Source organism: Amycolatopsis japonica, assembly GCF_000732925.1.
GTDB lineage: Bacteria > Actinomycetota > Actinomycetes > Mycobacteriales > Pseudonocardiaceae > Amycolatopsis > Amycolatopsis japonica.
Genome location: NZ_CP008953.1, coordinates 7,357,442 through 7,413,210, shown reverse-complemented (window position 1 = coordinate 7,413,210; position 55,769 = coordinate 7,357,442). Strand labels below are relative to the sequence as shown.

The following is a 55,769-nucleotide window of genomic DNA, read 5'->3' as shown; positions in this document are numbered from 1 at the left end:
TGCACCCGGACGTGCACGGCGGCTCCCTCGACGGTCTGCTGGCCGTCCATTCGCTGTCGAAGTCCGCGAACCTCGCGAGCTATCGCGCCGGATTCGTCACCGGTGACCCGAAGCTCGTCGCCGGCCTGCTGGAGATCCGCAAGCATTCCGGGCTGATCGTGCCGCGGCCGGTGCAGGAGGCCATGGTCGCCGCGCTGAAGGACGACGAAGCGCTTGCCGTGCAACGGGAACGCTACGCGCGCCGTCGGCTGGTGCTGCGGAAGGCGTTGCTGGACAGCGGTTTCGAGATCTCACACTCCGAGGCGGGACTGTATCTCTGGTCCACGCGCGGCGAATCCGCGCTCGACACGGTCGACTGGCTCGCCGGCCGCGGGATCCTCGCCGCGCCGGGCACGTTCTACGGGCCGACCGGCGGGAACCACGTCCGGATCGCCTTGACGGCGACGGACGAGCGGATCGACGCGGCCGTGGAGCGGCTCACCGCCTGATTTCGGCGCGTTTCGTGCGCCCCATCGCGTGCCATGAAAGGTCCTTTCCTTGCAAATTTCGCAAGGAAAGGACCTTTCATGGCACGTCGCGACCGGTGAAACCCCGGTAGACGAACCGCGTCAGCGCCTCGACGGCCTCTTCTTCGGAGATCGCCGACGGGTCGAGCAGCCACGTGTGCGCGAAACCGTTGACCAGTTCGGCCATCATCGCGAGCGTGACCCGCTCCGACGCCGGAAGCTCCATACCCGCCGCGGTGATGTACCCGAGGTGGTCCAGGAGATCTGCCGCCTGGGCGGCGCCGAAGCGCGCATAGGTGCGTGCGAACTCGTCGCTGACCATCGCGGCTTGGCGTAGCGCGAGCATCGTCGCCGCGTTGTCACGGTGGAAATCCCAGTACGCGCAGACGTGCCAGCGTACGGCCTGCGGGTCGGTGAAGTCGGGGATGTGCTCCGGTGAGGCCGCGTTGACGTCGCTCTCCGCCGCCAGATCCTCGAGAAGCGCTTCGAGCAGTTCTTCCTTGCTCGCGAAGTGGTTGTAGAACGAACCCGCCGCGCGTCCGGCCTCCGCCGTGATGTCGGTGATCTTGGTGTTCAGGTACCCCTTCGCCGCGAAAACGCGCTTCGCCGCCTCCTTCAGCGCGGCCTCGGTCTCCGCCGCCTTCTCCTTGCGGCTCATCGCCGTCATCGGCACCTCCTTGACACGGAAGGCTAGCAACGAGCATAGTGAATTCAGATTCACTGAATCTCAATTCACTGGAGGAGAGAGATGACCGAGGTGCTGATCGCGGGAGCCGGGCCGACCGGGCTCACGCTGGCCATCGACCTCGCGCGCCGCGGCGTCGGCGTGCGGATCGTGGAGAAGGCCGAGACGTTCTTCGAGGGCTCGCGCGGCGACGGCCTGCAGCCGCGCACGCTGGAGGTCTTCGAGGACCTCGGCGTCCTGGACGCGGTGCTGGCCGCCGGACAGCCGCCCGTGGCGATGAAGATCCATCTGGGCGGCGAAGTCGTCGGCGAGCGGTGGATGGCCGAGCTCGCCGAGCCGACGCCGGACGTGCCGTACCCGAACGGCTTTTTCCTCGGCCAGTCGCGGACCGAGGGGATCCTTCGTGAGCGGCTCGCCGAATTCGGCGTCCAGGTCGAGCTCGGCACGCCACTGCTCGGTTTCGAGCAGGACGCCGACGGAGTGACCGCCGAACTGCCGGGCGAGCGCGTCCGGGTCGACTACCTCGTCGGCGCGGACGGGGGGAAGAGTTTCGTGCGCAAGGCGCTCGGGATCGCGTTCGAGGGCACCACCGACGAGTCGGTCCGCATGCTGCTGGGCGACGTCCAGGCCGAGGGGCTCGATCGCGCGTACGGGCACTGGTTCGCCAAGCGCGAGGATCCGATGTCGGGGATCGTGCTCACGCCGCTGCCGGGAGTGCCGCATTTCCAGTTCGGCGCGCCACTGGGCGAGGAGGAGGTCGAGGCGTCGCTCGGCACGTTGCAGTCCCGGCTCGACGAACTGTCCGGCGGCGGGGTCCGGCTGCACGACCTCGCCTGGTCGACGGTGTGGCGGCCCAATATCCGGCTCGCGGAGCGGTTCCGTGACGGTCGCGTGTTCCTCGCCGGCGACGCGGCACACGTCCACCCGCCGACCGGTGGGCAAGGGCTCAACACCGGCGTCCAGGACGCGTACAACCTGGGCTGGAAACTCGCCGACGGTTCACCGGAGCTGCTCGACAGCTACGAGGCCGAGCGTCGCGGGGTCGCCGCGCGGGTGCTGAAGATCAGCGCCGAGATCCTCGAGAAGTACAAGGAAGGCACCGAAGACGCGCACGAGCGCGGCGAGAACACGCGTCAGCTCGACATCGGCTACCGCGGCGGCCCGCTCGCGCCCGCGGCGACCGGCCGGATCCGGCCCGGCGACCGCGCCCCGGACGCGCCGCTGAAGGACGCGAACGGCAAATCCGTCCGGTTGTTCGAGCTGCTGCGCGGCCCGCAGGCGACGCTGCTGGTGTTCGGCGACGGTGCGGCGCCCGAAGGCGCGCGGCGGATCCTGCCGCCGGGCAGCGCACTGACCGATGTGGACTTCGAAGACGTCGGCGGGCACGCTTTCGCGGCGTACGAAGCCGAGAACAGGCGGCAGGTGGAGATCCGCCCGGACGGCTACATCCGCGGGCTCACCGCCTGAGCGGCCGCGTCGACCTCCGCCCAGACGTCGCGCCATACGGCACGGACCTCGGCGCGGCGCAGTAGTTCCTTCTCCGCGACCCGGCCCGCGATGAACGCGACTTCGGCGTCGACGGACGCCACCACGCCACGCATCCGATCCGCGGCGACGCAGGCGTCCTGGTGCTCCCCGAGAACGGTCTGGAAGTTCTTCGTGGCCTTGATCAGCCGCTGAATCCGTTCCGCTTGCTTCTTCTTCGCCGCGGGCTTGGCCATTTCGGCGGCGTAGCGGAGTTTCTTGCCGTAGATGCGAAGCGCGTGAAGGTCGTCATCCGGGGGATCGGCAGGAAGCGCCTTCACGGCCTTCGCGAGCCTTCGATGCGGCTTCGCGAGACCGGCGACAAGATCGGCGGAAGTCTGGGGACTTTCGGCGGCGGCTTCCTCGGTGGCGGGCTGCCGGGCGAGACGGCCGATGTCCTGCAACATCGAGGCGTACCGGGGGCTGGCGAGCGCCCGGGTGAGCCGCCGCTTCGCGACACCGCGTTCGGTGACGAACTTCGAGACCAGACGGCGCGCGGCGGGCTGGTCGCGCACCTCGAATTCGGCGACCACCTCGCGGAGGTGCCCGATCAGGACGTCGTAGTCGCGGACGTCGCCGAGGGACTGGCCGAGCCAGCCGAGTTCGGTGCGCACGGGCTCGGCGTCCGGGCCGACGAGGCGGCCCGAGAGTTTGAGGACGCTCCGCATGCGGCGCAGGGCGACCCGCATCTGGTGGAGGTCTTCGGGGTCGGCACCGGATTTGGTGCCAGGCTCGTGCGCGAGGAGGGCGCGGATCTCGACGTCGAGTTTGACCCGGACGTGGGTGGCCGCCGGATCGCCCGGCCCCGCTTTCGCGGGCCGGTCGCCGAGCCCGAGCGCGGCAGGAGTGGTCGAAGGGACGTTCTTGCGCGGCAGGGTCTCGGCTGTCACAAGATGAATTCTAGGTGAACCGGCAAGGTGGTCCAGGCCGTGAGAGGAGCAAGGGACCTTTGCTACCGCCCTCCGGGGGAGAGTGGTAGCAAAGGTCCCTTGCTCCCTTTTCGCAGGTCAGTTGGCGTGCAGGGCCGCGTTCAGCTCGATGCCGACGCCGGTGCGTGCGACGACCTCGACGGCGCCGGTCCCGGAGTTCCGCCGGAACACCGCGCCCGAGATGCCGGACAGCTCCAGCGCCTTCACGACCTTGCCCTCGAAGGTCACCTTCGTGCCGGCCGTGACGTACAGGCCCGCCTCGACGACCGAGTCGTCGCCGAGCGAGATGCCGACGCCGCCGTTCGCGCCGATCAGGCAGCGCTCGCCGATCGAGATGGTCTCCTTGCCGCCGCCGGACAGCGTGCCCATGATCGATGCGCCACCGCCGACGTCGGAGCCGTCGCCGACCACGACGCCCGCCGAGATCCGGCCTTCGACCATCGAGGCGCCGAGCGTGCCGGCGTTGAAGTTGACGAAGCCCTCGTGCATGACCGTGGTGCCGTTGGCCAGGTGCGCGCCGAGGCGGGCGCGGTCGGCGTCGGCGATGCGGACGCCGGTCGGCACGACGTAGTCCACCATCCGCGGGAACTTGTCCACGCCGTAGACGGTGACGTTGCCGCGCGCCCGCAGCCGCAGCCGGGTCGCCTCGAAGCCCTCGACGGGGCACGGCCCGTGGTTGGTCCACACGACGTTCGCCAGCAGGCCGAAGATGCCGTCGAGGCTCGCGCCGTGCGGCCGGACCAGACGGTGCGACAGCAGGTGGAGCCGCAGGTAGACGTCGTGCGTGTCGCCGGGGGCGTCGGCGAGCCGGGCGATGGTCGTGCGGACCGCGACGACCTCGACACCGCGGTCGGTGTCCGGGCCGAGCTGGGCGGCGGCGGCCTCGCCGAGGGCCTCGGAGGCCTCCTCGGCGGTCAGCCGCACCGTGCCGGCCTTGCCTTCCGCGCCGTCGATCAGCTTGGGCAGCGGGAACCAGGTGTCCAGCACCGTGCCGTCGGTCGTGACGGTGGCCAGTCCGACGCCGGTGGCGCCGGTCGTTTCGGGATCAGGGGTCTGCTCGCTCACGTCCTGAACGGTAACCCAGTGACCCTCGTCAGCCGCCGACGAGGCTCTTCACACTGGTCAGCGCCGCGGCCATGTCGCCGAGCGCCTGGCCGCACGGTCCGCCGGGAGCCGTCACGTCCTGGCAGTTCGCGGCACGGAAGGCGGCGATCGGGCGGTCGAGGACGTCGGCGTGCGACGACAGGTCCGGGCGGCGTTTGCGGATGGTGCCCGCGGCGCTGGAGAGTTCGGTGACGTACTTCTGGCAGCCCTTGGGCGATTCGGTCCCCGGCGCCAGGTAGCACTGGTCGGTCGTCAGCGCTTTGAGTTTGATCGGCAGCACGTCCGGCCCGGTGCTCTGGGTCGGACGGACCTTCACCGGGACTTCCGCCGATCCACAGCCGCTGAGTACCAGGAGGAGGGCGACCAAGATCGTTCGCATGCGCACTCCTTCACGGTAGCCCCGGGCGCCCGGCGGTACGGTGCGGGCATGCCTTCGCTCGATCTGCACGCCGACCCCGTCGACCTCACTGCCGCGCTGGTGGACATCTTCAGCGTCTCGGAGGAGGAGAAGGTCATCGCGGACACCGTGCAGGCCGCGCTCCAGGCGCAGGCACCGCATCTCGAGGTGATCCGCAACGGTGACGCGGTCCTCGCCCGCACGAACCTCGGCCGTCCGTCGCGGGTGCTGCTGGCCGGGCATCTCGACACCGTTCCGGTCAACGAGAACATGCCCGTGCGCCGCGAGGGGACCGGTGACGACGAGATCCTGCACGGGCTGGGCACCGTCGACATGAAGAGCGGCGACGCGGTCTTCCTGCACCTCGCCGCTGCCCTTCGAGAGCCGAAGCACGACGTCACCTTCGTGTTCTACGACTGCGAAGAGATCGAAGCGACGAAGAACGGCCTCGGCCGAATAGAGCGCGAGCTGCCCGAGTGGCTGCGGGCCGACCTCGCGATCCTCGGTGAGCCGTCGAACGGCGGAATCGAGGGCGGCTGCCAGGGCACGATGCGGATCGAGATCCGCGTCGAAGGCGCCCGCGCGCACACGGCGCGCGGCTGGATGGGCGTCAACGCGATCCACGGTCTCGCCGAACCGCTGCGCAGGCTGGCCGAGTACACGCCGCGCGTGGTCGACATCGACGGCCTCACCTACCGCGAAGGGCTCCAGGCCACGAAGATCGGCGGCGGGGTCGCGGGCAACGTCGTGCCGGACGAGGCCGTGCTCACGATCAACCACCGCTTCGCTCCTGACAGGAGCGGCGAGCAGGCCGAAGCGCACCTTCGCGAGCTCTTCGAGGGCTACGACGTCAAGGTTGTCGACTTGTCGCCAGGAGCGTTGCCCGGGCTGAGCGCTCCCGCGGCGGCCGAGCTGGTCGCGGCGGCCGGCGGTAAGGCGGTCGCGAAGCTGGGTTGGACCGACGTCGCGCGCTTCGCGGCTCTCGGGATCCCTGCGGTCAACTTCGGGCCCGGCGACCCGACGCTCGCGCACACCCGCCAGGAGAACGTGCGAGCGGGCGAGATCCGGCAGGTCGCTTCGGTGCTGCGCGCGTTCCTCAGTGTCTGAAGGTGAACCCGCGTCCGCGATCGACGTCGGCAGGGCGCTCGCCGGCAAGGCACGTCACGACAGCGGATCGGGCGCCCTGCCACCGCGATAGCGGGGCCTTCGGCCGGGCGGGTTCACGCGTATGGTCACTTTCCGAGACACCTCAAGCTCCGCCGATAGGCCCTCAGCTAGCCAGGGCGAGGAACTCGTCGAGAGCCTCCTCCGGGCCGCCGTAGGTGAGGTGCGAGATGGCGAACATGGGCGCGATCACGCGGCTCCAGGCGTACAGCCGGTCGCCGTCGAGCCCGCACGCGGTCGCCACCACCTGGCACCGGGCTTCGACACCCTCGCGTCCGGCGCCGCCCACCACGTAGTCGACGGCGTCGAAGCACGGATCACCCACGCACGCCTTCGGGTCGATCGCGATCAGGCCGCGCGGGCCGCCGTCCAGGACGTTGCCGAGATGCAGATCGCCGTGGAGCAGCACGACGTCGGCCTGCGTGTCCAGCAGTCTCTCGCAGCGCTCGATCGCCCGCCGCCAGGTGGCCGGGCCGACCCGGGCGGAGATGGCCGGTTCGGTGATGCGACGGCCGATCCGGTCGAAGGACTCCTCGAACCGGCCGCGCAGGCTCCACGGCCAGCCTTCGGGCGGGGCCACCGAGTGCAGGGCGGCGAGCAGATCTCCCCATTGCGCCGGCAGGGTCGATGACGGCAGGTGCTCGGCTTCGGTGCCCGGCTGGATCTCCTCCAGCACCATCGCGCCGGCGTCCGCGTCGGCGGCCAGGACCGCGGGCACCCGCCCCGACGGCGCGAACACCCGCAGCATTTCGAGCTGTTTGGTCAGCAGCGGCCCGTCCGGGCTGAGTTTGAGCACCGCCGGTGTCCCGTCGGACCATCGGCAGCGAAGGACGACGGACGAGGCTCCGCTGTCGAACAACTCGCCGAGTGCGAAGTCCCATCGGGAGGCCAGGCGTTCGGCGAGGGCGGGCACACCGGCGAGCCACCCTTCGGCATCGGCGCCGAAGCGGCCGACCAAACGGGCGCTGATGTCGTCCAAGTCCACTTCGGTCACTGAGAAACGTCCTCCTCGGCTCCGAGAAGGAGCAGTCCACGCCGCAGTAGGTCCGCGGCCTCTTCGAATCGCCCCTGATCGCGAAGCAGCTCTCCCGCCTTGTCGATCGAAGCGGCCAAGACGCCGCGAGCGTCGCGGAGGGCCGCTACGTCGATGGCGTGCGCGAAGCCCGCTTCGGCTGCTTCGAGGTCTCCGCGAGCCAGCGCCAGCGACCCCTGCTGGAACACGAGGGACGCGGAGAGCGGCGAGTCCGCGGGGATGGCTTCGGCCGCTTCGGAGAGTAGACCGGCGGCGTCGTCGAGACGACCGAATTCGCGGCAGACGTCGGCGAGCTCCAGCGTGACGGCGTGATCGGGCGCGGCCGCGCGTGACGCGCGAAGGTCCGCGAGAGCGCCTTCGAGGTCGTCGGCACGCCGGACCAGCGCTCGCGCGAACAGGCACCGGGCCAGCACCGGCCGCAGGGCTCGTTCGTGGAGCAGGTCGTGCAGCGCCGACACGGCGGCGACGGCGTCGGCCACCCGTCCTTCATCGAGATACGCCTCGGCCAGCCGGCGCTGGTTCTCGGCGAGTTCGGCCAGGAACTCCTCGTCGCCGCGAGCCAGCCGCAGTGCCTCTCCCGCGTGATGCGCGGCCTGGACGGTCTCGCCGAGACGGAGCTGCCCGTCGGCGAGGTACGCGTGCAGGGTCAGCAGGAGCACTGGATGCGGATGCCGGTCGAGGCTCGCGTCGAGCGCGGTCCGGAGCAGGTGCATCGCGTGGTGCGGCTCGCCCCGGCCGACCAGGACGTTCGCCCGCAGCGCGGCGGCCAGTCCCCGGTACGACGGGATGTCGGCCGCGAGTGCGGTTTCGGCGGCGGCCACCAGCCGGGGCTGGGTGTCGCCGCGGGCGAATCGCGCGAGCCACAGCCAGGCGAGTCCGGCCTGGCGGTCACGGCCGATCTCCTCCGCCCGCCGCGCCAGACGTCGCATCTTCGGCGCCGAACCGTTCCCTGCCAGGAAGTCCGCCGCGGCCGCCGCGATGTCCAGGTCGAGCCGGACGTCGTCGCGCGGCGAAGTCACGCCCAACAGCTCACCGGTGTCCATGCCGAGCCGGGTGGCGAAATGGCGCACCGCGTCGCCGGACGGCGTCCGCGCGCCCGTCTCGACGGACGAGACGTACGCGGCGGTGTAGTGGGGCTCGGCGAGCTCGCGCTGGGTGAGGCCGCGTTCGGCGCGCAGCCGCCGCAGTCGTCCGCCGACCTCCTCGCCCATGACCGAGAACGATACGACTCGTGAGATCGGCCTTCAATCACGCGAGTTCCGCCTCTGATCACGCGAGTTCGCCGTTTCCTCCCGGTGAGCCCAGGTGGTCGAAACGCGGGACTCACGTGATTGAAGGCGGAACTCATGTGATTAGGGGCGGAACTCGCGTGATCAGACGGACGACACGGGAGGTCAGCGGCCCTGCAGGGATTTCACGTTCTGGCCGAAGGTCCAGTTCCGCGAACCGTCCCAGTTGATCGACCAGGTCATCAGGCCCTTGAGCGAAGGAATGCTGCGGTACGCCTGGGAAACCAGGCTCGGCGACATGTAACCGCCGCCCGCGCCCGCCTGCGCCGGCAGGCCGGGGGCCTGCTTGTCGAAGGGAACGCGGATCGTCTGGCCCTGGATCACCAGGCCCTTGTCGAGGCAGTTGGTCTGCGCGACGAAACCCTGGACCGTCCCGGCCTGGTACGAATCGCCGGAGCAGCCGTACATGCTTCCGTTGTAGTACTGCATGTTCAGCCACCACAGCCGGCCGTTGTCCGCGTATTTCTTGACGATCGGCAGGTACGCGCCCCAGATGGAGCCGTAGACGACGCTGCCGCCGGTGACGTACGCGGTCTCGGGGGCCATGGTGAGCCCGAAGTTCGGCGGCATCGCGGCGAGGACGCCGTCGATGATGCGGATCAGGTTCTTCTGAGACGCGGAAAGCGTGTTGATGTTCCCGCTGCCGGTGAGGCCGGTTTCGATGTCGATGTCGATCCCGTCGAAGTTGTACTTCTTCAGGATCGGCACGATGGTCGCGACGAATTTGTCCGCCACGGTGGCCGAATTCAGATCGATCCCCGCGGTGGCACCGCCGATGGACATCAGGATCGTCGCGCCCGCGTCCTTGGCGGCGCACATTTCGGACGGGGTCGCGACCTTCACAGTCGCGTCCATCCCATCCTCCCATTTGGCCGTTCCGTCGGACAGGATGACCGGAAAGGCAGCGTTGATCACGTTGTATCCATTGGCTTTGATCCGGGCGTCGGTGATCGGGATCCAGCCCAGCGGCGGATGGACGCCGTTCGAAGCGCCGTCCCAGTTCTCCCAATAGCCTTGCAGGACCTTGCCCGCGGGCTTCGATTTGACCGCGCAGACCTCGGCGTCGGGCGAGGCGTGTGCCGGGCTCAGGACGACGAGTGTGGTGACGGCGAGTACCGCCGCGCCGGTGATTGCGAGCAGCCGTGAGACGCGACCGAACATACCCAGCTCCCATCTCGAAAGCGGTTTGAACGAACAGGAAGCGGCCGTTCGGCTCAACATAGGTCGCGGTGCCCGGCCCCCGCTACCGACGATCGGGTGGTCTAGACCAGATATCGAAGAGTTGTCCGAAATTCCCCCTCACGTACGAGGGCCATCCCACGAGGCCGGGTGTCCTCGTGAGATGGCCCTCGCCATTCGGATGGTCAGACGGTGATCGTCCAGCTGTCGAGCGTGCCGGTGTCCTGCGCGTAGGCGTCGTAGACCACGAGCGTCCAAGTGCCGGAAGCGGCCTCATTGGTCACCGGAACCGAGTAGTTCCGCGTGCCGAGGTCGGTACACGGAAGGGAACCGGTGGGCTTGACCGAATACGTGCTGCCGTCGGGCGCCCGCAGGCTGATCCGCAGATCCTCGGAGCAGGTGTGCGTCCCGGTGATCGACACCTTGACCGGCGACGTCGCCGTGCCCGTCGCGCTGGACGTGATCGGGCTGTTGACCGTCGCGTAGTCGTTGAGCGCGTAGTCGGTGCCGTTGGTGAACGTGCGCACGCTGACGTCGCCGACGGTGAGCGTGTACTGCGCCGTGCGGTCCACCGAGGTCCCGTCACCGGTCACGGTGATCGTGCTGGTGCCGTTGGGAGTGCTCGCCGACGTCGCGATGGTGAGCGTCGAAGAACCGCCCGACTGCACGGAAGCGGGGTTGAACGTCGCGGTGGCTCCGGCGGGGAGGCCGCTGGCGCTCAGCGAAACCGCCTGTGCCGCACCGGAAGTCGTCGTGGTGTTGACCGTGACGGTCGCCGACTGTCCGGCTTGGACGGTGCCCGAGGACGGGGTCAGGCCGAGCGAGAAGTCGGGGCCCGTCGACGTGCCGACGGCGAGCTTCCAGAGCGCGTAGCCGATCGCGTCGCTGTTCTTCTCCAGCGGGGTGTCCGGGATGTTGGACAGCGTGTCGCACGCGCGGTGGTAGCAGCTGTCGAACGCCTGTCCGGCGGTGCCGCCCCATTTCTGTTGCTGCGCGGAGCTCTTCGTGTAGCCGGCACCGGTCGCGAGGCCGCCGACCGGGATACCCGCGCTCTTGAACGACGCGTGGTCCGAACGGCCGTCGCCTTCGGTGTCGCCCTCGGTCTGGATGCCGATCGTCCGGAAGTACTCGTCGAACACCGCCTTGACCGAAGCCACGTCGTCGTAGACGAAGTAGCCCCAGTTGTCGGAGCCGATCATGTCGAAGTTCAGGTAGGTCTTGATCTTCGTGCGCTCGGTCTGCGGCAGGCTGTTGACGTAGAACTTGGAACCGCGCAGGCCGGACTCCTCGTCGGCCCACCAGCCGAAGCGGACGCGCTTGGCCATCGTCGGGTTCTCGCGGGCCAGCGTCAGGGCGACTTCGAGGATCGAGGCCGAACCCGAGCCGTTGTCGTTGATACCGGGACCGGCGCTGACGCTGTCGAGGTGCGCGCCGAGCATGATGACCTGGCTCGCGTCACCCTGCGGCCATTCCGCGATCACGTTCTGGCTCGAACCCGCGCAGCTCGAACAGGTCTGCAGCGTGACGTTGTAGCCGGCGTCGCGCAGTTTCTGTGCCACATAGGACACCGATGCCGGATAGCCCGGCCGCCCGGAGGCGCGGTTGCCGCCGTTCTGGTTGGCGATCGTCTGCAACGCGCTCAGATGCGCCTTGACGTTGGCGAGCGAGATGTCCGGTGCGGCGGTGGTGGTCGCCTGCGCGGGCGCGGTGACGACACCGAGTACGGCGGCCATGCCGACGACGGCCGCTCCTATTCGCTTTCCCCACTTCATGCCGGGGTGTTCCTTTCTGGGTGATGGTCCGTGAAGGCCTCCTTGAGGGACCCTGGGTCCCTCAAGGAGGCCTTCACGGACTTGTGGAGTCGGGAACTAGACGGTGATCGACCAGCTGGAGAGCGTGCCGGTGTCCTGCGCGTAGGCGTCGTAGACCACGAGGGTCCAGGTGCCCGCCGCGACCTCGTTGGTCACGTTCACCGAGTAGTTCCGCGTGCCCAGGTCGGTGCAGGGCAGGGAACCGGTGGGCTTGACCGAATACGTGCTGCCGTCGGGCGCCCGCAGGCTGATGCGGAGGTCCTCGGAGCAGGTGTGCGTACCGGTGACCGTCACCTTCACCGGGGACACCGCGTTACCGGTGGCGGTGGAGGAGATCGGGCTGTTCACCGTGCCGTAGTCGTTGATCGCGTAGTCGGTGTCGTTGGTGTACGTCCGCAGGTCGCCGCCGGTGCCGACGGTCAGCTTGTACTGAGCGGTGTGCGTGCCGCTCGCCGCGGTGCCGGTCACCGTGATGGTGCTGGTGCCGTCAGGGGTGCTCGCCGACGTCGCGATGGTGAGCGTCGAGGAGGCGCCGGACTGCACGGTGTCCGGGTTGAACGTCGCGGTCGCCCCGGCCGGGAGGCCGGAAGCGGTGAGCTTCACCGACTGCGCCGCACCGTTGACGGTCGCGGTGTTCACCGTGACGGTCGCCGACTCGCCCGGCTTGACCGAGCCGGACGCCGGGGTGACGCCGACCGAGAAGTCGGGGCCGGACGGCGTGCAGGAGGTCGGCTCACCGGTCGCGGCGGTGACGCTGATCGCGTCCCACGCCGCCTTGGTGGTGTTGAACTCGGTGCAGGAACCCGGGTACAGCGCGAGCGCCGCTTCGAGGGTCGCCTTGCGGGCGGCCTTGTGGTTCCAGCTGGAGGTCTTCTTCAGCAGGCCGTTGTAGAAGATCTTCGCGGCCTTCTGGATGCCGATCCCGGTGATCGAGGTGTTGTTGCAGGTCGGGCTGGCCGGCTTGCCGACCGGCGCGGTGCCCTCGGAGAGCAGGTAGAACCAGTGGTTCTGCGGGCCCGCGGCGGCGTGCACCTCGGTGTTCGGGATGGACGACGTGTAGCAGTCGGGGTTGCCGGAGATCCTGCTCGGCTTGTTCATGTAGCGGATCGGGCCCTGGCCGACCAGGTTCACGCCCTCGCCGACGTCGTAGTCCGGGACGTCCTTGGCGTTGTTGGCGTAGTGCTCGGTGATGGCGCCGAAGATGTCACCGGTGGACTCGTTGAGCCCGCCGTTCTCGTTGCCGCTGCCCGCGCCGCCCGGCGTGGTCTGGAAGATGGCGTGGCCGTACTCGTGCGCGACGACGTCCATCGGGGTGGCCTGGCGCTGGTTGTCCTGCGAGTGGCCGAAGGTGGTCGAAGAGCCGTTCCAGTAGGCGTTGACCTGGTTGAGGCCGACGTAGGCGGGGAAGCCGCCGCCGTTGCCGTTGATGCCGTTGCGGCCGAGCCATTCGCTCAGCATCTTCCACTCGGTCTGGACGCCGAAGAGCGTGTCGACACAAGCGGTTTCCAGGTCGGTGCCGGAGCCGTTGCCCCAGTTGTCGTCCGGTCCGCTGTAGGGCGAGCCGTTCTGGCGGGCACAGCTGATGTTGCTGCGCTGCGGGTCGCGCATCGTGTACGTGCCGCCGGAGTTCGTCGTGTCGATGGTGACGTTGCCGACGTAGTAGCTGTTCCCGGCGCCGAGTGTGCCGAGCTCGTTCGACGTGGACTTCTTCGCCGCGGTCGGGAGGTTCGACATCTTGACGTCGTCACGGGTTTCGAGCACCGCGCCGGTAGCGCCGTCCACGAACACGTGCAGGTTGCTCGGTGCCGTCGCCTTGGTGCCCGCGACGACGACCTCGTAGGCGAGCTTGGGGGAGTTCCCCGCCAGCACGACGAGCTTCGGCGCGACCACACTGTCTACTTTGGACAGCTGGCCGCGGGCGACCTCGGTCGCCTTCGCCGCGGAGATCCTGGCCTTGGTGTCGACCGAGATCGTCGCGGTCTCCGCCGCGCTGGTGCCGCGGACGCGTCCGGCGCCGTCGGCGACCACCACCGCGTCCCCGCCGACGACCGGCAGGCCACGGTAGGTTCGTTCGTAAGCGGCGTAGAAGAGTCCTCCGCCGCCCTGGGTCAGCCCGACGCGACGGAAGTCCTCGTTGGCTCCCCTTCGCAGGTGATCCACTCCGGCCGCGGCGGCCTGGTCGGCCGCGCTCGCGGCCACGGCGTCGGGGCTCGCGGGCTGGATGGTGGCGGTGGTCGCGTTCGCCGGGGTCACCGGGAACGTCATGCTCAGGGCAAGGCCGGCGACAGCCGCCAACCCTGTTCTGAGCCCTCGCTGAACGGTCATGTGAACCTTCCATGGGCAGGACCGTGTACCCGGACGGCCAGTGGCGCGGCGGGGAATCAGACCGGTGCGGGTGCACGGCGGGGGACGGGGAGCGTGCCCATTCGGATAACTGGAGTTATCCCGATGGACACGTCCGAGTAAAGGAGCCGCTCACAAGGCCGTCAATGGGCCGGATGGCCTAGCGGGGCGGATGAAGATCCACATGCAAGGAATAAAATCCCTGTGTAGTAAGAGTTTTTCCCGCCATGTGCGATATATGGCGACTTTCGTATGGTTTTCAGTCCGCCGGCCCGGAATCGGACATAGCGGCCGCGCGTACACCGCGCCGATAGGCCTCCGCCGCTCTTTCGATTAATCCGCGGGCTCGCAACGTGTCGCCCAAATGCAGTGAGGTGGCGACGAGCGCGCCGCGTAGTTCGGACTTTTCCTGTGCGGAGGCGGCTTCTTCGAGCAACGCGGTCGCCCCGGGCAGATCGCCGCGGGCGCGGGCGATGAGTCCCAGTAACCGGAGAACCTCGGCCCTCGCCTCGATATCGGGGGATCGATCCAGAAGCGGCCGGATCCCTTCGGCGAGTTCGGCCGCCTCGTCGAGTTCCCCTTGGCGGCGGCGGACGTCGGCGAGCTCGATCGTCGCGCCGAGTACGCCCTCCTGTGATCCGGCCTTGGCGAGCAGGTCGCGCGCGAGCCGGAGTTCGGCGTGCGCCTCGTCGAGTTTTCCCAGTCGTCGCCACAGGAAGCCACGGGCCCAGCGGCTTCGGGCGGCGTCACGGTCGTAGCCGATCGACGTGAACAGCCGAAGTGCCCGCGAAAGGTCCTTCTCCGCGCGGTCGACCAGACCGATCTCCTGCCACAGTTGCGCCGCCTGCCGGTGATAGCGCGCGGAGATGTCCTTGCGGTGGGCGGAAGGGAGGACGCGGCGGCCTTCTTCGGCGGCCCGGCGCGCCCGGCGCAGCGCGCCCATTTCGATGAGCGGATGGATCAACGCGGTCAGCAGTGCCAGTTCGGCGTCCGGGTCGCTCGCGCCGGTGCTGCGGAGTTCGGCGAGCGCCGTTTCGACGAGCGCGACCGACGCGCCCAGATCGCCCGACAGTGCGCGGCAGGCGGCCAGCCGGTTGACGATCATCGCGCGCAACCGGGGCGAAGCGGCGTCGGCGAGCTCCATGGCGTGCGCGAAACCCTTGTCCGCCAACGGGATGTCGTAACGCTGCCACTGGACTTCGCCGAGATAGAAGCGGGCGTGGCATTGGACGTCCGGCAGCCGGTACTCGGCCGCACGTCGCTCCACACGGGAGAATTCGCGCTCCGCGGCTTCGAGTCCGCCCTTCTGTAACTCGCGATACGCGGTTTCGAGGGCGGCGGTGAGTTCCTCGGCGGCACCCGGCGGCCGATCGAAGCGAAGCTCGTCCGGCGTGAGGCCGAGCCGTCGCGCGAGGTGGGAGAGCACGTCGTCCGAGGGCAGGCGGCCGCCCGACTCGACCTTGGCGAGGAAGCCGCGGTCGTAGCGGGGCTCGGCCAGCTCACGCTGGGTCAGCCCGCGTGCCCGGCGCAACCGCCGGATCCGCGCGCCGAGTGGTTCTGCCCCGTTCGGCTTGGACGGCACCCGACCACGGTAGACGATTTCCCGGCGGGGATCCGGGGTGAGCAGGACGGATACCCGCCAACAACGCCCGGATCCGGTGACTTTCGACCGCCGAAACGGACATATTGACTGGTGGCGTTCCGGACGCTAGCGTCTTGCGCCATAAAAAGGAAACTTTCTTAACTAATTCGAGCGGGGCGCCGATGATGGTGAGTTCCTGGTCCCGGACGGTGGCCGCGGTTTCGGCACTGGTCCTCGGGGGTTTGACGGTTCCGGCGGTTTCGGCCGCGGCGGCGGTACAAGGTGAGGTCCGGGTCGACCAGGTCGGCTACGGCATCACCGAGACCAAGCACGCCTATCTCCTCTCCAGCGCGCCGGGTTCGTTCTCGGTGATCGACGAACGCGGCCGGACCGTCCATCATGGACGGACCGGACAGTCGCTCGGCGCCTGGAACGCGAAGTACCCGGCGGTGTACCAGCTCGACCTGTCGAAGGTCTGGCTGCCGGGCAAGTACCGGATCGAGGTCACCGGCGAGACCAAGGCGACGTCGCCGACGTTCCGAGTGGACACCAAGGACCGGCTCTTCACGCCGCTCGTCCGCGCCACCAACGAGTTCTTCCAGGCGCAGCGCGACGGTGACGACATCATCCCCGGCAGGCTCGACCGCAAACCCTCGCATCTGGCCGACAAGCAGGCCACGGTCTACGAATGGCCCGCGTTCGGCGGTGAATTCGGTGACGAGATCACCGAACCGCTGAAGCCGTCGGGCGGGCCGATCGACGTCGAGGGCGGCTGGGTCGACGCGGGCGACTTCGTCAAGTTCACCTCGAACACGGCGTATTCGCTGGCGGAGCTGGGATACGTGCTCCGCGAGGACTACGACCGGGCGCTGGCCAAGGAGGTCAAGCTCGGTCTCGACTGGCTCGACAAGATGTGGGACGAGAAGAGCAAGACGCTCTACGCCCAGGTCGGCATCGGGACGGGCAGTGACAAGTTCGGCTTCCTCGGCGACCACGACGTCTGGCGGAACCCGCACGACGACGACCCGCTCGACGTGAAGCCGGGTGACCCCAAGTACTTCGTGAAGCACCGGCCGGTCTTCCCGGCGAACCCCGGCGGTTCCGCGCTCAGCCCGAACCTCGCCGGCCGTGTCGCCGCCGCGTTCGCGCTCGGTGCCCAGGTCGAGGCGAAGCGGAACCCGTCGCTGGCAAGGAAGTACTTCGCCGAGGCCGCCTCGGTGTTCGCGCAGGCCAAGACCGAGAACGTCGGCGAGCTGGTCACCGCGTTCCCGCACGCGTACTACCCGGAATCGTCCTGGCGGGACGACATGGAACTCGGCGCGACGCAGCTCGCTCTGGCTGCCAAGGCCCTGCGGGACCCGCGGTCGGCCGAATGGACACGGCAGGCGGCGCACTGGGCGAAGGCCTACGTCGACGTCGAAGAGAAGAGCACGCTCAACCTGTACGACACCAGCGCGCTGGCGCACGCCGAACTGGCGAAGCTCCTGCGGCACGGCGTCCCGGGTGCCGCGCTCGGCCAGAAGGAACTGGTCGGCGACCTCCGGCGTCAGCTCGACGAAGGTGTCGCGAGCGCGGCTCAGAGTCCTTTCCGGACCGCCGTCTCGGTGAAGGAATTCGACGCGGCCAGCAAGAGCTTCGGGTTCGCCGCGACCGAGCGGCTGTACGCGGACCTGACCGGTGACCGCCGGTACGCGGCGTTCGGTTCGCAGCAGCGGAACTTCACCCTCGGCGCGAACGCCTGGGGCATCTCGCTGGTCGTCGGCGTCGGCACCACGTACCCGCGGTGCCCGCACCACCAGGCGGCGAACCTCGCCGGCGAAGAGAAACTGCTCTACGGCGCCGTCGTGAACGGCCCCAACGGAGCGGAGAACTTCGAGCACATGGAGCTCCCGCCCGGTTCGAAGGAATGCAAGAAGCCCTTCGAAGCCTTCGACACCCCCGAGGCCCGCTACGCCGACGACCTCGCCTCGTGGCCGAGCAACGAGCCCGCCATCGACTTCACCTCGACGGCCATGCTCGCGTTCGCGCTGACCGGACGTTCCTGAGGCGTGATCGCGGGGCCCGCTTTCGCGGCGGGCCCCGCGTTCGCGTACCCGACAACTCCTGTTCGCGGCGATGCCGCCGCTCCGGACGGTGACGACGTCGTAGTCTTGGCGGGGTGAGTGAGACAAGCGAGTTCCCCGACGGCCAGTACCCGGAACGTCCGATCGAGCGCCACAAGGGCCCGGTCGTGCTGCGGCGGGATCGCCGTGACCAGGGCAGCACCACCGACCAGCGCCTGCTGGACTCGCGGGGGCCGAGCGACTGGGTGCACACCGACCCGTGGCGGGTGCTGCGGATCCAGGCGGAGTTCGTCGAGGGCTTCGGCGCGCTGGCCGAGGTGCCGCGCGCGGTGACGGTGTTCGGCTCGGCGCGGACCAAACGGGACAACCCGGAGTACGAACTCGGCCGCAAGATCGGCGCCGCGCTCGCGAACGCGGGCTTCGCGGTGATGACCGGCGGCGGCCCCGGCGCGATGGAAGCGGTGAACCGCGGCGCCAACGAGGCGGGCGGGTTCTCCGTCGGCCTCGGCATCGAGCTGCCGTTCGAGCAGGGCCTGAACCCGTGGGTAGACCTGGGTGTCAACTTCCGGTACTTCTTCGCCCGCAAGACCATGTTCATCAAGTACTCGCAGGCGTTCATCTGCCTGCCCGGCGGCTTCGGCACGCTCGACGAGCTGTTCGAGGCGCTCACCCTGGTGCAGACGAAGAAGGTCACGAAGTTCCCGGTCGTGCTGTTCGGCAGCGACTACTGGGGCGGGCTGTACGACTGGATCGCCAAGACGCTGCTCGCCGAGGGCAAGATCGGTGAGAAGGACCTCGACCTGCTGCACGTCACCGACGACATCGACGACGCTGTGCGCGTCGTGCAGGAGTCGTACCAGGCGTGGGAGGACACCCACTGATGGCGGCGCCGCGCCGGATCTGTGTCTTCTGCGGCTCGTCGATGGGCTTCGACCCGAGGTATGCCGACGAGGCGCGAGCCTTGGGCACGCTGCTGGCCTCGCGGGGGATCGGGCTGGTCTACGGCGGCGCCTCGGTCGGCACCATGGGCGTCGTCGCGGACGCCGCGCTCGCCGCCGGCGGTGAGGTGATCGGCGTGATCCCCGAGGCGCTGGGCAGCGTCGAGATCGCGCACGCGGGCCTGACCGAACTGCACGTCGTCGCCGACATGCACCAGCGGAAGGCGAAGATGGCGGCGTTGTCCGACGGCTTCCTCGCACTGCCCGGCGGCGCGGGGACGCTGGAGGAGCTGTTCGAGGTGTGGACGTGGGCGCAGCTCGGGCTGCACGAGAAGCCGATCGGGCTGGTCGACGTCGGCGGGTACTACGCGCCGCTGCTGAAGTTCGCCGACCACATGGTGTCGGAGGGCTTTCTGTCGGCTGGGTACCGGGACATGCTGTCGATCGACTCGGACGCTTCGGTGCTTCTGGACGGCTTCGTGGACTACGTGCCGCCGCCTCGTCCTAAGTGGGCTAAGTAGGGCTTTGGCTCGGCTCCTCGGTACATGAAGGCCCCCTTCATTGCGTCTAGCGCCGTGAAGGGGGCCTTCATGTACTTCACCCAGGCAAGGTGTGCCGGAATGTGCCAAATGTCCCTTTAGTCTCACTCGCGCGTGCAATGAAAGGCTCTTTCCTTGCAAAATTTGCAAGGAAAGAGCCTTTCATTGCAGCGGCGAGGCGGAGCCGCGAGCAGCGGGGGAGCAAGGGACCTTTGCTACCACCCCGCGCCGCCGCAACCGTCAGGCAGCGCTCTGATCAGGCCGTTTGTGGTAAGAGTCGACGTACTCCTGCCCCGAAAGCTCCAGGATCGCGTACATGATCTCGTCGGTCACCGAGCGCCGGATCGCCGGCGACGAGTCCTGCCCCTCGTACCGCGAGAAGTCCAACGGCGCACCGTAGGTCACCGTGATCTTCGCCCGCCGCGGGATCCGCTTCCCGGCCGGCTGCAGGTCTTCGGTCCCGCTGAGCGCGACCGGCACCACCTTCGCCCCGGTCGCCAGCGCCAGCGCCGCGACACCGGTGTGGCCACGGTGCAGCCGCCCGTCCAGCGAGCGGGTGCCTTCGGGGTAGATCGCGAACGCGCCACCCGCGTCGAGCACCTTCCGTGCCGCTTCGAGCGCGGCGAGACCGGCCTGCGCGTTGCCGCGTTCGACCGGGACGTAGCCGAGGCCGCCCAGGAAACCGGCCATCAGTTTGCCCTTGAGCCCGCGGCCGGTGAAGTACTCCGCCTTGCCGAGGAACTTGACCTGTCGCATCGCCGTGAAAGTGATCACGCCGGTGTCCAGCGCCGCCCGATGGTTGGGTGCCAGCAGCACCGGACCGGTGGCGGGGATGTTCTCCACGCCGCGGATCTCGGGGCGGTACAGCGCTCTGACCAGCGGGCCGAGCACGAATCGGACGAGCAGCGGTAGCAAGGTTCCTCCATCGACAGGGTGTCGGACTCCAGCATGGCACGATCACTACTCATGAGTTGGTTCGAGCGGCGTACCTGGCAGAACCCCGATTGGACGCTCGACGACATCGTCGCTGCGAAGGGTGACCGGACGGTTTCGGTCGTGCTACCGGCGCTCGACGAAGAGGACACCGTCGCCGAAGTCGTCGGCACGGTCCGCCCGTTGCTGGGCACGGTCGTCGACGAGCTGGTCGTGATGGATTCGGGCTCCACCGACGCCACCGCCGAGCTCGCCGCCCGCGCCGGCGCGCGCGTGGTGCACCGCGAGGACGTGCTCCCCGAGCTGCCGCCGGTGCCGGGCAAGGGCGAGGTGCTGTGGCGGTCGCTGGCCGCGACGACCGGTGACGTCGTCGTGTTCCTCGACTCCGATCTCGTCGACCCCGATCCGGCGTTCGTGCCGACCCTCCTCGGGCCCCTGCTCTGCGAGGAAGGCGTCCACCTGGTCAAGGGCTTCTACCGGCGGCCGCTGCGGCTGGAGAGCAGCGGCGGCGGCCGGGTCACCGAGCTGCTGGCGCGACCGGTCCTCTCGGCGCTGCGCCCGTCACTCTCGGGGCTGATCCAGCCGCTTGGCGGCGAGTACGCCGCGACGCGCGAGTTCCTCGAGTCGGTGCCCTTCGCGGCCGGGTACGGCGTAGAGATCGGGCTCATCCTCGACGCCGAAGCGCGCTACGGCCTCGAAGGGCTCGCTCAGGTCAACCTCGGCGTACGCAAGCATCGCAACCGCTCGCTGCTTCAGCTGGGTGTGATGGCGCGTCAGATCCTCGGGACGGCACTCGCGCGCTGCGGCATCAAGTCCGACGACCCGGCCCAGCTCACGCAGTTCGCGCAGGTGGGTGACGAATGGCTGCCGGAGGTGGCCGAGGTGTCGGTCAGCGACCGGCCGCCGATGCGCGAAGTGCGCGGCCTACAGGCGTAGGACCTCGTCGAACCCGGCCACCTGCGACTCGCGATGCGTCACGAGGACGACGGTCCCGCGCGCGGCGGCGAGCACGTCGGCCAGGACGGCGTCACCGTGCGCCGGATCCAGACCCTCGACGGGCTCGTCCAGGACGAGAATCGGCGGTGCCGAGAGCGCTGCTCTCGCCAGGATGAGCCGCTGGCGTTGCCCACCGGACAACGCGTCGCCGTCGGAGCCGACTTCGCGATCCAGCGGCAGATCGAATCCGGCCGTCGCGCACGCGTCGAGCAGTTCGGCGTCGGAAGAGCCGGGCTTCGCGAGCAGCAGGTTCTCGCGGACGGTCGTGTGGAAGACGTGCGCGTCCGCGAGCGCACCCGAAATCACCGACGGCAGCAGCGCCGGGTCGTAGGTGTCCAGCGGCTTCCCGTTCAGCAGAGCGTGCCCGGACGTCGGCGCCACGGATCCCAGCAGGACGTTCAGCAACGTCGTCTTCCCCGCCCCGCTCGGCCCCACGATCCCGATCCGCTTGCCCGGCGGCAGGTCGAGGTCGACGCTGTCCAGCGTCGGAGCCCTGCCCGCGAAGTGAACGCCGACGCCTTTGAGCCGCAGATGTCCCGGCTCGGGCACCGCGGTCCCGCGCGCGGGCGGCGGTTCGGTCAGCAGCGCGCGCACCCGCTCGGCCGACGCGCGGACCTCGACCCAGCGCTGCGCGGCCGCGGTCAGCGGCAGGACCAGCTCGAACACGGCCAGCGCGCCCAGGGCCAGTGCCGCGGTCAGCGGCGCGGAAACCCCGGCGGTCAGCGCGATGGCGACGCAGGTCAGCAGCTGGACGAGGATCCCGGCCGCGGTCAGCAGGCTCGTGCGGTTCGCCGTCGTCCGGTCCCGCGAAGCAAGGGAATCGACAGCAGCGTGCGCGGAGTCCACAGTGGACTCGTGGACGCCGTAGGCGATCAGCTCGCGCCGCCCGGTGATCAGTTCCACGGTCCGTTCGGCGAGGTCGGCCCGGGCCGGGGCGCTCGCTCCCGCCGCCGCGCGGGTGATCCGCACGCACAGCCACGGCAAGCCGATCCCGGCGACGGCGAGCCCTGACGCGAGCACGAGCCCGGCGGCCGGGCTGACGATCAGCGCGACCGTCGTCGACACCGCGCCGACGAAGGCGGCGACACCGGCGGGCAGCAGGCAGCGGAGGATCGCGTCCTGCACGGCGTCCACATCGGACACCAGACGCGTGACGAGGTCACCGCCCGAATGCCGCGAGACCCGGTGCGGCAGCAACGACGTGTACACGCGGGTCCGCAGGGCGCCGAGATAGCGCAGGACGACCTCATGCCCGGCGAGCCGTTCCGCGTAACGCAGACCGCCGCGCAGCAACGCCAGCGTCCGCACGGCGACGATCGCCACGGTGAGCGACGCCAGCGGCGGCTGCTCGGCCGCCTTCAGCAGCAGCCACGCGGCAGTGGCCATCAGCGCCAGTCCCGCCAGCTCGGCCCCGGCCGCGATCAGTCCGGCACGGGCCAGCCGTACGACGTCCTTTGTGGACACTCCCCAGACGTTCACACCAGTTCCCGTTCTCGTACGGCGCCATCGTGGACTTCGAGGACGCGGGTGGCAAGCGCGGTCATCGCGGGCCGGTGGGCGACGAGTACCGCGGTCCGGCCGGTGAGCAGTTCCCGGGTCGCGTCGAGCACGGCCGCTTCGGTCCCCGCGTCGAGCCTGGCGGTCGGCTCGTCGAGCAGCGCCAGACCCGCCTCGGTGCGCGCCAGCGCCCTGGCGAGGCCGAGCCGTTGCCGCTGACCGGCCGAAAGCGGCGCGCCCAGTTCGCCGATCCGGGTCCGGTAGCCGTCGGGCAGGCCCCGCACGACCTCGTCGAACGCCGCCGCGCGTGCCGCGGCCTGGACGTCCGGCACCTGGCCCATGGCGATGTTCTCCTCGACGGTCCCGGTGAACAGCGTCGGCCGCTGCGGCACCCACGCCGTCCCGGCCCGCCACCCGGCCGGATCCAGCTCGCGCAGGTCGACGCCGTCGACGAGGACCCGGCCGGACGTCGGCGTGACGAAGCCCAGCAGCACTGCCAGCAACGTGCTCTTGCCGGAACCGCTGGGGCCGACGAGCGCGACGTGCTCACCCGATTCGATCGTCATGTCCACTTCGGACAGTACGGTCTCGTCGCCGAATGCCACGCTCACCTTCTCCAGCGCGATCCGCGGCGCACCGCGGCCGGCCACGAGCGAACCGGGGACGACGTCCTCCGAACGGACGGCCAGCGCTTCCCGCAGCGTGGCGAGCCCTTCCGCGCTGGCGTGGAACTTCGCCCCCGCGGCCCGCAGCGGCAGATACGCCTCCGGGGCGAGCAGCAACACGAGCACCGCGGTGTGCACGACCATGCCGCCTTCCAGTAACCGGAAGCCGATCGGCACCGCCACAAGCGCCACCGAAAGCGTCGCCACCAGTTCCAGCACCAGCGCGGACAGGAACGCGACCCGCAGCGTGCGCATGGTCGCGTCGGTGTGCGCGTCCGCCATCGCCCGCACGGTCTTCGCCTGCGCCTCCGCGCGGCCGAACACCTTGAGCGTGCCGAGCCCGCGCACGACGTCGAGGAAATGCCCGCCCAGCTTGGAAAGCAGCGACCATTGCTTGGCGGTCTTCGCCTTCGTGTGCTGTCCGACCAGGATCGCGAACACCGGGATCAGCGGCAGTGTCGCGGTGATGATCAACGCTGACGACAGATCCGCGGCGAACAGCCGGACGAGCACCGCGACCGGGATGATCGCCGAGAGCACCACCGTCGGCAGATACCCGGTCAGGTAGGCGTCGCTCGCGTCGATCCCCTTGGTCACCAGGGTCGCGACCTTGCCCGGGTTCTCCGCCTCCGCGCCGAGAAGCCGTTTGCGCAGCCCGGATTTGACCTTCGCCGCGAACCGGCCGCCGACGGAACCCTGGACGCCGGCGAGCAGCGCACGCACCGCGATGGCGGCGACGAGCGTCCAGGTCACACCGCCGCCGGTGAGCAGCGTCGCGAGACCGTCGGCCTGGACGAGGATCGCCGCGGCGGTCAGCGTTCCGAGGACGGCCAGTACGCCGAAGTGGCGCCGCAATCCGGGAAGGGGAGGCATCTCGGGCTCCTAGAAGTGCAGCAGCGAACGCTGGTCGACGCGGGTGTCGTGCCTGCGCCAGGTCACCCATTGCACGGCGGCGATCGCCACGAGCGCGGGCGGCAGGACGAAGGTGAGCAGGCTGAGCATCTCGGTACTGGTGGCCGCCTCCGTGAGGCTCAATGAGAAGCCTCCGTCCACAGAGGACACCAGCGCGTCCGGCAGGCGCAGGGTTCCGACCGCCAGCACCGGTGACGCGGACAGCGTCATCGTGGCGACCAGCGCAGCCTTGTGCCGTCCCGCGCGCAGGGCCGCCGCTGCAACACCCAGCGCGCCGAACGCCAGCACGATCGCTGGCAGCACCGACCACGACGCGGTGGTCTCGACGGCGCCCCAGCCGACCGCCACGACCAGGAACGCGAGCGCCGGCGCGAGCAGGGCCTTGGCGATCCGGTTCGCGCGGGCGGTGAACTCGGCGGGTGCCCGGACGGCGAGGAAAGCCGCTCCCTGCAAGGCGAACAGCGCGACGAACCCGGCACCCCAGAGCAGTGCGTACGGGCTGAACACCGCGAGGACGTCGCCTGCCGGTTTTCCGGCCGCGTCGAGCGGGAGCCCGAGCACGAGGTTGCCGAGGAACACGCCCCACGACACCGCCGTCACCCAGGCGCCGACGGTGATCGCCAGCGTCCAGGCGCCGCGGCCCGCGTCCGGCCGCCTGCTGCGCAACTGCACCGCCGCGGTGAACGTGACGAGCCCGAGCAGCAGGGTGACGACCGGAAGGTACGCCCCGGAGAACACTTTTCCTTCCAGATGCGGGAAAGCGCCGAACAGGACACCGACCGCGGCCACCAGCCACACCTCGTTGGCCAGGAAGAACGGGCCGAAAGCGCCGAGCACGCGCCGTCGCCCGGCCTCGTCACGGCTGAGCCTGCCGAGCAGCATCCCGACGCCGTAGTCGTAGCCTGCCAGCGCGAAATAGCCGGCCGTCAGGAAACCGAGCACACACCACCAGAGGATCACCATCGGTCAGACTCCGCTCAGGACGGGAAGTTCGGGACGCGGCGCGGCCGCTTCTTCGCTCGCGTCGGGGCCGCGTTTGGCGACCCGTGACATCAGCACCCAGTCGGCGATCGCGAGCGCCGCGAACAGCACCGTGAACGCGATGAAGGAGAACAGGATCTGTCCCGCCGGGATCGACGCGACGGCGTCGGCGGTGGTCAGCTGCCCGCGGATCAGCCACGGCTGACGGCCGATCTCGCGCACCAGCCAGCCGAGGATCGCCGCGACGAACGGCAGCGGAATGGCCAGCACCATCACGTACAGCAGCGGCCGCACCTTGGTGATCCAGTTCCGGAACAGCAGCAGCGTGCCGAGCATCGAGGCGAGGAAGGCGATGAACCCGATCTGGATCATGAAGCCCAGCGACGCGCCGACCAGCGGATCAGGCGACTTGAGCTTGTCGGGGTGGTACTCGCCCAACGGGCCGAACTGGCCGAAACCGAAGCCGATCACCAGCGTGCTGCCGACCAGCGAGGCGAGCACGCCGATCCGCATCGAGCGCTGGAAGAACTCGATCTCCTTGGTGCGCTTGATGAAGTGGTACGCGCTGACGCCGACCACGAAGAAGCCGCCGGTCATGAGCGCCGCGCTCAGCACGTGCGGCAGCGAGCTCATCAGTGCCGGGTTGGTGAACAGCGCGCCGAAGTCGTCGAGCTTCAGCACGCCGTTTTCGGCGTGCGTGCCGACCGGGTTCTGCAGGAACGAGTTGGCCACCATGATGAACAGCGCCGAGGCGTACGCGGTCAGCGTGACCAGCCAGATCAGCGTCAGATGGACCCATTTGTTCAGCCGCCCCCAGCCGAAGATCCAGAGCCCCAGGAAGGTCGATTCGGCGAAGAACGCCACCAGCGTCTCGATGGCCAGCGGAGCGCCGAAGACGTCGCCCGCGACCGCGGACAGGCCGGTCCAGGTGAGTCCGAACTGGAATTCCATCACGATTCCGGTGACGATTCCCAGCGCGTAATTGATCACGTAAAGCTTGCCCCAGAAGCGAGTCATCCGCGTGAGTTCCGGCTTTTCGCCGAACGCGGAGCGTGTCTGCATCACCGCGACGAGTGTCACGAGCCCCAGTGTGAGCAGCACGAACAGGAAGTGGAACGAGGTCGTCGTCGCGAACTGGAGTCTCGCGATCGGGAGTGCGTCCATGCCGAAGCACTGTATACGTAGGCTGGCTACATGTAGCCACTAAATCTATGAAATCGGGGTGATCTCGGGGACATTCCCTGAGGCCGGTCCGGGAAAGTCCCGGCTACCCTGGCAGGCGGCGATGTGTAGACTGTCTATCTATGAAGGCCGACAGCCTGCGCGGGCACCTCGACGCGCTGCTCCTCGCCGTCCTCGACGGCCGGAAGCTGCACGGATACGCCATCATCGAGGCGCTCCAGCTCCGCAGTGACGGTGCGCTCGACCTGCCGACGGGCACCGTCTACCCGGCGCTTCGCCGGTTGGAACGCGCCGGATTCCTCGCCAGCGAATGGGACGTCGTGTCCGGCCGCAAACGTCGTACGTACAAGCTCACCCGCTCCGGGCAGAAGGCCCTGGCGGCGGAACGGGCGGAGTGGCAGGAGTTCACCACCGTGATCGGTGGTGTCCTCGGGGGGAGCACGGCATGACCACTATCGAGGCCTACATCGGCGATCTGGACACGAGATTGCGCGGCTCGGCGGGGGCGAAGGCGGATCTGCTCACCGAGGCCAAGGACGGTCTGATCGACGCCGCCGAGGCGTATCGCGAGGGTGGTGTCGACGAGGCGGAGGCCGAACGCCGTGCCGTCGCCGATTTCGGCCCGGCCGCCGTGATCGCCCGCGAGTACCAGGCCGAGCTGGCGTTGCGCGGCGACATCGGCACGTTGTGGAAGGTCATCGTCGGTATCCCGCTGATCCAGGTGGGCTGGGAGCTGGCGCGGATCTGGACCTACGGCGACTGGAGCCGGAGCGGGAATTCGCATCCGGAGTGGTACATGTCCGTCATCGAACTCTTCGGCGTCCTCGTTCTCGTTCCACCCGTGATCGGAGTGGTCGCGCTGTTCGGGACGCGACGGCTGGGGCGCAGGCTCGACAGTGTCCGGCTGGGGAAGGTGACGCGGTGGACGGTGGGTGCCGCGGCGAGCACGAACCTGCTGGCGCTGCTGCTGCTCACAGTGGGCACGGCGGCCCTCGATCCGTCCAGGCTGAACGTGAGCCTGGTGTGCAACGTGCTGGCGATCGGCTGGGTCGCGTTCAGCTTCTGGCTGCTCCCGCCGGCCTTCCGGCCCCGGCCCGCGCTCGCCGCATGAACGCGATCGAGGCCTACATCGGCGAGTTGGACGGCCGCTTGCGCGGGCCGCGGTCGGCGAAGGCCGATCTGCTCACCGAAGCGAGGGACGGTCTGGTCGACGCGGCCGACGCTTATCGCGAGGGTGGTGTCGACGAGGCGGAGGCCGAACGCCGTGCCGTCGCCGATTTCGGGCCCGCCGACCTGATCGCTCGTGACTACCAGGCGGAATTGGGACTCCGGCGCGACATCCGCGTGCTGTGGGAGCTGATCGCCGGTGTCCCGCTGCTGATCCTCGGCTGGGATTTCGCACGGGGCTTCGGTGACTGGTCGCGGTTCGGCGACGCGCCGTCCTGGTACCACCGCGCGATCGGTGCGGCCGACACACTCGCGGCGCTGTCCCCGGCCATCGCGGTCGCCGGGTTGCTCGCGGCACGTCTGCTTTCGCGGCGAGCGGGTGGCCCGCCCGTCGCCCGCGCGGTCTCGTGGTCGCTGGCGGGCGCGGTGGGTCTGAACCTGCTCGCGGTCGCGACGTACGGCGGCGCGACCGGACTGCTGGAACCCGCGCGCATGCTCGTCAGCGTGCCGTGCGCGGTCATGTCCGGAACCTGGATCCTGTTCAGCATGCGGCTCGCGGTCGCCGCGCGGAGTCGGAGAGCCACGGCATGACGGTGATCGAGGCGTACCTCGGCGAACTGCGCACCCGGCTGGACGGCCCGGCGTCGGCGAAGCGGGATCTGCTGCGCGAGGCACGGGACGGGCTCAACGACGCCGCGGACGCGTATCGCGACGGCGGTTGGAGCGAGCACGAGGCGCAACGGCGCGCGGTCGCCGATTTCGGGCCGGTGCATCTGATCGCACGGGACTATCAGGCCGAACTGGGGATGCACAGCGGCACCCGCACCCTGTGGAAACTGATCCTCGGTGTGCCGATGATGCAGCTCGCCTGGGAGTTCGCCCGCAAATGGACCTTCGGTGACTGGTCGCAGCTTTCGACGCCGACGCCGGGTTGGTACAAGTACGTCGCCCAGTTCACGCACGGCTCGGTTTTCATCGTGCCGATGCTGGGTGTGATCGCGCTGCTCTGCATGCGCTGGCTTTCCCGGCGGATGGACGGCGCAAGGCTGGTCAGGACCGCCGGCGTGCTGATCGGCGAGGCCGTCGGGCTGAACCTGCTTTCGGTGGCGCTGCTGGTGATCGCCACGGGGTTCATCGACGCGTCGAGACTGTTCCTGTCGGTGCCGTGCGGCATCCTCATGGTGCTCTGGGTGGTGCTCAGCGTACGACTCGCGTTGCTGGCGCGACGATCGTGGCGTTCGTGTGCCACGATCGTGGCGTGACGACCGCCCTGATCTATCTCGTAGTCATGCTGCTGGTGGCCGCTGTGGTGTTCTTGCTGGCCGCCGTGGTGTTCGGCAGGGGCGAGGAGCTGGCCCCGCTGCCGCCCGGCGGCTCGCCGACCAGGCTGCCCGCCGAGGACATCACCGCCGAAGACGTCCACGCCGTCCGCTATCAGATGGTGCTGCGCGGCTACAAGATGTCCGAAGTGGACTGGGTGATGCGGCGGCTCGGCGTCGAGATCGAGGACCTGCGGGCCAAGGTGGCCGAACTGGAGGCCGAGCGCGAGGGCGCCAGGTGACCGATGTCGTCGTCTCCGTCGACGTCGCGGTACCGGCCGGGACGGCTTGGCTCGCCCTGACCGACTGGGAACGCCAGGGCGAATGGATGCTCGGCACCGAGGTCAAGGTCGTCGAGGGCAACGGGCGCAGCGTGGGGTCGAAGCTGTCGGCGTTCACCGGTGTCGTGGGGATCGGCTTCACCGACACCATGGAGATCACCAGCTGGGAGCCGCCGCTGCGTTGCGTCGTGCGACATACCGGCAAGATCGTGCAGGGCACCGGGGTCTTCCAGGTGATCGAGAAGGGGCCGCATTCCTCGACGTTCGTCTGGGCGGAGCATCTGCGGCCCCCGTTCGGCGTCGTCGGACGGCTCGGCTGGCCGGTCGCGAAACCGGGCTTCGAACTGGGACTGCGGTTGTGCCTGCAGAGATTCGTGAAGTACGCGGAGGGGTACCGGGTTGGCTGAGGCGGGTCTGCTGGGCGCGGACGGGATCAAGCGGTGTTCGTGGGGCAACTCGGCCCCGGACTACGCCGAGTACCACGACACCGAATGGGGCGTCCCGCTCCACGGCGACGAAGAACTGTACGAGCGGCTGTGCCTGGAGTCGTTCCAGTCCGGGCTTTCGTGGATCACGATCCTGCGGAAGCGGGAGTCGTTCCGGAAGGCGTTCGCCGGGTTCAAGCCGGAGAAGGTCGCCGTCTTCACCGACGACGACGTTTCCCGCCTCATGGAAGACGCGTCGATCGTGCGGAACCGGGCGAAGATCCTGGCGGCGATCAACAACGCCAGGGCGATCGAGGAACTCGACGGTTCGCTGGACGACCTGCTGTGGTCGTTCGCGCCCGATGCTCATGTCCGGCCCCCGACGATGGCGGACGTCCCGGCGATCACCGACGAGTCGAAGGCGATGGCGAAGGAACTCAAGAAGCGCGGCTTCGTGTTCCTCGGGCCGACGACCTGTTACGCGCTGATGCAGGCGACGGGGATGGTCGACGACCACGTGAAGGACTGCTTCCGGGCCGCGTCGTGAGTGGCGTTTCGGGTTAGAACCCGAAACGCCACTCACGAGGCCCCAAGCGCTACTTGCCCTGGAAGTTCGGCTTGCGCTTGCCCACGAAGGCCTCGACGGCCTCGGTGTGGTCGGCCGTCGCGCCGAGCGCGGACTGCGCGGCGTCCTCGGCGTCCAGCGCCTCTTCGAGCGAGGACTCGGCGGCGACCGCGAGGACGTTCTTGATCTTCGCGTACGCGACCGTCGGGCCGGCCGCGAGCTTCGCGGCGACCTTCTGCGCGCGGGCGGCGAGTTCTTCGTCCGGGACGACCTCGCCGACCAGGCCGAGCGCCAGCGCCTCGGCGGAATCGACCGTGCGCGCCATCAGCATCAGCTCGGCCGCGCGGCCGAGACCGATCAGCCGCTGCAACGTCCACGACGCGCCCGAGTCCGGGCCGAGGCCGACGTTCGCGAACGCCATCAGGAAGTTCGCCGACGTCGCCGCGATCCGGAGGTCGCTCGCGTACGCGAAGGCCGCGCCCGCGCCGGCCGCCGGGCCGTTCACCGCCGCGATGACGGGCTTCGGCATCCCGACGATCGTCTTGACGATCGGGTTGTAGTGCTCCTTGACCGTGTGTAGCGGCGCGGGGTCACCCGCCTGCAGCAGCCCGACGTGCTCCTTCAGGTCCTGCCCGGCGCAGAAGGCCTTGCCGGAACCGGTCAGCACGACCGCGCGGACGCTGTCGTCGGCCGCGGCCTCGGTCAGGCCCGCCAGCAGCAGTTCCTTGAGTTCGACGGTCAGCGAGTTGTACGCCTGCGGCCGGTTCAGCGTGAAGGTGCGCACGCCATCGGCGTCGGCGGTCAGCAGAACGTCGGATGTGGTCACGGGATCTCCTAGTCGGCGAAACTGCGGTCTGAGACGAAGTCTTTCAGCCTCGCGAGCCGCATACCAGCACCGATACGGCGGCAAAAGATCGGTCCGCGTTCGCGCTCGGCCGCTGATGAGGGACAATGGACAGTAGACCCGGCTGGCTTTGACGAGCGCGACCCGGGCGCGCCGGTTGAGACGGAGGGAGCACGCTATGGCGGCCATGAAGCCCCGGACCGGAGATGGTCCCCTCGAAGTGACTAAGGAGGGGCGGGGCCTCGTGATGCGCGTACCACTCGAAGGTGGTGGGCGCCTCGTCGTCGAACTCTCCGCGGAAGAAGCGAAGGATCTCGGCGCGGCCTTGCAGGAGGTCACCGGCTGAGCCGGACCGCACCAACGTTCAACCACCCGCACCCCGGTCTCCCTTCGGAGGCCGGGGTCGCGGTTCATCTGCGCCCGGAGGTCGCTCACTGTGCGTAACCCGCTACCCCCCGTTCCGGGGAAGCTGCTCGAACTCGAGGTCTCGGACGACCTAAGGCGCGGTACGCCGCTGGCCACGCTGATCGCGGCGCCGTCCGAAGAGGACGGTGACGCCGGACTCGCGGAGATCGGCGGCGTGCGGCCCACCGGCAAGGCCGGTGACGTGCAGACCGTGCCGACCGGCGGCGTCCGCTGGCTGGCCGGCGTCGGAGACGGCGAGCCGAAGCAGTACCGCAAGGCCGGTGCCGCGCTGGTCCGCGCCGTTTCGTCGGCGCTGGAGGAAGACGTCAAGGCGGGCCAGAAGGCGTTCCGTGCCTTCGCCGTCGAGCTGCCCGAGGACGCGGGCACCGAGCACGTCGAGGAGCTCGCGTTCGGGCTGCTGCTCGGCGGTTACCGGTTCACGGTGACGGCCGAGGACCCGAAGCCGAGCCTGCGGACCGTGCGCTTGATCACACGCCACGAGCACGCCGCGGACGCCTTGGAGCGGGTCCGCGAACTCGCCGCGGCCGCCGCGTTCGCGCGCGACCTGGCGAACACGCCGTCGAACATCAAGACCCCCGCCTGGCTCGCCGACACGGCCGTCCGCGTCGCCGGCGGCCTCCCGAACCTGACCGTGACGGCCAGGGACGAGAAGTGGCTGGCCGAGCAGGGCTTCGGCGGCGTCCTCGCGGTCGGTGGCGGTTCGGCCGCGCCGCCGCGGCTGATCGAACTGGAATACCGGCCGCGCGGGGCGACGACGCATCTGCTGCTGGTCGGCAAGGGCATCACCTTCGACACCGGCGGCCTTTCGATCAAACCGGCCGACGGCATGCACCTCATGCGCACCGACATGGCGGGCGGCGCGGCCATCATCGCCGCGGTCCGCGCGATCGCCGCGCTGCGCCTGCCGGTCAAGGTGACCGCGCTGGTACCGGCCGCCGAGAACCACGTATCCGGTTCGTCGTACCGGCCCGGCGACATCGTCCGGCACTACGGCGGCAAGACGACCGAGGTGGGCAACACCGACGCCGAGGGCCGCATGGTCCTGGCCGACGCCCTCGTCTACGGCATCAAGAAGCACAAGCCGGACGCGGTGATCGACGCGGCGACCCTGACCGGCGCCATGAAGGTCTCGCTCGGCGTCCGCACCGGCGGTGTCTTCGCCACCGAGGACGCGCTCGCGGAGCGGGTCACGAAGGCGGGCGAGCGGGTCGGCGAGGCGTGGTGGCGGATGCCGCTGCTGGAGGACCTGGCCGAGACCGTGCAGGGTTCGCTCGGCGACGTCCGGCAGGCGCCGGGCGGCCCCGGCGGCATCGTCGCGGCGCTGTTCCTGCGCGAGTTCGTCGGGGACGTGCCGTGGGCGCATCTCGACATCGCCGGCCCCGCGCGGGCCGACAAGACCTACGCGGACGTCGTGCCCGGGGCCACCGGGTTCGCGGCGCGGACGCTGGTCGAACTGGTCGCTTCTTACGCCTGACCTGCGGTTTATCTGCGGGGTGGTAGCAAAGGTCCCTTGCTCCCACCCCGCAGATCGACCTTCGGCATGGGCTGGGTCGGCGCGTCCCCGGCGTGGGCGGTGAGCCGCCGGGCGATCCCGGTCGCGGGACCGGTCAGGTATCGGTACACGAGCCACGCCGTCACGGAGCCGAGGACGAGCCCGGCGAGTACGTCGTGCGGGTAGTGCGCGCCGACGAAGACCCGCGAGAAGCCCATCAGCACCGCACCCGGGAGCACCCACGGCGCGAGTCGCCGCCAGGCGAGTGCCAGCCCGACGGCGGCCGCCGCCCCGATGGTGGAGTGGTTGCTCGGGAAGGACCAGTCGCCGATCGGCGGGCAGTCGACGAGCGTCACGAGGTTCCGGCACGGCCGGTCCTCCTGGATCACGCTCTTCAGGCCTTCGCTGATCAGGTACGCGATCGCGGTCGCGGCGGGCGGCAGCAGCGCCACGGCGATCCGGGCGGGCGAAGTGCGCGCCCGCCACAACATCCAGGCGAAAAGCCCCGCGAAGACGAGCAGTCCTGCTTCGGTGAACAGGATTCCTGCCGCCTGAAGCCAGCTCGGGCTTTCCTCCGCCAACTCCACGATGTCGTCGTACATTCACCCGAAGTTAGCGAAAACAACGCGCCCGCGGGGTGGACGAACGGCAGGGATCGACCCTGACGATCGTCACCAGGGGTGCGCGCGGACCCGTTCCCGGAACCGCAGGACGGCGGGCGGCAGGACGACGTCCCTGCGCCAAGCCAGCCCGATGGTCCGGCCGACCGGCGGTACCAGCGGGACTTCGGCGACACCCGCCGGGCTGCCCGGCTCGAAACGGGGGAGCAGCGCGACGCCGAGCCCGGCCGCGACGAGGCCTCGCACGGTGTCGGACTCCTGCCCTTCGAAGGCGATCTTCGGCTCGAAGCCGGCCGCGGCGCACAGTTCGTCGGTGATGGTGCGGAGGCCATAGCCGGTCTCGAGGAGCACGAACTCCTCGTCCTTGAGGTCCTCGATGGCGGCGCTGGGCCGGTCGGCCAGGCGGTGCGACGTCGGCACGGACAGGAAGATCTCCTGCTCGGACAGCACGGCGGTGTCGAGCAGCGGATCGTCGACGGGGGCGGGTGCGAGCAGCGCGAGGTCGAGCTCGCCACTGGTCAGCCGGTCGACCATGTCCTGACGTGAGCCCTGGACCAGCGTGAACCGGACTCCCGGGTGGTCCGCGCGATAGCCGCGGAGCAGCGTGGGGACCAGCGACCGGCCGAGCAGGTGCAGGAAACCGAGGACGATGTGCCCGGATTCGGGGTCGACCTCCTCGCGGGCTTGGCGGACCCCGGCGTCGACGGCGGCGAGCGCGCGCTCCGCGGCGTCGGCGAGCAGCTCGGCGGCCCGGGTGAGCCGGATGCCGCGGCCGTCGGGGACCGTCAGCGGTGCGCCGAGGGCCTCGCCGAGCGCCGCGATCCGGCGGCTTACCGTGGGTTGCGGGACACCGAGCAGTTCGGCCGCGCGTGTGACGTTCGTCGTGCGGCGCAGTGCGGTGAGCAGAGCGAGCTGGGGGGCTAGCTGGGCGGTCATCCTTTCATTCAGCACGGTATCGATTGTGGCAGATGAGCGTATTAGACGTATCGTTTAGCCAGGCTTAGCTTCGAGGTCGTGCCTGCCCCCGGAACCACCCGCCGCGTGACGATCGCCGTCGCCGCGGCCGGGATCTCCTCGTTCGCGCTGCTCTACGCGCCGCAGCCGGTGCTGCCGCAACTGGCCGAGCAGTACCACCTCGATCCCGGTGGCGCCTCGCTCGCGGTGAGTGTCGCGACCGGCGCGCTCGCGATCGCCGTGCTGCCGATCGCGGCGCTTTCGGAGGTCGTGGGGCGGCGTCCGGTGATCATCGCCTCGGTGGTCGCGTCGGTAGTGTTCGGTTTCCTGCTGCCGCTGGCGCCGAGCTATCCGGCGCTGCTCGTGCTGCGGGCACTGCAGGGGGTCGCCATCGCGGGGTTCCCCGGCGTGGCCGCGGCCTACCTCGCGGAACGGCTCGGCAAGGCCGGGCTGGCGGCGGCGGTGGGCGCGATGATCGCGGGGAACACCGTCGGCGGCATGGTCGGACGGCTCGCGGCCGGGTTCACCGCCGGACCGTTCGGCTACCAGGGTGCGCTGCTCGTGGTCGCGGTGATCGGGCTGGTCTGCACGGTGGTCACGGTGCTGGCCCTGCCGCCGGGGGAGCAAGGGACCTTTGCTACCACTTTCGCGGATCGGCGCAGGTCAGAGCGCTTTCGCGACCAGGGCAAGGCGGTGCTGGCCGGGCTCGGCGCGGCCGTCCGGAAGCCGGTCCTGCTGGTCCAGTACGCGGTCGCGCTACTGGCGATGGGCTCGTTCGTCGCGCTCTACAACGCCGCCGGTTTCCGCCTGACCGGCGAGCCGCTGAACCTCTCGCCCGCGATCGCGTCACTCGTCTTCCTCGCGTACGCGATCGGCTCGGTCTCGTCGGCGACGGCGGGCAAGCTCGTCGGCCGCTTCGGGCGACGCCGCGCGCTCGCCGGTGCCCTGCTGCTCACGATCGCGGGCGCCGCGCTGACGCTGTCCGACTCACTGCCCATGGTCGTCGCTGGGTTCGTGGTGCTGACCGGCGCGTTCTTCGCCGCGCACGCCGTCGCCAACGGCTGGGCCGCGGCGGAGGCGCCCGAGAACGCTCGAGGCCAGGTGGGCGGGCTCTACACGCTTTCGTATTACCTCGGCAGCAGCATCGGCGGCGCCGTCGGCGCGAGCGTCTACGGGCACGCGGGCTGGACCTGGCTGATCGTGCTCACCGCCGCCTGGCTGGCGCTCGCCGCGGTGGCCGTGGTCGCGGTGGTCCCCAAGTCCGTGAAGGCCTCCTTGAGGGACCCAGAGTCCCTCAAGGAGGCCTTCACGGAACGGGTCTGAAAGTGGTAGCAAAGGTCCCTTGCTACGCGATCGCGGCGACCAGCAGCCCGCCGCCCACCGGCAACAGCGCCGGGACCAGCCGCTCGTCCTCCCGGAAGGCCCGCGCGACCTCCCGGAGCGCGAGGGTGTCCGGATCACGCCGTGAGGGATCGGTCACCCTGGTCCCCGAGACGTTGTGGAACGCCAGTATCCCGCCGGGCCGCAGCAGCGCGACGGCCTTTTCGTAGCAACTCGGGTACTCGACCGGCGCCGAATCGACGAACACCAGGTCGTAGCCGCCGGGGGTGAGCCGGGGGAGGACGTCGAGCGCGCGCCCCATGATCAGCCGGGTCCGCCCCGGCGGGTAGCCGGCCTCGCGGAACGCCGCCCGCGCCGCCCGGTGGTACTCCGGCTCGATGTCGATCGAAGTGAGGATCCCGTCGTCGACCATGCCGCCGAGCAGGCACAACCCGCTCACCCCTGCCCCTGTCCCGACCTCGACGACGGCCTTCGCCCGCAGCGTCGTGGCCAGAAAACGGAGAGTCGCGCCCGCGCCCGCGCTCAGCGGGCCGCATCCCAGATCGGCCGACCGCGCCCGCGCGGCGGCCAGTACCTCGTCGTCGGGGACGTAGCCGTCGACGAGATCGGCGTCGGCGGCCTCGGCAGGCGAGCCCGCATGCGTCCCGGAATTCACACGCGGAGGTTAGCGCTGCCTATCGCCAAAAGAGCAGAAGACTCCTGGTAACGACTTCTCAGCCTCCTCTCAGTCCAGTCTCACTAGAAACATAAGCAGGCCGGACAGACTGGTCCTCGACAACGGGAACACCGTGCACATCGCCCGCGTTGGGTGGAGTAGTTGGGAGAAGACGCTGATGGAGGTGCCTACTTCCCCGATGCAGGACACGATGCAGGACCAGCACGCGGACCAGGTCACGCCGGTGACGGTGGACGAGGCCGCATGGACGCCGCCCTCGTGGGACGAGGTCGTGCGTGAGCACGCCGACCGCGTGTACCGGCTGGCATACCGCCTGACCGGTAACGCCCACGACGCCGAGGACCTGACGCAGGAGACCTTCATCCGGGTCTTCCGCTCCCTCGCGTCCTACAAGCCCGGCACGTTCGAAGGCTGGCTGCACCGCATCACCACGAACCTCTTCCTCGACATGGCCCGCCGCCGCTCGCGCGTGCGGATGGAAGGCCTCCCCGAGGACACCGACCGCATCGTCGGTGACGACCCGAGCCCCGAGCAGGTCTACTCGGACACGCATCTCGACCCGGACCTGCAGGCCGCGCTCGACGAGTTGCCGCCCGAGTTCCGTGCCGCGGTCGTGCTGTGCGACGTCGAAGGCCTCTCGTACGAGGAGATCGGCGCCACCCTCGGTGTCAAGCTCGGCACCGTGCGCAGCCGGATCCACCGCGGCCGCCAGGCGCTTCGCGCTTCTTTGGAGCGTCGTCGCGCCGCGGCGCAGGAGTCTGCGAAGGTGGGGGTATGACCGCACCGCGAGGTTGGGGACTCCCCGAGTCGCATCTGCTTCCGGACGCCATCGTCGCCTTCGTGGACGGCGAGCTGACCCTCGGCGCCCAGGACAGGGCTTCGGCGCATATCGCCCGTTGCCAGTCCTGCGCCGCCGAGGTGACCGCCCAGCGCCAGGCCGTCGCGGCCGTGAAGCAGGCGGGAGCCCCGTCGATGTCGGCGGGTTTCCTGGCCAGCCTTTGCTCCATCCCGCAGAACACCGAACTTCCCGGCACGCCGGACAACCTGGCGATGACCGCGGACGGCCAGCTCGTGGCCATCCAGCGGCCCGACCGGGTCGCCGGCCTTCGTGACACCGGCGTCTTGGGCGGTACGGGGGTTTTGGGAGGCACCGCGCCGTTGGGATCATCGGCGCCGCTGGGCCATTCGCCGAACGTCCTCGGCGGCGGGCGGTTCGGTCTCGCCCGGCGGAAGTACGCGCAAGGCGCCGGAGTCGTCGTTTCGGGCCTGGTGCTGAGCGCCCTGGCCCTCGTCGCGACCTCGGGTGACGGCACCGAAGACCAGCCGGCCACCGGTTTCACCCCGCCGCAGGGCGTCAACGCCGGGCTGCTGCCCGCGCAGCTGGGCGGCGGCACCCAGCCGGAACCGCCGCGCAGCACCACGCCGAGCCCGAGCACGTCCAGCCGGCCCATGCCCGTCTCGGCCCGCTGATCTGCTTCGTCAGGGTTTGACGAAGCAGATCGTCGCGCTCTTGAACTTCTGCGTCGCGCCGTACGCCGAGTAGGAGATCACTTCTTCTGTGCCCTCCTTGCACGGACTGTTCACGTAGCTGGCCTTGTCGAACACCTCGCTGATCTTCAGCCGCGCTCCCGAGCAGTTCACCAGCGGCGGCGGGGTCTTGGTCTTGATGTCGTCGAAACACAGGCCGACCTGGGCGTTGATCCCCAGGCAGAGTCCGACGCCTTCCCCGCGCAGCGGCGTCGCCACCGAGTAGCTGTAGAAGCCCTCCGGGCAGTCGCCCTTGACCGTGCCCTTGACGCTCACGACGTACGGCGTCTGCGGGTTGTCGCAGGCGGCCTTCACCGCGTCGGCCTCTTTGCCGGCGCCGGTCAGCTGGACGCAGTCGCCGGCCTCCACCTTGCTGGCCTGCTTCTCCGGCCCCGCGACCGATTTCATCACGACGACCAGGCCGATCCCGCCGCCGACCACGACGAGCGCCGCCACGAGCAGCAGCACCTTCAGCTTGGTGGACATGCCCTTCTTCTTGGGTGGCTGCTCTGGCCAGCCCTGATGCTGCGGCCATTGCTGGTGAGGGACGTTCTGGGGCGGATAAGGGGCGCCCGGGTTCTGCGACATGGCCGTCAGAGTGCCACAAGTGAGACATCTTCGCGGCAAGCGTCACATTTCTGTCCGGTGCGGGGAATCAACGCGCACTTCACCGTGGTCACGGCAGAATCCACGGTGAGGCTTGGCGTACTCTCGCGTCCGGCCAACCTGATCTCAGCCCCGGGGAATGATGACCGAGCAGCCGAACGCGAAACCGCAGCAGCCTGGTGACCCGGCGGGGGATCGGCTGGCACCGCGCCCGCTGGCCCGGCCCGCCGTCGATCCGGCGCAGGCGGCCACGTTCGGGAGGCCGCATGGCGTCGATGGCGCCTTCGACAAGCTGTACCAGCCCAGTCCGAACGGACAGCCCGCGCCGGGCCTGAATCTGGCGCCGCCGACGCCGGAATCGCTCGCCGAAGCCTTCCGCCGCCCGCCGGGCGCCGAAGGTGTCGTGCTGGAGCGGCCGCACGGGACCAACGGTTCCGGGCCGTCCTCGAACGGCGCGGAAGATCCGCTCTGGACCACGACGTCGGACCCGTGGCGTGATCCCGGTTCCGGCGCGGTGCTCGCCGGGCCCGCCGTGCAGCAGGACACGGAAGAAGAGAAGCAGGCGAAGCGCCCGCAGGGTGCGCTGCTGAGCCTTCCGGAGGTCCTCTTCGGGCGGCGTGTGCAGACGAAGGCATTGGCGATGCTCGCCGCGGTCGCGCTGGTCATCGGCGCGGTCGGCGGGCTGATCGGCTGGTGGTTCGCCGACACCGGCACCGAACTGACCGGTCAGGCCAGTATCTCCGAGGCCGACGCGGCCAAGGAGCGGCCGGCGGGTTCGATCGCGGACATCGCCCACCGAGTGGCGCCCGCCGTGGTTTCCCTCGAAGTCTTCAAACCCGGCGCCGACGCGGGCCAGCAGGGCTCCGGTGTCGTCATCGACAACCAGGGCTACGTACTCACCAACGAACACGTGATCTCCGCCGCGACGGCCGACGCTGCCACGAAGGTCACCGCCGTGTTCTTCGACGGCAAGCGCGTCGAGGCGAAGGTCGTCGGCGCCGACGCCAAAACCGACCTGGCCGTGGTCAAGGTCGACGTCAAGAACCTCACCGCGCTGCAGGTCGGGAAGTCGTCCGACCTGGCCGTCGGCGACTCGGTGATCGCCGTCGGTTCGCCGCTGGCGCTGCAGAACTCGGTCACCGCCGGCATCGTGAGCGCGCTCAACCGCCCGGTGACCGCGGGCGGCGACGGCGGCAGCGCGCCGGTGATCTACGAAGCCATCCAGACCGACGCGGCGATCAACCACGGCAACTCGGGTGGCGCGCTCGTCGACGCGACCGGCGCGCTGGTCGGGATCAACTCGGCGATCCGCTCGTCCAGCGCCGAAGGCGGCAGCATCGGCATCGGATTCGCCATCCCCAGCGACTACGCGGTGAAGATCGCGAAAACACTCATCAAGGACGGCAAGGTCGTCCACCCCGACATCGGCATCAACGCTTCGTCGACCGTCGCGGGCTCCAGCACCATGGGCGCGCAGGTCCGCAACGTCGCCCCTGGGGGCCCCGCGGCCTCGGCGGGGATCAAAGAAGGCGACGTCATCACGGAAGTCGGCGGCCGGCTCGTGCGCGACTCGGCGGAACTGCTCGTCGCGGTCCGCGCTCGCGAAGTCGGCGAAGTGGTCCCTGTCCGGCTTGTCCGGGATGGGTCTTCACTTGTCGTGGACGTGAAACTGGCCTCGGACTAGCGAGTTCGGACGGGTACCCTGAACGGGGAAGACGCCGAGGCGGAGGTTCACACGGGTGTTCGAGAGTGTCGGCTGGGGAGAGATCCTCATCATCGTCGTCGCGGGTCTTTTCATCCTCGGTCCGGAGCGGCTGCCTGAAGCGGCGTCCTGGGTGGCGAAGAGCGTCCGCAAGGTCCGCGACTTCGCGACCGGGGCCAAGACGCAGCTGCGCGAGGAGATGGGCCCGGAGTTCGATCAGCTGCGCAAGCCGCTGGAGGATCTGCGCGGCCTGCGGAACTTCGACCCGAAGCGGGTCGTCACCCAGCACCTGTTCGACGGTGACACGGATCCGCTGGGGCTCAACAACGTCAACGGCACCAACGGGGCGAACGGCGCCAACGGTGCCTCGAAGCCCAACGGGCACCCGGCGCCGGCTTCGCAGCCTGAGCCGCTGAAGCCCGGTGAGCGCCCTCCGGTCGACCCGGACGCCACCTGACCCCCAACGCATTTAGTCCTCTGGATGCGATCCTTGCGTGCGCAAGTACCGCATCCAGAGGACTAAATGCATGAGGAGGGGGACGGTCAGCGGCCCGCGGGGGTGACGTTCAGCATCATCCCGGCCAGCCCGCGCGCCCGGACGGTCAGCTTCTTCGCCGCCTCCTTGAGCACGAGCGACGCCGGCGCGTCCGGCTCGGCCAGCACGATCGGCGTGCCCGCGTCGCCGTTGGAGACCACGCGCGGGTCCATCGGGACCTGTCCGAGCAGCGGCACCGTCGAGCCGACCGACTTCGACAGCGAGTCGGCCACGGACTGCCCGCCACCGGAGCCGAAGATCTCCATCTTCTGCCCGTCGGGCGTCTCCAGCCACGACATGTTCTCGATGACCCCGGCCACCCGCTGCCGCGTCTGCAGCGCGATCGCGCCTGCGCGCTCGGCCACCTCTGCGGCCGCCTGCTGCGGCGTCGTGACGACCAGGATCTCCGCGTTCGGGATGAGCTGCGCCACCGAGATCGCGATGTCGCCGGTGCCCGGCGGCAGGTCCAGCAGCAGGATGTCGAGGTCGCCCCAGAACACGTCGGCGAGGAACTGCTGCAGCGCGCGGTGCAGCATCGGCCCGCGCCACACCACGGGGGTGTTGCCCGGGGTGAACATGCCGATCGAGATCACCTTCACGCCGTGTGCCTGCGGCGGCATGATCATGGTGTCGACCTTGGTCGGCTTCTCCCGCGCGCCGAGCATCCGCGGCACCGAGTGTCCGTAGATGTCCGCGTCCACCACGCCGACGGACAGCCCGCGTTCGGCCATCGCGGCCGCGAGGTTCACCGTCACCGAGGACTTGCCGACGCCGCCCTTGCCGGACGCGACGCAGTAGACGCGCGTCAGCGAGCCCGGCTGCGCGAACGGGATCACCGGTTCGGCGGCGTCACCGCGCAGGGATTTTCGCAGCTCCGTGCGTTGCTCGTCGCTCATCACGTCGAGCTCGACCCGGACGTCGTTGACGCCGGGGAGCTTCTTGACGGCTTCGGTGGTGTCGTTGGTCAGCGTCGCCTTCAGCGGGCAGCCGGCGACCGTCAGGTAGATCCCGACGGTGACCACACCGTCCGAGCCGACCTCCACGTCCTTGACCATGCCGAGTTCGGTGATCGGTTTCTTGATCTCCGGGTCGTACACGGCCTTCAGCGCGGTGCGGACATCGTCGACGCTGGGGAGTTGCTGCGTACTGGTCACAGGTCCATGTTACGTACCGGTAGGCGTGCGGTCGGGTTTGGCCTTGCGGGGCTTGGCGTCAAGATCCTCACGGAGCCGGTCGAGCTCGCCCCGCAGGAAGTCCCGGGTGGCGACCTCGCCGAGCGCGATCCGCAGCGACGCGAGCTCCCGCGCGAGGTATTCGGTGTCGGCCTTCGTCTGCGCGGCACGGTTCCGGTCCTCGTCGAGGGAGACGCGGTCGCGGTCGTCCTGCCGGTTCTGCGCCAGCAGGATCAGCGGCGCGGCGTACGCGGCCTGCGTCGAGAACGCCAGGTTCAGCAGGATGAACGGGTACGGGTCCCACCGCAGCGAGACCGCGACCAGGTTCAGCACGATCCAGACGATGACGATCAGCGTCTGCCAGAACAGGTACTTGCCGGTGCCGAGGAACCGCGCGATCCGTTCGGTGAACCGGCCGAACGAGTCGGGGTCGATGTTCAGCCTGAACCGGCTCTGGCCGCGGGGCTGGTCGAGCCGCCGCCCGGACGTCAGTTCAGGCACGTTCGGCCTCCTCGGTGATCTCGCCGGTGATGTCGTGCAGCCCGGTCTCGCGCCAGTCCTCCGGGAGCAGGTGGTCGAGCACGTCGTCGACGGTGACCGCGCCGAGCAGATGGTCCTCGGCGTCCACCACCGGCCCGCAGGTGAGGTTGTAGGCGGCGAAGTAGCGCGTGACCTCGGACAAGGTGGCCTTCGGTCGCAGCGCGGGCAACTGGGAGTCGATGGCGGCCGCCACCATCTCCGCGGGTGGCTCGCGCAGCAGCCGCTGGAAGTGGACGACGCCGACGAAGCGCCCTGTCGGCGTCTCCGTCGGCGGACGGCAGACGAACACCATGCTCGCCAGCGCCACCGGCAGGTCCGCGTTGCGGATGTGCGCGAGCGCCTCGGCGATCGTGGCGTCCGGGGTCAGCACCACCGGCTCGGGGGTCATCAGACCGCCCGCGGTGTCGGAGGAGTACTCCAGCAGCCGCTTCACCGGCGCCGACTCCTCGGGTTCCATCAGCTCCAGGAAGCGGTTCTGCTCGGCGGGCGCCAGTTCGGCCAGCAGGTCGGCGGCGTCGTCGGGGTCCATCGCTTCGAGGATGTCGGCGGCGCGTTCCTCGGCGAGATAGGACAGCAGTTCCTTCTGGTCGTCCTCGGGAAGCTCCTCGATGACGTCGGCGAGGTGCTCGTCGTCCATCGCGTCGGCGACCTCGTGCCGTCGTTTGAGCGGCAGATCGCGGACCGTGGCGGCGACGTCGGCCGGGCGCATCGTGTCGAACAGCATCAGCAGTTGCGCCGCGCCCTGGGTCTGGCCGGTCAGATCGGTGAGCCCGAGCCCGGACACCTCCGACCACGGCAGCACCTGCATCGCCGAACGCCGCCTGCCGAGCCCGAGCCTGCTCGACCGTTCGCGGATCGCGAGCTTCGCGAGCACCCAGTCCCGCGTCCGCGTCGGTTCCATGGCCGCGTCGACGACGGTGATCCTGGTGTCCGAGCCCGCGAGCGTGGCGTACGCGTCGAAGAGCTGCCCGACCACGAGCACCTCGTTGGGCCGCTGGTGGAAGCGCCGCATGTTCACCGATCCGGTGGCGAGCGTGACCGCGCTGGGCTCGATCGAGGTCACCCGCAACATCGGCACGAACACGCGGCGCCTCGTCGTCAGCTCGACCACGATGCCCAGGATCCGCGGCGGCTGCTGATCGAGGCGCAGGCCCGCCACCAGGTCCCGCACCTTGCCGATCGATTCGCCATCGGGCCCGAAAACCGGCAAACCGGCCAGCTGAGCTGCGAATACCCTGTTCACGGCTGCCATGCCCGAAGGTTATCCGCTCCCGGGGCCCGCGACGATTCGTGTGATCACCGCAATGCCCAGGCCGCGATTCCGGGGACGGCGGCGTAGGCCGGGTCTTCGGCGATGGTCTCGGGCGAGGCGCCCTCGGCGAGGTCTTCGTACAGCCAGGTCCAGTTCTGCACCGCGCGCACGAGCGTCCACGCCCGCGCCCGTTCCGCGTCCACCCCGGCCGCCGCGCAGAACCACTTGAGCTTGTCGTCCATTGTGGACTCTTCCGCGCGGTTCCAGAGGATCGAGATCGCGCCGAACTCCAGATCACCCGAAAGCGGCTTCGGGTCGATCACCAGCCACGGTTCGCGCGTCCCGGCGAGGACGTTCTCGAAGTGCAGATCCTCGTTCACCATCAGCTCACCGGCTTCCGGCCCGAGGTTCACGCAGATTTCCACCGCCGCGTCGAGGTACTTGCGCTCGAACGGTTCGCCCAGTTCGCTCCAGGTCTCCGGGAGTTCGGTGACCAGCTCCGCGGCCTCTTCCCGAAGAGAACGCTGCAGTGCTTCGGGAGCGGGGACGGCCAGCCGCCGCGCCAGCGCTCCGACCGTCTCGACGGCCTCCTGGATCGGCTCCGTTTCCAGCGACCGGGTCGCGTCGAGCCGCTCCAGGAGCAGCACACCGTCCTCGGGCACGTTGTCGTACATCAGGACCGCGCCCTGACCGGCCCAAGTGGACAGTGCGAGCGGTTCGTCGTCGGACTCCTCGTGCGGCCAGCCGAGTTTGAGGATCGCGGGGGAGCCGTCCGTGCGGCGCACGGGCTGCGCGACACCGACGAAACCGTGCATGGCCTCGCCGTCGTATTCGAGTTGCCACTTGGCGGTGTACTTCTCGGCGAGGAACGGGAGGGAATCGAGCCACTCGGCGGCTCCGGGGCCGAGGTCGGCGGCGCGGTCGAGGAACTTGGGCGGGATCTTGAAACCGGTCACGAACCCACCTTGGCAGGCCTGTCCACCGTGTTTCCCCCGTGACTCGCCGGGCGTACCGTGAACAGCGAGAACAACCCCGGGAGCAGCCATGGTGGTGGAGATTCTCAGTGCGGTCGCCGTCGCGGGCGGAGCTTGGCTCGCGGCCAGCCTTCGCGTGGTGAAACAGTACGAACGCGGTCTCGTGTTCCGGTTCGGGCGGGTGCGCCCGGCCATCCGGGAGCCGGGGCTCGCGCTGCTCGTGCCGATCGCGGACAGACTGCAGAAGGTCAACATGCAGATCGTCACGATGCCGATCCCCGCACAGGACGGCATCACCCGCGACAACGTCACCGTGCGGGTGGACGCGGTCGTGTACTTCAAGGTGATCGACCCGGTGCTGGCCGCGGTCAACGTGCAGGACTACCGCTCGGCCGTCGGGCAGGTCGCGCAGACCTCGCTGCGGTCCATCATCGGCAAGAGCGACCTGGACGACCTGCTGTCCAACCGCGAGCGGCTGAACGAGGGCCTGGAGCTGATGATCGACAGCCCGGCGCTGGACTGGGGCATCCACATCGACCGGGTCGAGATCAAGGACGTCGCGCTGCCGGAGTCGATGAAACGCTCGATGTCACGCCAAGCCGAAGCCGAACGCGAGCGTCGGGCGCGGGTCATCTCGGCCGACGGCGAACTGCAGGCGTCGCACAAACTCTCGCAGGCGGCGGCGACCATGGCCGACACCCCGGCGGCGCTGCAGCTGCGGCTGCTGGAGACGGTCGTGCAGGTCTCGGCGGAGAAGAACTCGACGCTGGTTCTGCCGTTCCCGGTGGAACTGCTGCGCTTCCTGGACGCGAACACGCCCAAGAAGGAGGCGCTTCCGGAGGACGCGCCGGCCAATGGTCAGGTGGCGCCGGCGCCGAGGGAACCGGGCGACGTGGGTCAAGTTCCGTGAGCGGTATCCGGGTTGCGAAAGCCACTTTCGCAACGTTGAAGGTTGCGAAAGTGGCTTTCGCAACATCGGCCGTGACCGGGCCCGGCCCCGCCCGGACGAGGCCCAGCGCTAGTCGAGCTCGCCGTTCACCCCGAGGATGATCATCGTCCCGATGAACCCGACGTACAGCGCGATGACGATGTACGCGATGACCACCGCCGCGAGCGCGATGCCGCGTCCGCCCGCTTCGCCGCGGTTCGCCTTCGCCAGCCCGATGTGCCCCAGGATCAGCCCGACGATCACGGTGACGCACGAGCAGATCCCGACGAGCGAGCACACCAGCCCGGCGATCGCCATCCCGTTGTCCTGCGAACGCGGGGGTGCCGCCATCGCGTACGGGTTGTACGGCTGCGGCGGCGGATAAGCGGCAGGCAACGGCACGGGCGTGTACACCGGAGGAACCGAAGTGTCCGGAGCCGTGAAGGGCGGTGGGACGGGCTCGGCGGTCAGCGGGTCGATGGTCTGCCCGTACGTCTCGACCGGGACGGGAGTCTGCTCGGGAACAGGAGCCGGGTCGGGCGCGGAAGCCGAAGGCACCTCGAACGGGGCGGGCGGCACGAACGGCGGGGGCGGGGTGAACGGCTCCGGCGGCTGGAACGGCTGCGGGCTCGACGCGGTCTCGGACGCCGAGGACGCGGAAGTCGGATCCGAGAAGGTGTTCGAGTCGGTGTAGGACGACGTCGACGGTGTGTCCTGCGAGTCGGAACTGCTCATCCGGTTGGCCCCCTGGTTCGTGCGGGACACCACCGTATCGTCCGGGGACGGGTCACGAGACGCCCGCGGCACCGATCGCGAGCACCACGAAGATGAACCACAGGATGACCGGGATCAGCCACAGCCCGGTGACGACGTACCCGATGATCATGCCCGCCTGCGCCATGCCCTGGCCGCCGGCTTCACCGCGTTTGGCCTTCGAGAGCGCGATGTGCCCGAAGATGATCCCCAGGATCGCCGGGAAGCACATGAGCAGCCCGATCAGCGAGCACACCAGCGACGCCACCGCCATGCCCTGGTCCGGCGGCCGCACATAGGCCTGCTGGACGTAGTACTGCTGCGGCGGCGGTTGGTACGGCTGGAGTCCGTAGGGCTGCTCGAACTGCCCGGACGGCTGATGCCCGTACGGCTGCTGTCCATACGGGTCGTGCGGATTCGTCATGCTGGTCCCCTCGTAGACGAGGACCGTATCGCTACCGGAAAGCGCCGTGTTTCGCGGCGACGTTGAGCAGGACCGGGATCGCGATGGCGTACAGGACGATCATCAGGTAGCCGACGATGAACGCGGCGAGCGCCATGCCCTTGCCGCCGGCCTCACCGCGCCGGGCTTTCGCGAACGCGACGTGCCCCAGGACGATCCCCGGGATCACGGACACCAGCCCGATCAGCCCGAAGAGTGAAAAGATCAAGGCGACCGTCGCGAGGCCGGAATCCTTGCTCCGCGCCGGAGGCTGGTTCGGGAAGGCGTACTGCTGTTGCGGCGGGAACCCGCCGAAAGGCTGCTGAGCCACGTTTCGTCCCCCTCGGACTGTGATCGGCTTGTCACTGTAGTGGCATGCTCACGGATGGCGTACGCGTGACTGCGCTCATAGCGAGGTCCCACGTCAGACGGCATACTCACCGGTAACCCAGCGCCGGGAGCCCGGTGCGCGCGAATTTAGGAGCAGCGATGGCTCGCCTCGCCCAGACCGCCGGCTTGACCGACGTGCAGTCCGAAATCCTGGCCACGGTCCGCCAGTTCGTGGACAAGGAGGTCATCCCGCGCGCGCAGGAACTCGAGCACTCCGACACCTATCCCGCCGAAATCGTCGAGGGGATGAAGGAGATGGGCCTGTTCGGGCTCACCATCCCGGAGGAGTACGGCGGCCTCGGCGAATCGCTGCTGACCTACGCGCTCGTGGTCGAGGAGATCGCGCGCGGCTGGATGAGCGTCTCCGGCGTCATCAACACGCATTTCATCGTGGCGCACATGATCAAACAGCACGGGACGCCGGAGCAGAAGCAGCACTTCCTGCCGCGCATGGCGACCGGTGAGGTCCGCGGCTCGTTCTCGATGTCCGAGCCGGACCTCGGTTCCGACGTCGCCGCGATCAAGACCCGCGCCCGCAAGACCGACGACGGTTACGTCATCGACGGTTCGAAGATGTGGCTGACCAACGGCGGCAGCTCCAACCTGATCGCGCTGCTCGTCAAGACCGACGAAGGCGCGGAGAAGGCCCACCAGAACCTCACCACGTTCCTGATCGAGAAGCCCGAGGGCTTCGGCGAGGTCGCGCCCGGCCTCACCATCCCCGGCAAGATCGACAAGATGGGCTACAAGGGCGTCGACACCACCGAAGCCGTGTTCGACGGCTACAAGGTCGGTGCCGACAAGGTCCTCGGCGAAGCGCCGGGCAAGGGCTTCGCGTACATGATGGACGGTGTCGAGGTCGGCCGGGTCAACGTCGCCGCCCGCGCCTGCGGTATCGCGATCCGCGCGTTCGAACTCGCGGTGGAGTACGCCCAGCAGCGCAAGACCTTCGGCAAGGCGATCGCCGAGCACCAGGCGATCGCGTTCAAACTCGCCGAGATGGCCACCAAGGTCGAGGCCGCGCACCTGATGATGGTCAACGCCGCCCGCCTGAAGGACTCCGGCGCGCGCAACGACGTCGAGGCCGGCATGGCGAAGCTGATCGCGAGCGAGTACTGCGCCGAGGTCACCCAGGACTCGTTCCGCATCCACGGCGGCTACGGCTACTCCAAGGAGTACGAGATCGAGCGCCTCATGCGCGAGGCGCCGTTCCTGCTCATCGGCGAGGGCACCAGCGAGATCCAGAAGACCATCATCAGCCGCGGTCTGCTCCGCGAGTACAAGTCCCGCTCCTGAACGTTCGCGCCTTTCGCCCGTCCTTGAGAAGATGGACCAGGACGGGCGAGAGGTGATTACGTGAGTGCTCCCTTTGGCGGAAGCGGCCGGACCGCGGGTGGGCTGCCCAGGCTGCCGACACCGCCTTCCGGCTGGCCGATCGGTTCCTACGCGACGTACGGCGAAGCCCAGCAAGCCGTCGGCTTCCTCGCGGAGAAGGAGTTCGGGGTCACCGACGTGACCATCGTCGGTGTCGACCTGATGCTCGTCGAGCGCGTCGTCGGCAGGCTGAGCTGGGGACGGGTGCTGGGCACCGGCGCGGTGTCCGGCGCGTGGTTCGGCCTGATCATCGGGCTGCTGCTGGGCATGTTCAACAACCAGGGTTTCGCCTGGCAGCCCATGATCGGCGGGCTCGTGCTCGGCATCCTGGCGTGGACGGTCTTCGCCGCGATCAGCTACAGCATGTCCCGCCGCGACTTCTCCTCCGCGAGCCAACTGGTCGCCGGCCGTTACGACGTGCTCTGCCAGCCGCGTTCGGCCGAACAGGGCCGTGAGCTCCTGGCCCAGCTGGCGTTGGGCGGCCGCCCCGCCGGATGACATTCGGCGGTACTCGTTCACCTGTTCGTCGTGCAGTCCGCTGAATCGTTACCGATACTGCTTGCGGGCGGTGATCGCCCGGAATAGGTTGCACAACACCAGTCGGGCGGTCATGTACTCCAGCGTGTCCGCCCGAGCACTAGCACGTCGGGGTGCTGGCGCGCGGGCTTCTTCAACGCGTCCTAGTGCCGCCGTTCCCCAGGCGTGCGCGGGTGAGGAGGCCTCATGGGGAAGAGGATGAGCGCGAGCCGGAGGGGCCGCTCACCAGGCCGCACCGGCTCGCTACTCGGCGCGACAGCGCTGACGGTCGGCCTGCTGGCGGGCTGCGGTTCGGATGCCGGACTGAAGATCAACGTCTACTACGCGCCCGAAGACAATTTCCAGTCCGTTGTGGACGATTGCACGAAGGCCTCGGGCGGGCGGTACGAGGTCGTCTACAACAAGCTCCCGCGACCGGCCGACGGCCAGCGGGAACAGATGGTGCGCCGCCTGGCCGCCGGGGACGATTCGCTCGACGTACTGGGGCTGGACGTCACGTGGGTCTCGGAGTTCGCCGAGGCGGGCTGGATCGACGAATGGACGGGCGAGGCCAAGGCCGAGGCGACCGAGGGTGTCCTCCCGGGACCGCTCGAAACCGCCACGTGGAACGGAAAACTCTACGCGGCGACCAAGAACACCAACGTCCAGTTGCTCTGGTACGACGACCGGCTGACGCCGACGCCGCCGAAGACCTGGGACGAGATGATCGACCAGGCGAAGGCGCTCAAGGCGCAGGGCAAACCGGCGAACGTCGTGTTCACCGGCGCGCAGTACGAGGGCCTCGTCGTCATCTACAACACGCTCGTCGAGTCCGCGGGCGGGAAGATCCTTTCCGACGACGGCAAGTCGGTCGTGATGGACGCCGGCGCGATCAAGGCACTGGAGATGCTCAAGAAGGTCACCACGGCCGGGATCACCGACCCGTCGCTGACCAACTCGAAGGAGGACGAGGTCCGTCAGTCCTTCCAGCGCGGCAACGCCGCCTTCGAATTGAACTGGCCGTTCGTCTACGCCTCCTACGCCAAGGAGAAGAAGGACGAGCTGAAGCACTTCAAGTGGACCACCTATCCGCAGCTCGAAGCGGGGAAGCCCGCCAAGACCACGATCGGTGGCTACAACCTGGCGGTCAGTTCGACCTCGAAGCACAAGGCCGAGGCCACCGAGGTCGCGCTGTGCCTGCGCAGCGCGAAGAACCAGAAGTTCTCCGCGCTCAAGGACGGCGTCCCGCCGACGATCGAATCGCTCTACACGGACACGCTGCCGCTCGACGCGACGGCGCCGCAGAGCGACGACAACCCGAGCATGGAAACGAAGTACCCGATGCGGGAGACGATCCTGGACGCGCTCAAGGACGCGGCGGTCCGTCCGCTGACCCCGGCGTACCAGAACGCTTCGACGGTGTTGTCGAAGGTGCTTTCCCCGCCTTCTGAAATCGATCCGCAGAAGACGGCGGAGAAGCTGAAGGAACAGCTCGCCGACGCGCTCCAGTCGAAGGGAGTGATCCCGTGACCGTGCAGGAGACCGCCGGTTCGGCGACCGCGAGCAAACCGGGCAAGAAGGCGAAACCGGTTCTCAGCGAAGGAAAGAAGGCCGAGCGCAGACTCGGGCTGTGGTTGTGCGCCCCGGCGGCGATCGTGATGATCGCGGTCACCGGGTATCCGATCATCTACTCGATCTGGCTCTCCCTGCAGCGCTACGACCTCAGGTTCCCGGCGCAGCAGGAGTTCGTCGGCCTCGACAACTACATCGCGGTGCTGTCCAACGGTTATTGGTGGACGGCGTTCGGGACGACGATGGGGTTGACCATCGTTTCGGTGGTGATCGAGTTCGTGCTGGGCATGGGCCTGGCGCTGATCATGCACCGGACGCTCGTCGGCCGGGGCCTCGTGCGGACGGTCGCCCTGATCCCGTACGGCATCGTGACCGTGGTCGCCGCGTTCTCCTGGTACTACGCCTGGACGCCGGACACGGGTTATCTGGCCAACCTGTTCTTCCCGGACAGCGCGCCGCTGACCGAATACTGGCCTTCGCTGGCGATCATCGTGCTGGCCGAGGTGTGGAAGACGACGCCGTTCATGGCGCTGCTGCTGATGGCGGGGCTGGCGCTGGTGCCGGACGACCTGCTGAAGGCCGCGTCGATGGACGGCGCGACGGCGTGGCAGCGGTTCACGAAGGTGATGCTGCCGGTGATGAAGCCGGCGATCCTGGTGGCGCTGCTGTTCCGCACCCTGGACGCGTTCCGCATCTTCGACAACATCTTCGTGCTCACCAACGGGGCGCAGGACACGTCGTCGGTGTCGATGCAGACCTACAACAACCTGGTCAAGGGGTTGAACCTCGGGATCGGGTCGACGATGGCCGTGCTGATCTTCATCACGGTGGCGATCATCGCGTTCATCTTCATCAAGGTGTTCGGCACGGCCGCACCCGGTAGTGACAATGGGGGTAAGCGCTGATGGCCATCGGTGGAGCGGTCACTCCCGGCCGCAAGTTCAAATGGGGCCTCGTCGACCTCCTGGTCCTCGTGTTCGCGCTGTTCCCGGTGCTCTGGGTGGTCTCGCTTTCGTTCAAGACCAAGGAGACCTTGGACGACGGGAACTTCATCCCGTCGGAATGGACGTGGCAGAACTACGCCGACATCTTCGAGACCACGGAGTTCATCAGGGCACTGGTGAACTCGATCGGCATCGCGATCATCGCGACGGTGATCGCGGTCGTCCTCGGCACGATGGCGGCGTACGCGATCGCGCGGCTGGACTTCCCCGGCAAGCAGGTGCTGGTCGGGATGTCGTTGCTGATCGCGATGTTCCCGCAGGTCTCGCTGGTGACGCCGCTGTTCAACATCGAACGTGAGCTGGGGTTGTTCGACACCTGGCCGGGGCTGATCCTGCCCTACATCACGTTCGCGCTGCCGCTGTCGATCTACACGCTTTCCGCGTTCTTCCGGGAAATCCCGTGGGAGCTGGAAAAGGCGGCGAAGATGGACGGCGCGACCCCGGCGCAGGCGTTCCGGAAGGTGATCGCGCCGCTGGCGGCACCGGGCGTGTTCACCACCGCGATCCTGGTGTTCATCTTCTGCTGGAACGACTTCCTGTTCGCGATCTCGCTGACCTCGACCGAGGCCTCGCGCACGGTCCCGGCGGCGTTGTCGTTCTTCACCGGGTCCTCGCAGTTCGAAGACCCCACCGGGACGATCTCCGCGGCCGCCGTGGTGATCACCGTCCCGATCATCCTGTTCGTGTTGTTCTTCCAGCGTCGCATCGTGGCGGGGCTGACGTCCGGTGCGGTGAAGGGCTGACCCATGGCTGAAATCGTTCTCGAAAAAGTGTCCAAGAAGTACCCCGACGGCGCCCTCGCGGTGTCCGAAGTGGACATCACGATCGCCGACGGTGAGTTCATCATCCTGGTCGGCCCGTCCGGCTGCGGCAAGTCCACGACGCTGAACATGGTCGCGGGCCTGGAGGACATCTCCTCCGGCGAACTGCGTATCGACGGACAGCGCGTCAACGAGAAGGCGCCCAAGGACCGGGACATCGCGATGGTGTTCCAGTCCTACGCGCTGTACCCGCATATGAGCGTGCGGGAGAACATGGCGTTCCCGTTGCGGCTGGCCAAGGTCGACGACCGGACGGTGCGGGCCAAGGTCGAGGAGGCGGCGCAGATCCTCGATCTGACCGGTCATCTCGACCGCAAGCCGGCGAACCTCTCCGGCGGGCAGCGGCAGCGCGTCGCGATGGGGCGCGCGATCGTCCGCAACCCCAAGGCGTTCCTGATGGACGAGCCACTGTCCAACTTGGACGCCAAGCTCCGCGGCCAGATGCGGACCTCGGTGTCGAAGATCCAGAAACAGCTGGGCACGACGACGCTCTACGTCACGCACGACCAGACCGAGGCGATGACCCTCGGCGACCGGGTCGTCGTGCTCCGGGCGGGCTACGTGCAGCAGATCGGGTCGCCGCAGTTCCTCTACGACAACCCGGCGAACCTGTTCGTGGCCGGATTCATCGGCAGCCCGTCGATGAACTTCGTGCCCGCCACGCTGGAGAACGGGACCGCCCGCAGCGCGCTGGGCGACATTCCGCTCACCGACCGGGTGCGGCAACTGGTCGAAGCCGCCGACGCGCCGCGTGAGGTCATCATCGGCATCCGGCCGGAGCATTTCGAGGACGCCTCGCTGGTGGACGCCAACGCCCGTCAGGGCGCGACGTTCACCGCCCACGTCGACGTCCTCGAGTCGATGGGTTCGGAGAAGTTCGCGCACTTCTCGGTCGAAGGGGAGGCCGCGTCGTCGTCCGACCTCGCGGATCTCGCCGCCGACAGCGGATCCTCGGACGTTCCGGGCGCCGAGTCGCAGATCGTCGCCCGCCTCTCGGCGGCGTCCTCCGCGGCGGAGAACCAGAATGTCGAGCTGTGGTTCGACGCGGACAAGATCAAGTTGTTCGACGGAGCCAGCGGCAAGAACCTGACCTACACCGACTAGGTCTCCTGTAGTGCGTGAAAGCCCCCTTCCCTCGGCTCAGCCGCAGGAAGGGGGCCTTCACGCGAGTTCGCCGCCCAATCACGCGAGTTCCGCCTTCAATCACGCGAGTTCGCCGTCCGATCACGCGTGTGCGGCATTCACGCGACTCCCCACCTTCGGCGGTTTACGCCTCTGGAGGTGATCGGGAATCCTCCCCGGTACCGAGAGAAGGGCGCCTCCCTTGCCGAAGAAGCTTTCACGCCGTCTCCTGCAGGGCCTGGTCGGCGCGGTCCTGCTCACCACGCTCGCCCCGGCAGTCGCCTGGGCCGAACCCCCGCAGGCGCTGCCGTCGAACGCGACCGAGGCCGACCGCACCTGGCAGCCCGCGTTCGATTACGACACCGACGGCTGCTACCCGACCCCCGCGATCTCGCCCACCGGCGCGGTGGCGACCGGACTCAAGAACTCCGGAGCCCTCAACGGTCAGTGCCGGGACAGGTCCGACCTCGACAATACGAACTCCTACGCGCGATCGAAGTGCAACAACGGCTGGTGCGCCCACCTGTACGACCTGTACTTCGAAAAGGACCAGGCCGTCCCGCTCGTCGACTGCTGCGGGCACCGGCACGACATCGAACACGTCGTCGTCTGGGTCAACGAGGGCCAGGCCCGGTACGTCTCGACGTCCGCGCACGGCAACTACTCGACTTACGACCGCTCGAAGGTCTCCTGGGAGGGGACACACCCGAAGATCGTCTATCACAAGGACGGCGCGAGCACCCACTGCTTCCGCATCGCGAGCGCGACCGAGCCGCCGGAGAACCACTACAACGCCTGGCAGTACCCGGATCTCGTCAGCTGGGACGGATTCCCGCCCGGTATCCGCGACACGCTCGTCCGCGCCGACTTCGGCAGCGCGAGCCTCGCGATCAAGGACGGCTCGTTCGAATACAACCTGGGCAAGGCCAAACCGGCCGGGATCCCCTTCGATCCCAACGCCTGAGGCCGGCTCAGTACTCGCTCTCGGGCAGGGCGAGCCACAGCACGAGATAGACGATGAACTGCGGCCCGGGCAGCAGGCAGGACAGCACGGCGAGCAGGCGGACCTTGCCCGGCGTGGTACCGAAACGTTTGGCGATCCCGGCGCAGACGCCGCCGATCATGCGGCCCTGGCGCGGTCGGGTCAAGCGGGCGGCTACGGGGTTCGTCACGGGTCTTCCCTCTCTGTCATCACTGTGTGTGAAACCCATTTTCGTCGAGTGGCGGCCAGCCCGCATCCCACCGCGGAACGAAACGCACCCCTAAGGGCGTGAAATCGAGGTAAAGCACCCACCTGGGAAAACGCGGCGAGCCCTGTGTTCTTCGCCCGTAGGGGGTGGTGTTCCCGGATCTTTTGACGATACTGCTCCGGTGCCCCCGAAGAGACTGAGCGCAGTACTCTGCGGCCTGTTCCTCGCCGCGGCCTGTGCCACGCCCGAACCGGCGGTGCCTTCGCCGACCACGGCGGGCGACGAGGCCTTGACCGCTTCCGAGGCGCTCGGCGAATACTCGTCGCTCGATTACTGCAGCCTTGTCGACCAGCGGAAAGTGATCGGCGGCGGAAACGCGGTCAAACCGCCGCTGTCCTCTTTCGAGTTCTGCCGCCTCGAATTCGTCGAGGGCGCCAATCGCTACACCGTGACCACCGGCCCGATCACTTCCGGGCAGGATCCGAACAATCAGCCCTACGAATACGCCGGGCCGCTGCCGGAGGGCCTCAGCGTCCAGCAGTCGACGTTCAACGAGGACACCGTCTGCACGCGGCTGCTCACCTTCGCCGACGGGATCCGGCTGTCCGTCGCCGTCACCTCCGACGACAAGGCGCCTGCCGACCAGGCCGACCGTTGCCGGACCGCGGACGCGACGGTCGGCAGCGCGGCCGGGGTGATCGCCGCGCGCACGGTCGGGCGGCTGAACCTCGACCAGCGCTCGTGGGGCCGCGTCGCCCCGTGCGCGCTGCTGGATCAGCACGAACTCGACGCCGCCGCCGGAGCGGAGACCAAACCGGCCCCGGCGCTGTCCGGGCACAGCTGCATCCGCGGCAAGGTCAGCTTCTCGCTGTCCGTCGGCGCGGACACCACGCCGGGCGCGACGGAGGCGCTGGGCGGGCGGCAGGCCCAGGTCGCTACTTCCGGCGCGTTCTGCCAGGTGACCACTCACCGGCCGATCCCGGGCAC

General features: G+C 69.0%; 58 protein-coding genes (2 of these 58 running past the window's edge). 30 read left to right on the top strand and 28 right to left on the bottom strand.

Annotated elements, in window-relative coordinates:
• A protein-coding gene (gene dapC, locus AJAP_RS34035; RefSeq protein WP_038519157.1) for a succinyldiaminopimelate transaminase crosses the window boundary here: on the top strand, positions 1–488 show its 3' end. 604 nt of this gene lie to the left of the window's left edge; 488 of the gene's 1,092 nt are visible here — the last part of the coding sequence; its start codon lies off the left edge, out of view; its stop codon occupies positions 486–488.
• A 76-nt stretch (positions 489–564) separates the two neighbouring features.
• On the opposite strand, the gene AJAP_RS34030 is transcribed toward dapC, so the two are convergent.
• A complete protein-coding gene (locus AJAP_RS34030; protein WP_038519154.1) occupies positions 565–1,173 on the bottom strand; it encodes a TetR/AcrR family transcriptional regulator in 609 nt (202 codons plus the stop codon).
• 81 nt (positions 1,174–1,254) lie between these two features.
• On the opposite strand from AJAP_RS34030, the gene AJAP_RS34025 reads away from it, so the two are divergent.
• Positions 1,255–2,658: an FAD-dependent monooxygenase gene (locus tag AJAP_RS34025; protein ID WP_038519152.1), complete on the top strand. Its 1,404-nt coding sequence runs from the start codon at positions 1,255–1,257 to the stop codon at positions 2,656–2,658.
• On the opposite strand, the gene AJAP_RS34020 is transcribed toward AJAP_RS34025, so the two are convergent.
• From AJAP_RS34020 to AJAP_RS34010, 3 genes are all read right to left on the bottom strand, one after another.
• Complete coding sequence (locus tag AJAP_RS34020) at positions 2,634–3,605, bottom strand: CHAD domain-containing protein (RefSeq protein ID WP_038519149.1); 972 nt, start codon at positions 3,603–3,605, stop codon at positions 2,634–2,636. The two genes, AJAP_RS34025 and AJAP_RS34020, sit on opposite strands and share 25 nt — an antisense overlap.
• A 117-nt stretch (positions 3,606–3,722) precedes the next feature.
• Entirely contained in the window at positions 3,723–4,709 is a 987-nt protein-coding gene (gene dapD, locus AJAP_RS34015) for a 2,3,4,5-tetrahydropyridine-2,6-dicarboxylate N-succinyltransferase (protein WP_038519147.1), read from the bottom strand.
• A 28-nt stretch (positions 4,710–4,737) separates the two neighbouring features.
• Complete coding sequence (locus AJAP_RS34010; RefSeq protein ID WP_051972676.1) at positions 4,738–5,133, bottom strand: hypothetical protein; 396 nt, start codon at positions 5,131–5,133, stop codon at positions 4,738–4,740.
• Between the two features lie 42 nt (positions 5,134–5,175).
• Between AJAP_RS34010 and dapE the strand changes: the two genes are divergently transcribed.
• The gene (gene dapE, locus AJAP_RS34005; protein ID WP_038519142.1) at positions 5,176–6,252 is read left to right on the top strand and encodes a succinyl-diaminopimelate desuccinylase; all 1,077 of its coding nucleotides are present in this window, start codon (positions 5,176–5,178) and stop codon (positions 6,250–6,252) included.
• A gap of 163 nt (positions 6,253–6,415) precedes the next feature.
• Here dapE and AJAP_RS34000 read toward each other — a convergent pair whose 3' ends face one another.
• The 6 genes from AJAP_RS34000 to AJAP_RS33975 all read right to left on the bottom strand — a co-directional run bounded on the left by AJAP_RS34000 (position 6,416) and on the right by AJAP_RS33975 (position 15,546).
• Positions 6,416–7,303 (bottom strand): aminoglycoside phosphotransferase family protein, encoded by an 888-nt coding sequence (locus AJAP_RS34000; protein ID WP_174492063.1) that lies wholly within the window; start codon positions 7,301–7,303, stop codon positions 6,416–6,418.
• On the bottom strand, positions 7,300–8,553 hold the full coding sequence (locus AJAP_RS33995) for a helix-turn-helix domain-containing protein (RefSeq protein WP_038519141.1): 1,254 nt from the start codon (positions 8,551–8,553) through the stop codon (positions 7,300–7,302). Before AJAP_RS33995 ends, AJAP_RS34000 begins: the two co-directional genes overlap by 4 nt.
• A gap of 183 nt (positions 8,554–8,736) precedes the next feature.
• Positions 8,737–9,792, bottom strand: a complete 1,056-nt coding sequence (locus AJAP_RS33990) for a chitinase (protein WP_038519138.1) — start codon at positions 9,790–9,792, stop codon at positions 8,737–8,739.
• Between the two features lie 203 nt (positions 9,793–9,995).
• Positions 9,996–11,582, bottom strand: coding sequence for a M28 family peptidase (locus AJAP_RS33985; RefSeq protein WP_038519135.1), 1,587 nt, complete (start codon positions 11,580–11,582; stop codon positions 9,996–9,998).
• Between the two features lie 96 nt (positions 11,583–11,678).
• Complete coding sequence (locus AJAP_RS33980; protein WP_148311611.1) at positions 11,679–13,946, bottom strand: M4 family metallopeptidase; 2,268 nt, start codon at positions 13,944–13,946, stop codon at positions 11,679–11,681.
• Positions 13,947–14,223: 277 nt separating this feature from the next.
• Positions 14,224–15,546 carry a helix-turn-helix domain-containing protein gene (locus tag AJAP_RS33975; RefSeq protein WP_084098423.1) on the bottom strand — a complete coding sequence of 441 codons (1,323 nt, stop codon included), beginning with the start codon at positions 15,544–15,546 and terminating at the stop codon, positions 14,224–14,226.
• 182 nt (positions 15,547–15,728) lie between these two features.
• Here AJAP_RS33975 and AJAP_RS33970 point away from each other — a divergent pair, with 182 nt between their 5' ends.
• The 3 genes from AJAP_RS33970 (at position 15,729) to AJAP_RS33960 (ending at position 19,068) form a co-directional block, all read left to right on the top strand.
• On the top strand, positions 15,729–17,591 hold the full coding sequence (locus tag AJAP_RS33970; RefSeq protein ID WP_038519131.1) for a glycoside hydrolase family 9 protein: 1,863 nt from the start codon (positions 15,729–15,731) through the stop codon (positions 17,589–17,591).
• 113 nt (positions 17,592–17,704) lie between these two features.
• Positions 17,705–18,490 (top strand): LOG family protein, encoded by a 786-nt coding sequence (locus tag AJAP_RS33965; RefSeq protein WP_038519129.1) that lies wholly within the window; start codon positions 17,705–17,707, stop codon positions 18,488–18,490.
• Positions 18,490–19,068, top strand: coding sequence for an LOG family protein (locus AJAP_RS33960; RefSeq protein WP_037332184.1), 579 nt, complete (start codon positions 18,490–18,492; stop codon positions 19,066–19,068). The genes AJAP_RS33965 and AJAP_RS33960 overlap by 1 nt, the downstream gene beginning before the upstream one ends.
• A gap of 258 nt (positions 19,069–19,326) precedes the next feature.
• Here AJAP_RS33960 and AJAP_RS33955 read toward each other — a convergent pair whose 3' ends face one another.
• Positions 19,327–20,001, bottom strand: a complete 675-nt coding sequence (locus AJAP_RS33955; protein WP_038519126.1) for a lysophospholipid acyltransferase family protein — start codon at positions 19,999–20,001, stop codon at positions 19,327–19,329.
• Between the two features lie 51 nt (positions 20,002–20,052).
• Between AJAP_RS33955 and AJAP_RS33950 the strand changes: the two genes are divergently transcribed.
• Positions 20,053–20,955, top strand: a complete 903-nt coding sequence (locus AJAP_RS33950; RefSeq protein WP_038519123.1) for a glucosyl-3-phosphoglycerate synthase — start codon at positions 20,053–20,055, stop codon at positions 20,953–20,955.
• On the opposite strand, the gene cydC is transcribed toward AJAP_RS33950, so the two are convergent.
• From cydC to AJAP_RS33930, 4 genes are read right to left on the bottom strand one after another with little or no spacing between them, the layout of a single operon-like run.
• Positions 20,944–22,494: a thiol reductant ABC exporter subunit CydC gene (gene cydC, locus AJAP_RS33945; RefSeq protein WP_038519120.1), complete on the bottom strand. Its 1,551-nt coding sequence runs from the start codon at positions 22,492–22,494 to the stop codon at positions 20,944–20,946. The genes AJAP_RS33950 and cydC overlap by 12 nt on opposite strands.
• Positions 22,491–24,050, bottom strand: a complete 1,560-nt coding sequence (cydD, locus tag AJAP_RS33940) for a thiol reductant ABC exporter subunit CydD (RefSeq protein ID WP_051972675.1) — start codon at positions 24,048–24,050, stop codon at positions 22,491–22,493. Before cydD ends, cydC begins: the two co-directional genes overlap by 4 nt.
• A 9-nt stretch (positions 24,051–24,059) precedes the next feature.
• On the bottom strand, positions 24,060–25,052 hold the full coding sequence (locus tag AJAP_RS33935; protein ID WP_038519116.1) for a cytochrome d ubiquinol oxidase subunit II: 993 nt from the start codon (positions 25,050–25,052) through the stop codon (positions 24,060–24,062).
• Positions 25,053–25,055: 3 nt separating this feature from the next.
• Positions 25,056–26,234 (bottom strand): cytochrome ubiquinol oxidase subunit I, encoded by a 1,179-nt coding sequence (locus tag AJAP_RS33930; protein ID WP_038519113.1) that lies wholly within the window; start codon positions 26,232–26,234, stop codon positions 25,056–25,058.
• Between the two features lie 140 nt (positions 26,235–26,374).
• On the opposite strand from AJAP_RS33930, the gene AJAP_RS33925 reads away from it, so the two are divergent.
• The 7 genes from AJAP_RS33925 to AJAP_RS33895 are packed head-to-tail and all read left to right on the top strand — an operon-like array spanning position 26,375 to position 29,991.
• On the top strand, positions 26,375–26,701 hold the full coding sequence (locus AJAP_RS33925; protein WP_005155407.1) for a helix-turn-helix transcriptional regulator: 327 nt from the start codon (positions 26,375–26,377) through the stop codon (positions 26,699–26,701).
• Complete coding sequence (locus AJAP_RS33920; protein WP_038519110.1) at positions 26,698–27,363, top strand: permease prefix domain 1-containing protein; 666 nt, start codon at positions 26,698–26,700, stop codon at positions 27,361–27,363. The genes AJAP_RS33925 and AJAP_RS33920 overlap by 4 nt, the downstream gene beginning before the upstream one ends.
• Positions 27,360–28,010 (top strand): permease prefix domain 1-containing protein, encoded by a 651-nt coding sequence (locus AJAP_RS33915; RefSeq protein ID WP_038519107.1) that lies wholly within the window; start codon positions 27,360–27,362, stop codon positions 28,008–28,010. Before AJAP_RS33920 ends, AJAP_RS33915 begins: the two co-directional genes overlap by 4 nt.
• Positions 28,007–28,681 carry a permease prefix domain 1-containing protein gene (locus AJAP_RS33910; protein WP_083650031.1) on the top strand — a complete coding sequence of 225 codons (675 nt, stop codon included), beginning with the start codon at positions 28,007–28,009 and terminating at the stop codon, positions 28,679–28,681. The genes AJAP_RS33915 and AJAP_RS33910 overlap by 4 nt, the downstream gene beginning before the upstream one ends.
• Positions 28,678–28,980: a DivIVA domain-containing protein gene (locus AJAP_RS33905; RefSeq protein WP_037332168.1), complete on the top strand. Its 303-nt coding sequence runs from the start codon at positions 28,678–28,680 to the stop codon at positions 28,978–28,980. The genes AJAP_RS33910 and AJAP_RS33905 overlap by 4 nt, the downstream gene beginning before the upstream one ends.
• Positions 28,977–29,426 (top strand): SRPBCC family protein, encoded by a 450-nt coding sequence (locus AJAP_RS33900; protein WP_038519104.1) that lies wholly within the window; start codon positions 28,977–28,979, stop codon positions 29,424–29,426. Before AJAP_RS33905 ends, AJAP_RS33900 begins: the two co-directional genes overlap by 4 nt.
• Positions 29,419–29,991 (top strand): DNA-3-methyladenine glycosylase I, encoded by a 573-nt coding sequence (locus AJAP_RS33895; RefSeq protein WP_038519101.1) that lies wholly within the window; start codon positions 29,419–29,421, stop codon positions 29,989–29,991. Before AJAP_RS33900 ends, AJAP_RS33895 begins: the two co-directional genes overlap by 8 nt.
• Positions 29,992–30,040: 49 nt before the next feature.
• On the opposite strand, the gene AJAP_RS33890 is transcribed toward AJAP_RS33895, so the two are convergent.
• Positions 30,041–30,835, bottom strand: coding sequence for an enoyl-CoA hydratase/isomerase family protein (locus tag AJAP_RS33890; protein WP_038519098.1), 795 nt, complete (start codon positions 30,833–30,835; stop codon positions 30,041–30,043).
• A gap of 196 nt (positions 30,836–31,031) precedes the next feature.
• Between AJAP_RS33890 and AJAP_RS43265 the strand changes: the two genes are divergently transcribed.
• Together AJAP_RS43265 and AJAP_RS33885 are read left to right on the top strand one after the other, a co-directional pair.
• On the top strand, positions 31,032–31,199 hold the full coding sequence (locus AJAP_RS43265) for a DUF3117 domain-containing protein (RefSeq protein WP_005155393.1): 168 nt from the start codon (positions 31,032–31,034) through the stop codon (positions 31,197–31,199).
• 90 nt (positions 31,200–31,289) lie between these two features.
• On the top strand, positions 31,290–32,753 hold the full coding sequence (locus AJAP_RS33885; RefSeq protein WP_038519095.1) for a leucyl aminopeptidase family protein: 1,464 nt from the start codon (positions 31,290–31,292) through the stop codon (positions 32,751–32,753).
• Between the two features lie 8 nt (positions 32,754–32,761).
• Here the strand turns inward: AJAP_RS33885 and AJAP_RS33880 are convergent, their stop codons facing one another.
• Both AJAP_RS33880 and AJAP_RS33875 read right to left on the bottom strand, forming a co-directional pair.
• Positions 32,762–33,373 carry a phosphatase PAP2 family protein gene (locus AJAP_RS33880; protein WP_038519093.1) on the bottom strand — a complete coding sequence of 204 codons (612 nt, stop codon included), beginning with the start codon at positions 33,371–33,373 and terminating at the stop codon, positions 32,762–32,764.
• A gap of 69 nt (positions 33,374–33,442) precedes the next feature.
• Positions 33,443–34,327, bottom strand: coding sequence for a LysR family transcriptional regulator (locus AJAP_RS33875; protein WP_038519090.1), 885 nt, complete (start codon positions 34,325–34,327; stop codon positions 33,443–33,445).
• A gap of 105 nt (positions 34,328–34,432) precedes the next feature.
• Between AJAP_RS33875 and AJAP_RS33870 the strand changes: the two genes are divergently transcribed.
• Positions 34,433–35,668, top strand: coding sequence for an MFS transporter (locus AJAP_RS33870; protein ID WP_038519088.1), 1,236 nt, complete (start codon positions 34,433–34,435; stop codon positions 35,666–35,668).
• Between the two features lie 22 nt (positions 35,669–35,690).
• Here AJAP_RS33870 and AJAP_RS33865 read toward each other — a convergent pair whose 3' ends face one another.
• Positions 35,691–36,341 (bottom strand): O-methyltransferase, encoded by a 651-nt coding sequence (locus AJAP_RS33865; protein WP_038519085.1) that lies wholly within the window; start codon positions 36,339–36,341, stop codon positions 35,691–35,693.
• Positions 36,342–36,519: 178 nt separating this feature from the next.
• On the opposite strand from AJAP_RS33865, the gene sigE reads away from it, so the two are divergent.
• Positions 36,520–37,140: an RNA polymerase sigma factor SigE gene (gene sigE / locus AJAP_RS33860; protein WP_037332153.1), complete on the top strand. Its 621-nt coding sequence runs from the start codon at positions 36,520–36,522 to the stop codon at positions 37,138–37,140.
• Complete coding sequence (locus AJAP_RS33855; protein WP_038519083.1) at positions 37,137–37,832, top strand: anti-sigma factor family protein; 696 nt, start codon at positions 37,137–37,139, stop codon at positions 37,830–37,832. Before sigE ends, AJAP_RS33855 begins: the two co-directional genes overlap by 4 nt.
• Before the next feature lie 9 nt (positions 37,833–37,841).
• On the opposite strand, the gene AJAP_RS33850 is transcribed toward AJAP_RS33855, so the two are convergent.
• The gene (locus tag AJAP_RS33850; RefSeq protein WP_038519081.1) at positions 37,842–38,477 is read right to left on the bottom strand and encodes an LppU/SCO3897 family protein; all 636 of its coding nucleotides are present in this window, start codon (positions 38,475–38,477) and stop codon (positions 37,842–37,844) included.
• Positions 38,478–38,637: 160 nt separating this feature from the next.
• Here AJAP_RS33850 and AJAP_RS33845 point away from each other — a divergent pair, with 160 nt between their 5' ends.
• Entirely contained in the window at positions 38,638–40,179 is a 1,542-nt protein-coding gene (locus AJAP_RS33845; protein ID WP_038519078.1) for a trypsin-like peptidase domain-containing protein, read from the top strand.
• A 55-nt stretch (positions 40,180–40,234) separates the two neighbouring features.
• Positions 40,235–40,654: a Sec-independent protein translocase protein TatB gene (gene tatB, locus AJAP_RS33840; RefSeq protein WP_038519076.1), complete on the top strand. Its 420-nt coding sequence runs from the start codon at positions 40,235–40,237 to the stop codon at positions 40,652–40,654.
• A gap of 86 nt (positions 40,655–40,740) precedes the next feature.
• Here the strand turns inward: tatB and AJAP_RS33835 are convergent, their stop codons facing one another.
• From AJAP_RS33835 to AJAP_RS33820, 4 genes are read right to left on the bottom strand one after another with little or no spacing between them, the layout of a single operon-like run.
• Positions 40,741–41,886: an Mrp/NBP35 family ATP-binding protein gene (locus tag AJAP_RS33835; protein WP_037332142.1), complete on the bottom strand. Its 1,146-nt coding sequence runs from the start codon at positions 41,884–41,886 to the stop codon at positions 40,741–40,743.
• A gap of 9 nt (positions 41,887–41,895) precedes the next feature.
• Entirely contained in the window at positions 41,896–42,405 is a 510-nt protein-coding gene (locus AJAP_RS33830; RefSeq protein ID WP_037332140.1) for a DUF1003 domain-containing protein, read from the bottom strand.
• On the bottom strand, positions 42,398–43,696 hold the full coding sequence (locus AJAP_RS33825) for a magnesium transporter MgtE N-terminal domain-containing protein (protein ID WP_038519074.1): 1,299 nt from the start codon (positions 43,694–43,696) through the stop codon (positions 42,398–42,400). The genes AJAP_RS33830 and AJAP_RS33825 overlap by 8 nt, the downstream gene beginning before the upstream one ends.
• A gap of 44 nt (positions 43,697–43,740) precedes the next feature.
• Complete coding sequence (locus tag AJAP_RS33820; protein ID WP_038519072.1) at positions 43,741–44,652, bottom strand: aminoglycoside phosphotransferase family protein; 912 nt, start codon at positions 44,650–44,652, stop codon at positions 43,741–43,743.
• 88 nt (positions 44,653–44,740) lie between these two features.
• On the opposite strand from AJAP_RS33820, the gene AJAP_RS33815 reads away from it, so the two are divergent.
• A complete protein-coding gene (locus tag AJAP_RS33815) occupies positions 44,741–45,580 on the top strand; it encodes a slipin family protein (protein WP_038519069.1) in 840 nt (279 codons plus the stop codon).
• 108 nt (positions 45,581–45,688) lie between these two features.
• Here AJAP_RS33815 and AJAP_RS33810 read toward each other — a convergent pair whose 3' ends face one another.
• From AJAP_RS33810 to AJAP_RS33800, 3 genes are read right to left on the bottom strand one after another with little or no spacing between them, the layout of a single operon-like run.
• The gene (locus tag AJAP_RS33810) at positions 45,689–46,333 is read right to left on the bottom strand and encodes a DUF4190 domain-containing protein (RefSeq protein ID WP_038524390.1); all 645 of its coding nucleotides are present in this window, start codon (positions 46,331–46,333) and stop codon (positions 45,689–45,691) included.
• Positions 46,334–46,385: 52 nt separating this feature from the next.
• Positions 46,386–46,775, bottom strand: a complete 390-nt coding sequence (locus tag AJAP_RS33805; protein ID WP_038519068.1) for a DUF4190 domain-containing protein — start codon at positions 46,773–46,775, stop codon at positions 46,386–46,388.
• Positions 46,776–46,806: 31 nt separating this feature from the next.
• Positions 46,807–47,124, bottom strand: a complete 318-nt coding sequence (locus tag AJAP_RS33800; protein ID WP_051972673.1) for a DUF4190 domain-containing protein — start codon at positions 47,122–47,124, stop codon at positions 46,807–46,809.
• A gap of 158 nt (positions 47,125–47,282) precedes the next feature.
• On the opposite strand from AJAP_RS33800, the gene AJAP_RS33795 reads away from it, so the two are divergent.
• From AJAP_RS33795 to AJAP_RS33765, 7 genes are all read left to right on the top strand, one after another.
• A complete protein-coding gene (locus AJAP_RS33795; RefSeq protein ID WP_037332128.1) occupies positions 47,283–48,479 on the top strand; it encodes an acyl-CoA dehydrogenase family protein in 1,197 nt (398 codons plus the stop codon).
• A 60-nt stretch (positions 48,480–48,539) separates the two neighbouring features.
• Positions 48,540–49,055 carry a general stress protein gene (locus AJAP_RS33790; RefSeq protein ID WP_038519063.1) on the top strand — a complete coding sequence of 172 codons (516 nt, stop codon included), beginning with the start codon at positions 48,540–48,542 and terminating at the stop codon, positions 49,053–49,055.
• Between the two features lie 225 nt (positions 49,056–49,280).
• Positions 49,281–50,603 (top strand): ABC transporter substrate-binding protein, encoded by a 1,323-nt coding sequence (locus tag AJAP_RS33785; RefSeq protein ID WP_038519060.1) that lies wholly within the window; start codon positions 49,281–49,283, stop codon positions 50,601–50,603.
• Positions 50,600–51,550, top strand: a complete 951-nt coding sequence (locus AJAP_RS33780) for a carbohydrate ABC transporter permease (protein WP_038519058.1) — start codon at positions 50,600–50,602, stop codon at positions 51,548–51,550. Before AJAP_RS33785 ends, AJAP_RS33780 begins: the two co-directional genes overlap by 4 nt.
• Positions 51,550–52,392: a carbohydrate ABC transporter permease gene (locus AJAP_RS33775; protein ID WP_038519055.1), complete on the top strand. Its 843-nt coding sequence runs from the start codon at positions 51,550–51,552 to the stop codon at positions 52,390–52,392. Before AJAP_RS33780 ends, AJAP_RS33775 begins: the two co-directional genes overlap by 1 nt.
• Before the next feature lie 3 nt (positions 52,393–52,395).
• Complete coding sequence (locus AJAP_RS33770; RefSeq protein ID WP_038519052.1) at positions 52,396–53,574, top strand: ABC transporter ATP-binding protein; 1,179 nt, start codon at positions 52,396–52,398, stop codon at positions 53,572–53,574.
• A gap of 220 nt (positions 53,575–53,794) precedes the next feature.
• Positions 53,795–54,556 (top strand): NPP1 family protein, encoded by a 762-nt coding sequence (locus tag AJAP_RS33765; protein WP_038519050.1) that lies wholly within the window; start codon positions 53,795–53,797, stop codon positions 54,554–54,556.
• A 7-nt stretch (positions 54,557–54,563) separates the two neighbouring features.
• Here the strand turns inward: AJAP_RS33765 and AJAP_RS43260 are convergent, their stop codons facing one another.
• The gene (locus tag AJAP_RS43260) at positions 54,564–54,803 is read right to left on the bottom strand and encodes a PspC domain-containing protein (RefSeq protein WP_073847526.1); all 240 of its coding nucleotides are present in this window, start codon (positions 54,801–54,803) and stop codon (positions 54,564–54,566) included.
• A 160-nt stretch (positions 54,804–54,963) separates the two neighbouring features.
• On the opposite strand from AJAP_RS43260, the gene AJAP_RS33755 reads away from it, so the two are divergent.
• Positions 54,964–55,769, top strand: partial view of a hypothetical protein gene (locus AJAP_RS33755; protein WP_038519047.1) — the 5' portion only. The gene runs 118 nt beyond the window's last position; 806 of the gene's 924 nt are visible here — the first part of the coding sequence; the start codon lies at positions 54,964–54,966; the stop codon falls past the right edge of the window.

Excerpts from the sequence above, each read along its gene's own strand:
- AJAP_RS34030 (WP_038519154.1), bottom strand. The coding sequence starts at position 1,173 with ATGACGGCGATGAGCCGCAAGGAGAAGGCGGCGGAGACCGAGGCCGCG.
- AJAP_RS34025 (WP_038519152.1), top strand. The coding sequence starts at position 1,255 with ATGACCGAGGTGCTGATCGCGGGAGCCGGGCCGACCGGGCTCACGCTG.
- dapE (WP_038519142.1), top strand. The coding sequence starts at position 5,176 with ATGCCTTCGCTCGATCTGCACGCCGACCCCGTCGACCTCACTGCCGCG.
- AJAP_RS33995 (WP_038519141.1), bottom strand. The coding sequence starts at position 8,553 with ATGGGCGAGGAGGTCGGCGGACGACTGCGGCGGCTGCGCGCCGAACGC.
- AJAP_RS33990 (WP_038519138.1), bottom strand. The coding sequence starts at position 9,792 with ATGTTCGGTCGCGTCTCACGGCTGCTCGCAATCACCGGCGCGGCGGTA.
- AJAP_RS33985 (WP_038519135.1), bottom strand. The coding sequence starts at position 11,582 with ATGAAGTGGGGAAAGCGAATAGGAGCGGCCGTCGTCGGCATGGCCGCC.
- AJAP_RS33980 (WP_148311611.1), bottom strand. The coding sequence starts at position 13,946 with ATGACCGTTCAGCGAGGGCTCAGAACAGGGTTGGCGGCTGTCGCCGGC.
- AJAP_RS33970 (WP_038519131.1), top strand. The coding sequence starts at position 15,729 with ATGATGGTGAGTTCCTGGTCCCGGACGGTGGCCGCGGTTTCGGCACTG.
- AJAP_RS33960 (WP_037332184.1), top strand. The coding sequence starts at position 18,490 with ATGGCGGCGCCGCGCCGGATCTGTGTCTTCTGCGGCTCGTCGATGGGC.
- AJAP_RS33950 (WP_038519123.1), top strand. The coding sequence starts at position 20,053 with ATGAGTTGGTTCGAGCGGCGTACCTGGCAGAACCCCGATTGGACGCTC.
- cydD (WP_051972675.1), bottom strand. The coding sequence starts at position 24,050 with ATGCCTCCCCTTCCCGGATTGCGGCGCCACTTCGGCGTACTGGCCGTC.
- AJAP_RS33935 (WP_038519116.1), bottom strand. The coding sequence starts at position 25,052 with ATGGTGATCCTCTGGTGGTGTGTGCTCGGTTTCCTGACGGCCGGCTAT.
- AJAP_RS33930 (WP_038519113.1), bottom strand. The coding sequence starts at position 26,234 with ATGGACGCACTCCCGATCGCGAGACTCCAGTTCGCGACGACGACCTCG.
- AJAP_RS33925 (WP_005155407.1), top strand. The coding sequence starts at position 26,375 with ATGAAGGCCGACAGCCTGCGCGGGCACCTCGACGCGCTGCTCCTCGCC.
- AJAP_RS33920 (WP_038519110.1), top strand. The coding sequence starts at position 26,698 with ATGACCACTATCGAGGCCTACATCGGCGATCTGGACACGAGATTGCGC.
- AJAP_RS33915 (WP_038519107.1), top strand. The coding sequence starts at position 27,360 with ATGAACGCGATCGAGGCCTACATCGGCGAGTTGGACGGCCGCTTGCGC.
- AJAP_RS33910 (WP_083650031.1), top strand. The coding sequence starts at position 28,007 with ATGACGGTGATCGAGGCGTACCTCGGCGAACTGCGCACCCGGCTGGAC.
- AJAP_RS43265 (WP_005155393.1), top strand. The coding sequence starts at position 31,032 with ATGGCGGCCATGAAGCCCCGGACCGGAGATGGTCCCCTCGAAGTGACT.
- AJAP_RS33880 (WP_038519093.1), bottom strand. The coding sequence starts at position 33,373 with ATGTACGACGACATCGTGGAGTTGGCGGAGGAAAGCCCGAGCTGGCTT.
- AJAP_RS33875 (WP_038519090.1), bottom strand. The coding sequence starts at position 34,327 with ATGACCGCCCAGCTAGCCCCCCAGCTCGCTCTGCTCACCGCACTGCGC.
- sigE (WP_037332153.1), top strand. The coding sequence starts at position 36,520 with ATGGAGGTGCCTACTTCCCCGATGCAGGACACGATGCAGGACCAGCAC.
- AJAP_RS33855 (WP_038519083.1), top strand. The coding sequence starts at position 37,137 with ATGACCGCACCGCGAGGTTGGGGACTCCCCGAGTCGCATCTGCTTCCG.
- AJAP_RS33850 (WP_038519081.1), bottom strand. The coding sequence starts at position 38,477 with ATGTCGCAGAACCCGGGCGCCCCTTATCCGCCCCAGAACGTCCCTCAC.
- AJAP_RS33845 (WP_038519078.1), top strand. The coding sequence starts at position 38,638 with ATGACCGAGCAGCCGAACGCGAAACCGCAGCAGCCTGGTGACCCGGCG.
- AJAP_RS33825 (WP_038519074.1), bottom strand. The coding sequence starts at position 43,696 with ATGGCAGCCGTGAACAGGGTATTCGCAGCTCAGCTGGCCGGTTTGCCG.
- AJAP_RS33815 (WP_038519069.1), top strand. The coding sequence starts at position 44,741 with ATGGTGGTGGAGATTCTCAGTGCGGTCGCCGTCGCGGGCGGAGCTTGG.
- AJAP_RS33810 (WP_038524390.1), bottom strand. The coding sequence starts at position 46,333 with ATGAGCAGTTCCGACTCGCAGGACACACCGTCGACGTCGTCCTACACC.
- AJAP_RS33805 (WP_038519068.1), bottom strand. The coding sequence starts at position 46,775 with ATGACGAATCCGCACGACCCGTATGGACAGCAGCCGTACGGGCATCAG.
- AJAP_RS33795 (WP_037332128.1), top strand. The coding sequence starts at position 47,283 with ATGGCTCGCCTCGCCCAGACCGCCGGCTTGACCGACGTGCAGTCCGAA.
- AJAP_RS33785 (WP_038519060.1), top strand. The coding sequence starts at position 49,281 with ATGGGGAAGAGGATGAGCGCGAGCCGGAGGGGCCGCTCACCAGGCCGC.
- AJAP_RS33775 (WP_038519055.1), top strand. The coding sequence starts at position 51,550 with ATGGCCATCGGTGGAGCGGTCACTCCCGGCCGCAAGTTCAAATGGGGC.
- AJAP_RS33770 (WP_038519052.1), top strand. The coding sequence starts at position 52,396 with ATGGCTGAAATCGTTCTCGAAAAAGTGTCCAAGAAGTACCCCGACGGC.
- AJAP_RS43260 (WP_073847526.1), bottom strand. The coding sequence starts at position 54,803 with ATGGGTTTCACACACAGTGATGACAGAGAGGGAAGACCCGTGACGAAC.